Below are 48,682 nucleotides of genomic sequence, written 5' to 3' on the forward strand. Positions count from 1 at the left end.
GGGTGATGGGTGATGGGTGATGGGTGATGGGTGATGGGTGATGGGTGATGGGTGATGGGTGATGGGTGATGGGTGATGTGCGGTTTTTGGGGGTTTTGCCTTGGCGGGGTTTTCCGTACAATGCGCGCTTTAACGCTTTTTAATATGTATAAGTTTTGTTGAGGGATGGTATGGATTTTTTTGCAGTGGTTGTGACGTTGTTGTTAATTATTGACCCTTTGGGGAATATACCGGTGTTTTTGTCGGTGTTGGCAAATGTGCCGGAGCATCGGCGCTATAAGGTGTTGGTGCGGGAGTTGTGCATTGCTTTGGTGGTGATGTTGTGTTTTTTGTTTGCAGGCCCGCATATTCTGAAGGGTTTGGGGTTGTCGCGTGAGGCGGTGGGGATTGCTGGGGCGTTGGTGTTGATGATTATTGCGGTGCGGATGATTTTTCCTTCGCGCGGTGGGGTGATGGGGGATGAGGTGGAGGATGGGGAGCCGTTGATTGTGCCGTTGGCTATTCCGCTGATTGCAGGTCCTTCGTTGTTGGCGACGTTGATTTTGTTGGTGGAGCGTCAACCAGGGCAGATGATGCGTTGGTTTTGGCGACGTTGACGGCTTGGGGGATTGGGGCGGTGGTGATGTTGGTTGCCCCTCAGTTGTATCGTATTTTGGGGCATCGTGGGTTGAAGGCGATTGAGCGGTTGATGGGGATGATTTTAATCTCTATTGGGGTGCAGATGTTGCTTACGGCGTTGCGTTCGTTTATGCATTAGTCGAGTTTATCTAGTAGGTTGGGGCGTGCTTGTGGATGATTTTGCATGAGTTGTCCCAGCTGTTGTGGACTGCTTGGGAAAAATAGGTCGCGTTTGGGGTAGGCGATTTGTAGGTTGTTGTCATAGCAGGCTTGCCAGATGGCGGCGATGACGATGTCGCGGGTGTCGATGTAGCCGTGTTTGTCGATGTCTAGGTAAAAGATGATGCGGTAGGTGGTGCCACGGTCGCTGTATTCATGGGCGTAGACGGCGGAGATGAGTTCTCCTTCGGAGATGATTTTGTCTTCTTCAAGTAGGCGTTGCATGGTTTGATTGAGTAGACGGGTGACTTCCGCTGGATTATGGCTGTAGTCGAGATCTAAATAAAGGCTTAGGCGCACGACTTGGTCGGTATGCGTCCAGTTGATAAAGGCGGAGGTGACGAAGTCGGAGTTGGGGAGGATGAGGGCTTCGTTGTCAAAGGTGGTCATGGTTAAAGAGCGCATGCCGATGCGTTCGACGGTGCCAAAGTAATTGCCAACGGAGATGATGTCGCCGTTTCTAAGAGGGCGCTCTATGAGTAGTAAGATGCCGCTGATGAAGTTGTTGGCGATGTTTTGCATGCCAAAACCAATCCCTACACCTAATGCCCCTGCAAAGACGGTGAAGGCGGTGAGGTCAAGTCCGATAACACGTAAAGCAAGTAAAAATCCTATGGTTACTACGGCGTATTGGCTAAAAACCGCTAGGGAGTTGCGAATGCCTAGGTCTAATACTTTGCTATAAATCCAGCGGTAGCTAAAAGAACGAATCCAACCGCCAATGCGAAAGACAAAATAAAATAATAATCCCATAAGGAGGATGTTGCGTAGTGTGAATTGGCTTTCTTCTTTGCCTTGAAAGAGTGGGGTGTTGAGGATGTTGAGGGCGTCTTGAATGAAGGGGGTTTTGTCGTTCCAGTTATAGAGTTTAAAAAGTAGGGTGGCGAGAATGAAGAGGCTGCCGTAGCGCAATACGGTATGTAGGGGGTGATGACGTCTTGCGCCCAAAATAATCCATTTTGGGTGTTTTGTAGGGCGTAGCGTTTTGCCCATAGGGAGGCATCTTTTAGTAAGGCGATGATGCTGACCCATAAAATCGCAAAGAGAACAAAATAAAGAATATAACGCGTGCTTACCCAAGCAAAATTCAAATAGCCTGATACGCTGGCTATGCCAAAAATTGCGGTGGATAGCGGTAAGATGGCGATGACAATGCGCAAAATACGATAGCTTAGGAAGTCTTGGTAGTATTCATCTAAATAGTCAATGGAGCGTTTGAGCATTTGCGCAAATGGCCAGCTGATGGCGAGGATGTAGAGTCCGAATAACCAGCGAAAGACATTAATGGTGTTGCTGTCGTCAAGGGTCATTTGTGCCATGATAACCAGTGCAAACAAAATACTGCCCATGGTGGAAATAAAAATAATCGGGCGGACGATGCGGCGGTCGTCGGCGGTTTTGAGGAGTTCGGTGTTAATGAGGATGGTGGCAGAAAAATAAGGGATGCAAATCATTAGCAGTATAACAGGGGGTAAGAGGAGGAGTTCGTAGCTGGGGGAGGTGAGTTGGGTGAAGGTTAAAGCAAGCCAAACAAGGCATAAAAGCCAATGTAGGGGAGGTTGTATTTGAGCATGCCAAGGATAAATAGTAATAGGCGCGTGGCGAAGGGGAGGCGTTTGATTTTGCGTTTGCGCCGCACGAGATAGTTCATGTGTCCAGTTAAGATGGCGACAATAATAATTATCAGAAAAGATAATCCGCCAAACACCAGCCAGCGATGGGTGCTAAATTTTTGTAGTTGTTGATAAAAAGTGTTGATGGCAACTAGATATTGTCCAACAAAAAGGCTGCTGGCGGTGATGAGCTCTTTGCCTAGTGCGGAGATGTCGTTGATTTCTTTTAGGAAGTTGTAGTGTTTGGTGAGGTGGTTTTTAGACATCAGGGTGAATTGTTGGTTGATTTGTTCGCTGATGATTTCAATGCTTAAATTGGCGTTTTCTAGTGAGTTAATAACGCTTTGGTAGCGGTTGGTCATTTCTTTGTAGCGCGTTTCGATAGGTTGGGGGATGTTGGTGCGCTGGAGTTTGTACAGTGAATATTGTTCGGTGATGAGGGAGAAGTTTCTTTGCAGTTGTTCTGCCATATTGGTGATGCGTTCGTGATAGAGGTTGATTTCGTTTTGCACGTTTTCGATGCGACTAAGGGAAACGCTACTAAAATCAACAAACTGCAAATCTTGTAGACGGCGTTCAATGCTGAGATAGTCTTGCCAAATGCTGTTTAAAAACAGTTGTTTAATTACCATGGCAAGTTCAATGTTGAGGTCTAGGCGGGTCAGGCGGTCCAGATTGGCACGAGTGATTTTGTTGGAGAGTTGTTCGCGGGTTTGTTCTAGGAGTGCGACGCGGTCGCGCACTTTGTTATTTAGCAATTGGTCGGGGTTGTTATCTTGTAGTTCAAGGTAGCGTTCGTTATAGCGACGGTAGCGTGTTTCAAGTAGTGCGCGCTGGCGTTCGGCGAGTAAGAGCGCGTTGCTTAGGAGTTCTTTTTGTTCGCTTAGGATTTGTTCAAAGGTTTGATTGCGCTCAAGCAGTTGACGGGTGTGGATGAGGTCGCGCTCTTGATTGTCGGGGCTATCTGAAAGGGGGTTGGATTGTTTTTGTAGTAGGCTGTTGAGGTCGTTGTTGCGTTTTTTTGTATTTTGTAGGTTTTGTTCTAGATTGCTGAGTTCGTTTTGTAGGTTGTCGACTTGTAGGCGCGCTTGTTCGAGTTCGATGTAGGCTTGGCTGAGTTCTTCTTCTTTTATGCTGCGTTCAAAGGATAGCGGGGTATTGATTGTATTGGTGAGGCTTTCAACTTGGATGGCTTTTTGTTTGTTTTGTTCTTTGAGTTTATAGACTTGGTCTTTCAGTTCATTGAGTTGGCTGATGCCTGGGACGTCGCCAGCACTTATGTTTTCAGGGGTGTTTTGCGCCCATAACGGGGCGAAAAATAAGGCAATCAATAGTAGGCAGAGGGTTCTTAACATTACAGGCGTAAGGATTTAGGCTATAGGAAGGCGCATTTTACCTTACAATAAGGCTTTTTTGCGCATAATTTGTGGGGTGTTGGCTGATTGTTTTGCTGGTTGGGGGAATGAGGCGGGCGCAAAATGGGGTTGATGGTTATTTTTTTAAAATGGAGGGTGTGATGCAAAAGCAATTATGGTTGTTGGAGGTGCCTGAAAAGCGCCAGACGGCGGAGGCGTGGGTGTGGTTTAAAGATGGTTGGCAGTTGTTTGTACGTAGGGCTGGGGAGTGGCTGTTGTATATGCTGGCATCGATTTTGTTGCTTATGGTGGGGGTGTTGGTTTTTAGGGGGCTGTCTGGGGGGTTGTCTCAGGTGGCGTTGCTTTCTTGGCTGGCGCAGTTGTTGTCATTGCTGGGGGTGAGTTGGGTGCTTTTGTCGGTGCAGGCGGGGTTGTATCGTTCGATGGCGCGAGTGGCGCGCGGTGAGAAGGTGGTGATGGCGGATGCGTATTGGTTGTTGTTGCAATTTAAGCATCGTCAGGTATGGCGTTTGGTGGCGCTGGTGTGTGGATTTAATGTGTGTTTGCAATGGGCGCAGGCGCTGTGGGTGGGGGAGATAGTGATGCTCTCAGAGGGGGTAAGGGTGGATGCGGTGCAGTTGCAACGCTTGATGATTTTAAGTGCGCTTTATTGGGTGGTGTTTACGACGTTAACTTGGGCGGTTTTGCCGATGTTGGTGGAGTTTGATGAGCGTTCGTTATGGGGGCATGTGCAAAGAAATTGGCAGGGCACGTGGCGCAATTGGGCGGGATTATCGCTGTTGTTTGTGTTGATATTGGGGGCGGTGATTGTTGGGGCTGTGCTTGCGGCAGTTTTGGGGTTGGTGTTGCCGTGGTTGCAGGTGTTGTTGTTATTGTTGCTGTTGCTGGTGGTTCAGCCGTTAATGGGCGCTTGGGTATTTTCTGCTTATCGCCATATTTTTACGCGGTGGTAGGGCGTTTTTTTAGGCGTTTGATTTTTTGGGTGGGTTAGGGTTGTTGTTCGGCGTGTTCGAGCGCTTGGGCTGCATCTAGCCAGCGTTGTTCGGCTTGTTCAAGGGATTGTTTGAGCTGGGTTTGGCTGGCGAGATGTTGGAGGAGGGTGGGTTTGTGCTGTTCTTGGTAGAGTTCGGTTTGGCTTAGGATTTGTTCTAGTTCGTTGAGCTGTTGCTGTAGGGTTTCAACTTGTTTTTCTGCTTGTTGTAGGGCTTTTTTGAGGGGTTGTAGTTGGCGGCGTTGTTCGGCTTGTTGACGTTTTTTGTCGCGTTGTTGATGGGGTGGGGGTGTATTGGGGTTGGTGGGGGGATTGTGTTGTTGGCGCAGATATTGATGGTAGCCGTCGAGGTCGTCCTCAAAGGGTTGGACTTTGCCGTTGGCGATGAGGAGGAATTGGTCGCAACTGGCGCGCAGGAGGTTGCGGTCGTGAGAGATGAGCACGGTTGCGCCGTCAAAACTTTGTAGGGCTTCGGTTAGGGCGTCGCGCATGCCTATGTCTAGGTGGTTGGTGGGTTCGTCAAGGAGGAGGAGGTTGGGCTGTTGGGCGACAATGAGGGCAAGCGCGAGGCGGGCTTTTTCTCCGCCTGAGAATCGATAAATGGGTTGTTCGACGTCATCTCCTTTAAATCCATAACCACCAAGAAAATCGCGTTTGGCTTGTTCGTTTAAATCGATGCGTAGGGTTGTGAGATGTGCGAGGGCGGTGCTGTTGGGGTCTAGGGTGTCGAGTTGGTGTTGGGTAAAGTAGCCGATGCGGGTGTTGGGATGGAGGGTGTGCTCTCCGTTGAGTGCAGGTAGTTGTTGCGCAAGATGTTTCATGAGGGTGGATTTTCCTGCGCCGTTGCGCCCTAGTAGTCCTATGCGGCTGTGTTGGGTGAGTTCTAGGGTGATGTGGGTGAGTAGGGGGGCGCTGGCGCTGTAGCCGAGGTCGACTTTGTCTAAGCGGATGAGGCTGTAGGGGGTGGCTGTGGCAGGGCTAAATTGTAGGCGGTATTGCTGTTCTGTGGTTGGGGGTGGGGTGTGGCTAAGTTTTTCTAATGCTTTGATGCGACTTTGCGCTTGTTTGGCTTTGCTGGCTTGGGCGCGAAAGCGGTCAATGTAGCTTTGTAGGTGGGCGCGTCGTTGGGCTTCTTTTTGTGCTGTCGCGCTGGCTTGTTGGCGTTGTTCGTGGTGTTGGCGAACAAAGCTGCTGTAGTTTCCGCTGTAGGGGGTGAGTTGTTGTTGGTCGATGTGCCAGATTTGCTCACAGAGGCTGTCGAGAAAATCGCGGTCGTGCGCGATGATGATTTTGGTGGCGCGGTGGTGGCGCAAAAAATCTTGTAACCAAAAAACTGCGTCTAAATCCAGATGGTTGGTGGGTTCGTCGAGTAGGAGGATGTCTGCTGGGGCGATGAGCGCTTGTGCAAGATTTAGGCGCATGCGCCAACCCCCTGAGAATTCGCGCACGGGGTGTTGATGGGCGGTGTGATGAAATCCTAATCCGTTGAGTAGAGCGCCTGCTTGGGCAGGGAGAGCGTAGCCATCAGCTTGCGCAAATAGGTCATGCGCTTTGGCAATTTGTAAGCCATCTTGGCTGTCTTGGGCTTGCTCTAGTGCTTTAAGGGCGCGTTGATAGGGGGTGTGTCCTTGTAAAACGTAGTCTAGCGCGGGTATATCCAGTGCGGGCGTTTCTTGTGCAACGCTTGCAATATGCCAATGCTCTGGTTTTAGTAGTTGCCCTTGGTCGCTATCAATTTCTCCACGGATAAGAGCAAGAAGGGTGGATTTTCCTGCGCCGTTGCGCCCGATAAGACCAATGCACTGTCCGTCGTGAACGCGGGCGTTGGCGTGGGTGAGGAGGGTTTTGGCGCCTCGGGATAGGGTGATATCGCTTAGTTCAAGCATGGGATTTTAAGGGTTTGGGTTGTTGGGAAGGGCTTGTAAGCTGGCGATGCGCTTTGCAATGGGAGGATGGGTGGCTAATAATCCTGCCAGCGCTACGATGCCAAATGCTTGAAACTCTTTGGATAAGGCGCTGTGTTGGCTTTGTTCGCTGTGGTGTTGGAGTTTTTGTAGGGCGGCAATCATATTGGCTTTGCCGGCATGGTAGGCGCCACCAGCATCGGCTTTGTATTCGCGCTGGCGAGAATGCCAAAGGACGACGAGAGAGCCTAAAAAACCAAGGACGGTTTGCATGAGCATGTAGATGAGAAAAAAACTGCCGTTATGACCGCGGTTGTTGTTGTTTCTGGAAAGAATAAGGCTGATGATGCGCGCAAAAACAAGCACAAAGGCGTTGATGGTGCCTTGAATGAGGGCGGAGGTAACCATATCGCCATTGGTAACATGCGCCATTTCATGCCCGAGTACGGCTTCGACTTCGTTTTTATCCATTAGGGTTAATAGACCTGTGCTTACGGCAATAAGGGCATTATTTTTGTTAGCGCCTGTGGCAAAGGCATTGGGAGCTGGATGGTTAAATATGCCGACTTCAGGAGGGGTGATACCGCTGCGTTGGGCTTGTTGGGTGATGGTTTCAACCAACCAGCGTTCGGTGGCGTTGCTGGGTTGGGTGATGATTTGGACATTCATTTGGGTTTTGGCAAGGCTTTTTGACATCATTAAAGAGATAAAAGACCCTGCAAAGCCGTAGATGCAAGCAAAGAGCAAAAAGCCAGTGTGGTTCACGCCGTTTTGGGCGAGCATGTGGTCTATTCCAAAAATTTTCAAAATTAGGGCGAGTACCGCCATAACGCCTAGGTTGGTCAGGATAAGTAAAGCGATTGGTTTCATAATGTGATTTAGGGTTGAGAAAAGGGCGCTAGCATAGCAAACTTTATGGGTCTTGGCTTGATGGGTTGGCTTTGGGTTGAGCTTTTTTTATTAAACTTATTGTTAACCTTATGTTAAAAAAGATGGTGGTATGATGGCGCGCTATTTAACTTTTAAAATCTAAGCTTCTGAAAATATTGGGCGCTTATAGGTGCAAAAGATGTTTGTATTATTATCAAATGATGATGGCTATTTATCCGCTGGATTGCGGTTATTAGCTGATGCTTTGGCAAACACAGTTAAGCGGGTGGTGGTGATGGCGCCTGACCGTGATTGTAGTGGCGCGAGTCATTCATTGACGCTGGCGCGTCCGCTTAATGTTTATGCACACGATGCACAGATTTATAGTGTAGATGGGACGCCAGCAGATTGTGTTAAGGTGGCGCTTTCGGGGTATTTTGAAACGTTGCCTGATATGGTGATTAGTGGGATTAATCGCGGTGCGAATTTAGGCGATGATGTGATTTATTCGGGAACGGTGGCAGCGGCATTTGAGGGGATGCAGTTGGGATTGCCAGCGTTGGCGGTGTCTAATGTTTCACATGCGCCAAAACATTGGCAGAGTTCGGTTGAGGTGGTCAAGCAGTTATTATTGGATATTCAAAAAAAACCTTTGCCAGAGAATACGCTATTAAATGTTAATATTCCTGATTTACCTTATGAGCAGATAAAAGGGCGACGATTGACGGTGTTGGGGCGGCGTGAGCCGTCTAATGCATTGGTTACGGTAGAAAATCCACGCGGTCAGGTGATGTATTGGTTTGATGTGGCGGGTCAGGCGAAAAGTTCATCACAGGCAACGGATTTTGATGCGCTGGCGCAGGGTTATGTATCAATAACGCCTTTGCAATTTGATTTAACACATCAGTCTAAATTAGAGGAGATGCAAACTTGGTTAAAGGAGCTTTAATGCCAAAACAATCTAAAACAACAAGTCTTAGCGCTTGGTTGCTTGGCTTGTCAGCGGTGGTGCTGTTAAGCGCTTGTAGTAGCGGACGTCAGTTTTTTGGCAATGAAAATGAGCTCACTGCCGAACAATTACACGGTGCGCGCGGAGCGCTCACCCCTAGTGATTATTATCTGATAAAAAAAGGCGATACGCTTTTTGGCATTGCTTGGCGCTATGGTTTGGATATGCATGAATTGGCAAGCTGGAATAATTTAAGCAATCCAGATTATATTTTGGCAGGTCATCAATTGCGTATGAAACCGCCTGTTGGCGTACGTCGTATTCCTGTTGTTGCGCCACAAGTTACAACCACTGGTCAGGCGGGTTGGATTTGGCCAACACGTGGGCAAGTTATTTCAGGCTATAGCACGCAAACCCCAGGGCATCGCAATCTAAGAATAGCAGGGCAACGAGGACAGACGGTTATGGCGGTAAATGATGGCACGGTGGTCTATACAGGCACGGGCATTTCTGGGTATGGACGAATGGTGATTATTAGCCATTCTCATAAAGTGCTGTCTGCTTATGGTTATTTAGACAACGCAACTGTCAGAGAAGGACAGCGTGTTAAGCGGGGGCAAGTCATTGGCACAATGGGCGTTAATTCTCGCAATCAACCAGCGTTGCATTTTGAAACGCGCAAACAAGGTACGCCTGTTAATCCTTACGGCTATATTGGGACTAATCCAAGATTTTAATGACCGATTGAACGCACGGGAGGCTTTATGCACTATCAATTTCGAGTGTTAGACGCGCATGATGTCTATCAAGGATTTTTCAAACTTAAGCGCTATGAAGTTGATTTTGAGCTATTTCGTGGAGGATTTAGTGGCAAGGTAGTTCGCGAATGTTCTGGTGCTAGTGGTTATGTTGTCGCAGCGTTGCCTTATGACCCTGAGTTGGAAGAATTTGTATTTATTGAGCAATTTCGCATTGGTGCGATGGTGGCAGGCGTAAATCCTTGGCAACAAGAAATCGTTGCGGGATTTATGGATAAACAAGGCGAAACCCCTCAAGAGTGCATACAACGCGAACTGCAAGAAGAAATTGGCACGCAGGCGCTAGAGCTTGAGCTGGTAGAAACCTATTTTAATGCACCAGGCGGTAGTTCTGGGCGGACGCATTTATTTTTTGCCCGTGTAGATGCAAAAAAAGTAGGGCAATACACAGGATTATTAGAAGAAGGGGAAGATATTTTGGTGCGTCGCGTGAGTTATCAACAAGCGTTTAGCCAGTTGGTGCGCGGTGAGATTTCTAATGTAACCATGCTCTTGGCATTGCAAGCCTTTTTATTACACAAACACTACCCCAACGCTTTAACTCCATGGCAATCTTAACTGAGAGATTTATGCACGCTATGTCTTTACGCAAAATTCTATTACCCCTCCTTATTCTTATAGCCTTTCCATCCCCTTTGGTTGTTGCACAAAACAGCATAGACTGCCAAGAAGCGCAGAGCAGTATTTTTACAGCGCTAAGAAAAGGCAAACTTGAAACCATTCAAAACTATACACAGCAATGCACCCTCCCCAAAGAAGATGAGCGCGGTTTTGCCAGCTATGATTTAGCGCTGTTAAGTGCAGATAAAGACACCCTCGCTTGGCTTAAAGACAAAGGTTATCAGAATAAAACCCATTCAGTTTCATTGCTTAAATACATTCAAACAGGATTGCGGTTTTTAAATTTTTGATGCTGGCGTTATTGATGGGCAATACAACGACGCCACCAAAGACGGCATTTTTAGCTTTCAAAAAGCCAATAAACTCTCCCAAACAGGTGAAATTAGCGCAGATTGGTTAAGCCTTTTTGAGCGCCAGCTCACCAAAAAAATGCAAACCGTATTAGGCGATTTGGGCTATAACGCAGGTAAAGCCGATGGGATTATTGGCGATAACACACGCACCGCCATGCTTGCTTTTCGTCAAGAGCGAAACATGCCACGCGCGGATTATGGCTATATTGATGACCAACTGCTCTATCAGCTCATGCGCGCAGAAAATGAAGTGACCAAACAGCAAATCGCCCGCCGTGAAGCCGAGCGCGCCGCACGCTTAGCCGCACAAAAAGCCGCTGAACAACAAGAAATCGCCAGACGTAAAGCGCAGGAAAAACAAAAAGCCGAACGCGCACGTCGTGAGGCACAAGCAAAAGCACAAGAAGCGCGCAAAATAGCCGAGCAACAAGCTCAGCAAGCCAGAGAAGCGCAAGCCCTTGCGCAACAACAAGCGCAACAACAAGCGCAACAACAAGCACAACAACAAGCACAACAACAAGCACAACAACAAGCACAACAACAAGCACAACAACAAGCCCTTATTGCCCAACAACAGGCAGAGCGTCGCACCGAGCAAGCAAGAGAGGCGCAAGCACAGGCAGAGCGCCAAGCGCAACAAGCCAAACAGGCGCAAGCAGAAGCGAAAGCTGCTGAATTAGCCGCCTTAGAAAGCAAACAACAAGTGCAACAAGCTTTTAAAGCGGCTGAACAGGGGCGCGCTGTAGCAGTGAGTCCTGATTTGCAAGCTGGTAGCCCCATCAGCGCGAATAATGCGCTGACCGCTACGGGCGATAAACGCAATAGCTTTAATAAATTATCTGGAAAGCTAAATTTTGTGCGCGAAGGCAAGGCATTGCGCCAATGTCTAATCGGAACGCAACCCATTGATAACGCTTGGTGTGAGCCGTATTATCCTTCTGGAGAAAATAAACAATGCGATGCGGTGATTAGTCGCACAGGTATCGTCTTGAGTTTGTTGTGTAAATAACGCTTACTAAATGAACAGCTGTTTGATGAGCATTGCTACGTTCTTAGTTAAGGTGCGTAGCAAAATGCGTTGTTTTGGCAATGGATTTTTAGTTGTATTTGCGCTGATTGCGCTAAATGGTTGGAGCTGGCTAAGGATTATTTAATTCTCATAACTTTTGCCAGCGGTATGATGTGTTTTTCTATGATGATTGTTTTTAGGTTTTGAGTATGTGTTATCCCTCTTATTTGTATCGGCAAGGTGCTTTATGGCAAGCGCTTAAAGTGTTTTTTTTAATGGTGTTTTTGATGTGGTTATCGCCTGCGATAATGGCATTTAATGAGCCTGATTTCTTACCCCCCGAGCAAGCTTTTAGTTATCAATTATCGCAAAATAGCGATGGCACAATTGTATTAGAGTGGGATATTGCGCCTGATTATTATCTTTATCGAAAGCGGATGACGTTTGAAGGCGATAAGCCTTTAGCGCGCGTCGAGTATCCGCAAGGAACGATTATTCATGATGAATTTTTTGGCGATTCTGAGGTGTATTATCATCAAGCGTTGCTAACGATAGACCCTGCACAAGCTGAGCAATTAGAACTCCATTGGCAGGGGTGTGCGCAGGCAGGGCTGTGTTATCCGCCTCAAAGCGCGACCGTTGCAATTGCAGATATTCCCTTAAATGATGTTGACACAACGACACAAGCGCGCGATATGCCCCCCGCGCCTTCTACTCCTGATTATTCTTTATCGCAAGAGGCCAACCCCCAACAAACAGACTTGACCCCTCAACACCTACCCCAAGCGCAATCAGTTGCAAAAGACCAGCACCTTGCTGGACAACTTGCTGATAATAGCTTTGCGCTTAATCTAGCTGTTTTTTATGGACTGGGACTATTACTAGCCTTTACGCCGTGCGTATTGCCCATGATTCCGATTTTGTCGTCTGTAATTGTTGGCAGCCAAGCGCGCAATAAACGTGCTTTTGTGCTTGCCTTAGCTTTTGTGCTTGCGATGGCGATTACCTACGCACTTATTGGCGTGGTGGCAGCATTGGCAGGCGCTAGTGTGCAAGCGACTTTACAACAGCCCACTTTTATTATCCCCTTAGCCTTAATTTTTGTGGCATTAGCCTTGGCGATGTTTGGATTGTATGAATTACAACTCCCGCTTTTTATTCGTAATCGCTTAAGTAAAATCAGCAATAAACAAAAAGGCGGTAGTTGGATTGGTGCGGCGATGATGGGCATTTTGTCGGCATTATTGGCAAGCCCTTGCATGACCGCGCCGTTGGCAGGGGCATTAATTTATATTGCTGATACAGGCAATGCCGTTTATGGCGGTTCTGCTTTGCTTGCGCTTGGTTTAGGGATGGGAACGCCACTGATTTTAATGGTAACCGTGGGTTCAGCATTTTTGCCCAAACCTGGTTTGTGGATGAACCAAGTGAAAGCTGTGTTTGGATTTATCCTTTTGGCAACAGCTGTTTACTTCGTAAGTCGATTAATTGACCCTGCGGGACAATTAGCGCTTTGGGGGGTATGGTTATTTGCTCTTGGCGTGAGTGTAGCGCGTAGTGTGTATGTTGAGCATGGCGCTGGGAAAGCGGTAGCATTATCTGAGCGCAGACATTTATTTAAAAATAGCTTATTTATTATCGCGCTGTTAAGCATTATCTGGAGTGTGTTATTGCTCATTGGCGCTGCAGCTGGAGGACAGTCTTTGCGTCAGCCTTTAAGCGTCTTGCAAAGTAGCGCCACTGGTGCGCCAACCGCTCATGCCAATGCGGTAAGTTTTGTGCGCGTCAATACAATGGATGAGTTAGAACAACAACTTAAAAAAGCCCAAGCAGAAGGCAAATGGAGCATGCTTGATTTTTATGCCGATTGGTGTGTTTCTTGTAAAATTTTTGAAGCCAAAGTACTTACCGACCCGCAAGTGCAGAAAGACTATCGCATATGATGGTCTTGCAAGCGGATGTAACGCAATATAACGAAGCGGGAAAAGTGCTGATGTCTTCTTTGGGTGTTTTAGCGCCCCCCTCCATTTTATTTTTCGACCCACAGGGCAATGAAGTGCGTAGCAATCGTGTAGTGGGCGAATTAAACGCCGAAGAATTTTTACAACACTTGCCTATATTATAAATATTTAAGGAAATCCTATGAAACAAACTAAAATTTTAACGCTCGCGCTTTTATTCACCACAGGCGTGAGCGCGCAAACCCAAGAAGAGCCTAAGGTGGTACAAAATCTAATTGCAGATGGCGTAGAAATTTCAGGCACTTTTTCAGCGCCTAATGATTTGACGGGTTATGTGGGGCATGTGGCTGGGCAGCCCATTTCGTTTTATCTCACCCCCGATAAAAAGCACGTTATTTTGGGCACAATGATGAATGATAAAGGTGAGAATATCAGTGAGCGCTATATTGAAGAGATGGTGATTGCACCGATGAATCAAAATGCGCTTGCTAAACTCGAAGCAGCACATTGGACGCTAGATGGCAGCCAGATGCCAAGCAAATCATCTACACTTTTACAGACCCCAATTGCCCCTATTGCCATCGTTTTCGAACCCAAGCCAGCCCATGGATTGATGCAGGATTAGTCCAATTTCGCCATATTGTTGTAGGCATTTTAGCGCCTAGCAGTTTGGAGAAAGCCGCGGTAATTCTCGCCAGTGAAGACCCTGAAAAAGCGCTTGGCATTAACCGCGAACGCCATAGTAAAGGAGGGATTAAAATTGATAAAGAACTCGTTGCAAAAGGAACGGCATTGGTAGAAGAAAACAACAAACTGATGCGCTCATTAGGATTGTTCGCCACACCAAGCAGTTATTATTTTGATGAAAAAGGCGACATTCAATCCATTCAAGGCTTACCGCAAGGAAAAATGTTCGCCACTGTCATGGGAAGCCCTAAGCCTAAATAATCGCGTTTATTCTTTTTTCAAAACCCAATCGGCGTTAAAAATATTTTGGCGGAAGATTGGGTTTTTTGTGAGTGCTTTTTGGTTTTAGAAACGGGTATTTAATACAGGAATTGGGTTGTGCCTAATCAATCATTGAATCAGCGATAATGATTTACAGATTAAAAATAATCGTATAAAATTTCGCGCCCGCGCCGCGCGCTTGATTATAAATATTCTTTAATCAAAATTTTTCATAGCGCACATTTTTTTGTATAAATTTTAATCGGTCTTTAATTTTTTGGAGCTCTAAAATGAAACGATACCAACCGCTTGCGCTTGCTATTTTTAGCGCTTTGGCATTAACCGCTTGTGGCGGCAGTTCAGCAAATCATGATTTTGTGCCGCCAAGCAATCCACCAGTGAAAGAACAACAACCTCAACAACCTCAACAACCTCAACAACCTCAACAACCTCAACAACCTCAACAACCTCAACAACCTTCGCCTAGTATTCCAGCACCTAATCTACCTACACCACCAAAGAAAAATTCTAACTTCATGCCTGTAGCACCAGAAGAAACTAAAGATAGACATGCCTTAAGTAATATCGAATATAATTCACAGCATACTACGGGACTTTGGTCGGATTTGGTTAGTAGAAAGCTGATTACATTCAATCCTTCTGTTAATTTTGAAAAAACAGACGGTACGACTGTTGCAAAAGTTAGGCAATTCCAGCTAGGGAATGGCGCGACAGGGGCTGATAAAGAAAAATTAGAAGAGCAATTTGCTTATCGTGAAAATGGCAACTTTTCTAATATAAATGTTGATAAGACATTAGAAGACCTTTTATATGTAAAAGACGCTGCAGGGTCTTATAAAAAAGTTCAATATGATAGTAACAGTAAAAAACTGGTTCATCCAGATACTGGCAAAGAACTAACGCAACAAGAGCTATATGTTAAAGCGCCCTCTGAAGTTTCTACGGCAGGATTGAAAAGTGTTGGTTCCTACATTAACGCCATTAAAATATTGGACAAACCTTATAAATTTAATGGAGCTACTTTCCCTTATTATTATAATTTGAATGATGCATTGACCAAGCACGGACTTAAAGAAGGCGATATTGAGCTAGATATTTATAGTCAAGCGGCTCAGTATAATTCTGATGGAAGTGTTAAAGATGTGGTGGGGTGGAATAATGATGTGAAAATTGGAAAATATAAAGCCTACCGCGCGCCTTATTCTGTAGCTGTGCTGACCAGTGATTTTGAGAATAAAAAGTTGGAGGCATTATTTGGTCTTAATTCAACAAAGGATAATGTTTTTGGAATTGGAACTAGAGTACAAGATGGCATTACTATTGCAGGTGAAAAAACGATTTCAGTTGCAAATAAGAATGCTGATTTACCCAAGAATCTAAATGCTATCTATGATGGTGAAGTTATTGGACGTAATGTAACGGCTAAGATGCAGTTGGATGTGAAATTTGGCAATAGTAATGATGTGAAAATTAAAGGAAAGATTGACCAAATAAAATTAGTCAATAGCGCGGCAAAAGACTTTTCAGGGTATGAACAATCAGATTTAGAGAATTCAGCAACTGTTTTAAATATTTCAGAGAAAAACTTTGCTCCCGATGCACGAGGGGAAGTTTATTTTGATAAAAACGACTTTACATGGGGAGATAATGCTCCAGCTTCTTTAAAAACAAAGGAAACATTCTATAAAGAGTTAAAAGGTGATTTTTTGGCCCGAAAGCAACGGAGATTACAGGGTCGTTGCTGGGTCAAGATAATGCAATTTTTAATGTAGAAATGACGAAACAGAAAACACTTGCCAGACCTTAGGCTTAAACAGGTTTAGTGGCGTTTTAGTGCTTTTGAAAGGAAAAGATGGGGTTCGCCCCATCTTTTTTTATGTCTTATAGGTTTAGAGTGTTGCAAAATTGGGGATAAAAATGCCATTGGGTTGATGTATATCAAGGAAAAAATAGGCTTAATTTTTTACTATGTTGCGGTGTTTTATAACTGCGGGAGTAGAAAATGAAGTCGTATAAATGGTTGTGGGGTCTGTTAATCGCCACAATGGTTGTAACGTTTACAGTGTTGGGATATTACGGACGTGAGGTTTATCGTGAAGCGCCACCTGTGCCAGAGCGGTTTGTATCACCTTCAGGTGAGGTGGTGCTAACACGTGAGGGTATTTTAAAGGGTCAAAGCGCTTGGCAATCCATCGGTGGTATGTCGGTGGGGAGTGTGTGGGGGCATGGCGCGTATCAAGCCCCTGATTGGACGGCGGATTGGTTGCATCGTGAATTGTTGGCATGGCTTGAATTGCAAGCGCAGGCGCAATATGGTCAATCTTATGACGCACTTTTGCCTGAGCAACAAAATGCGCTGGAATTTGCAGCAAAGCAAGATTTTCGGACAAATACCTATGACAAGGCAAGCGATACGGTGGTCTTGTCTGAGACTCGCTTAGCGGCAATTGATGAGGTTGCGCAGTATTATCAGCGTTTATTTGGGGATGATGCGACGCTACAACAGCGCCGTGAGCATTATGCGATGAAAGAAAATACTTTAGCAAGCGCGGAGAAACGCGCGGATATGGCGGGATTTTTCTTTTGGTCGGCATGGGCGGCTTCTACGAATCGTCCAGATTTAGAGGTTACTTATACAAACAACTGGCCGCATGAGCCGTTGATTGATAATGTGCCAACGCCTGAGAATGTGATTTGGTCGGTTGCTTCTGTGGTGTTATTGTTATTTGGAATTGGCTTTATTATTTGGATTTGGTCGTTTTATGGCAATCATGAGCCTGATGTGGTGCAAGCGCCAGAAAAAGACCCTTTATCGTTGGTGCGTTTAACGCCTTCACAGCGTGCGCTAGGGAAGTATTTATTTGTTGTGGTGGCGCTGTTTTGTGTGCAGGTGTTATTAGGAGGATTTACCGCGCACTATACCATTGAAGGACAACAGTTTTATGGCATAGATGTCTCTCAGTTGTTGCCCTACAGTTTGTCAAGAACTTGGCATATTCAATCGGCTATTTTTTGGATTGCAACGGCGTTCTTAGCCGCTGGTCTGTTTTTAGTGCCTATTATTAATGGGGGGAAAGACCCTGCTTATCAAAAACTAGGTGTCGATGTGTTGTTTATTGCGCTTTTAGTGGTGGTGTCGGGCTCATTTTTGGGGCAGTTCACCGCAATTAAAGGCTGGATGCCTGATGGTTTAAATTTCTGGTTTGGACATCAGGGCTATGAGTTTGTAGAGCTTGGTCGTTTTTGGCAGTTGGCGCTTTATATTGGTTTGATTTTCTGGTTGGTGTTGATGTTGCGTGGCGTTTGGGCAGCCTTAAAAGCACCAGGGGATAATCATTTGTTGGTATTGCTTACGCTTGCTATTGGTGCAATTGGTTTGTTCTATGGTTCTGGTTTGTTCTATGGAGAGCATACTAATCTATCTATTATGGAATATTGGCGCTGGTGGATTGTGCATCTGTGGGTTGAAGGCTTCTTTGAAGTGTTTGCGACAGTGGCATTGGCGTTTATTTTCTATAATTTAGGATTGGTTGGGCGTGAATCGGCAACGGTTGCAAGTTTGTTATCAGCCATTTTATTTATGGTTGGTGGCGTACCAGGAACGTTCCACCATTTGTATTTCTCAGGAACTACGACGCCAATTATGGCTTTTGGCGCAATGTTTTCAGCGCTTGAAGTCGTGCCTTTGGTGATTTTGGGCTATGAGGCGTATGAAACTGGTCGTTACAAAAACGCGCACCATGGATGAAGCGCTTAAAATGGCCTTTGATGTGTTTTATTGCGGTGGCGTTTTGGAATATGTTAGGGGCGGGTGTGTTTGGCTTTTTAATCAATCCCCCAATCTCATTATTCTATATTCAAGGATTGAATACGACGGCTAACCATGCACATGGCGCTTTATTCGGTGTCTATGGGTTTTTATCGCTTGGTTTTGTTTTGCTGGTGTTGCGCTATATCAAGCCAACGTTGCAATTTAACGATAAATTGATGAAAACCGCGTTTTGGTCGCTCAACTTAGGTTTGGCGTTGATGATGTTTGTTACACTTTTACCGCACGGTGTTATTCAAGCCTATGCCGCAATTAGCAAAGGGCTTTGGTATGCGCGTAGTGAGGAGGTGATGCAATCGGATATCTTGATTACCTTGCGTTGGTTGCGTACCATTGGCGATGTGGTGTTTATCGTTGGTGCCTTCGCGGTTACGGCTCAGGTAGTATTGGGACTTCGTCATAAAGATATGGCGTATGTGCCCGAAACAACCGAGGCGGATGTGGCAGATGAATCGGCTTAATTTATCTGTGTGTTAGTCTGTTTCCGCGGCTGAGTTGGTTTGGTCGCGGATTTTTTTATGTGTTGAGAAAAGGAGGATGTAATGCGAGCAATGCAACGTTTAATGTTAGGGTTGATGATGTTGTTTGTACTAGCGCAGGCGCAGGCGCAGAATAAATCCTATGAATTTACACTTGAGGGCGCTGATGGGCAGGTGGTTACGCAAAAAGATTTCGCTGACCAATTTTTGTTGGTGGTATTTGGTTTTACATTCTGTCCAGATGTATGCCCAACGACGTTGTTTGAGTTAAAAGATGTCATGGCAACGCTTGAACAGCCTGAGCGCTTACAGCCTCTTTTTATTACGATTGACCCCATACGAGATGATGCGCAGCGCCTAAATCAATATGTGCAATTTTTTGATAAACGGATTATAGGGCTAACGGGTTCTTTAGAAGCGATTGATGCGGTTGTAAAACAATTTAATGCTTCATATGGTTATCGCTATGAAGGCAAAAAGGTTACCCCGCCTGATTTGCCTGAGGGGTATATTGTCTATCACAGCACTTATATTTATTTGTTAGCTCCAAAGACGCGAGATCTGGTGGATGTGTTTGATTATCAAACAGGCTCAGAGTTGCTCACTCAACGAATTGCTCAGGCGATGCAAGCGTATGAAACAAATCATTAAAATATGGGCACTGGGTGCATTATTGTTCGGGATTGTGGGGGTGGTGCGCGCGCAATCGTCCGCGCAGTCTTGGAATAGTCCAACACAATATGCCTTTATCGCTGATGCGGGCTTGCCAAGTATCGCGGTGGTGGATGTGGATTTGGGAGAACAGGTGGGGCTTTTGCGAACGCAGGTTGCAGCAAAAGTGTTTGCCTCTAGTACGGATGAACCATTGCTAGCCTATAGCGATAAAGATAATTGGGCATTTTATATTGTCGATTTGCAGACGTTGGAAACTAAGAAGGTAAAAACGCCTGCAGCGGTCTATGATTTGCGTTTTGTGCCTAATACACCCAATATTGCCGTGGTATTAGAAGAGCAGGTGGGGATGTATGCGCGCGACAGTGAAACCCTCACCGTATTGCCAAGGCGTTTTCAAAATCTTTACACGCGCTTTGAGACGATATTTAGTATTTTTAGCCAGACGTTTTGGATTATGCAGGAAAATACGCCATTGATTTATCGCTATAGCTTTAGCGCCCCTAATCAACAATGGGAAACTATTAATTTGGGATATGATTATGGTTTGGGCAGTGGGGCGCCAAGTTTTGAAGATGGTATTTTGGCTGTAAATAGCTATTACGCGATAAGGCTTTTATTTATGATATTGACCAAGCAGAAGTGGTGGCTGTGCATGAATTATATGATTCGCGCCATCTCAATAGGCGTCTGGTTAAACCTTATGTGGATGGGGCAACAAGGCGAGTTGTTTTTGCAGATTTAAGTGGTGAGGTCGTGGTGTATGATCGCTGGTCAGACACGCCAGATGTTCCTCAGACAGTAAATGTAGGCTTTCCAGTTACAGAGGTCAGAACAGGCTGGCTAGATGATTATTTAATTGCTGGTGGCGTGGAGGCATTGACGATTCGACCCTTGATGACCTTGAGGCGGGGGAGGATTTCCATTTTGGCAATGATGAGGATATTTGGAGTATTTGGGTGACGGGCGATAGTAAGCTGGTGCTGGCAACAAGAGCACGCTCTTCTAAACTGTTTCGCTATGATTTAAAAGAGAAAAAGCGCCTGCCCGATATTGAGCTAAAAAGGCATTGCTCAAGCAAAAATTATTCGGATGGGCAGTAGTAATGATGCTTGTTATTAAAATGTTATAAAAAATTATTGCACTTTTAATAAAAAATGTTTAATATCTCTTTTGTTAGAGGCATGTTTATTCACACGAAGGAGAATGATATGAAAAGAAAAAATCATGTTTTACAGTTGGCTTTGGCAGTGCGTGGTGTTGCTTTGGCATCAACGTTAGTGGGTGTTTTGGGCATAAGTGCGCCTATTTTTGCACAAGCGCATACAGGCGGTCTAGATGGTTATACCGTTGGTACACAAGCTGATATTGCGCATTTAGAGCGGGTTAAGCAAGAGTTATTGCCCGCCCCAGCGGTGCCTGAACACTCTTTGCAAGCGCCTGAGAAACCTCGCATTGTTGAAATGGAAATGACGATTGTAGAGCGTGAGATTGAGGTTGAGCCAGGTGTGTTTATGTGGGCATTTACCTTTGATGGACATGTGCCAGGTCCAATGATGGTAGTGCATGAAGGGGATTATGTAGAGCTAACGCTTAGAAATGCCTCTAATAACTCTTTGGTGCATAATATTGATTTCCACGCCTCAACAGGTGCATTAGGGGGTGGACAGTTAACCGAGATTGCTCCAGGTCAGGAAGTGGTTTTGCGCTTTAAGGCAACTAAACCAGGTGTGTTTATTTATCATTGCGCGCCTGGTGGTGCGATGATTCCGTGGCATGTTGTGCACGGAATGAATGGCGCAATCACAGTATTGCCCAAAGAGGGTTTGAAAGATAAAGATGGCAATGCGCTTCATTATGACAAAGCTTTCTATATTGGCGAGCAAGATTACTACATTCCAAAAGATGAAAATGGCAAGTTTAAGCGCTATGACAATCCTGCTGCCTCTTTTGCTGATGATAAGGTCGTTATGGATACGCTCACCCCAACACATATTGTCTTTGGCGAAAGTGTCGGGCAATTGACAGGTGATAATGCAATGCAGTCTAAAGTAGGTGAAACAGTGATGATTTATCACTCACAAGCCAATCGCCGTAGTTTCCCACACTTGATTGGTGGACATGGTGAGTATGTTTGGGAGCGCGGGAACTTGGCGGATAGTCCAGCACAAGATCTAGAAACATGGCATATTACGGCAGGTTCAGCAGGGGCGGCGATGTATACCTTTAAACAACCTGGTACCTATGTTTATTTAAATCACAACCTAATTGAAGGAATTAATTTTGGTGCTTTGGCTCAAATTCGTGTTGATGGGCAATGGAATAATGATTTGATGGAGCAAGTCAAACCTGCAACTGAATTTGTAGAATTAAAAGATGCTGGTGCAGATAAAGCTAAAACCGATGCTGGCGTGGTGACTAAAACAGTAGTGGAGGTTGATGCTGAAAAAATTAATGATACTGGTTATGGTAATGTTGTTGAAACCAAAGACCAGCCTGCTAAAGACCAGCCTGCTAAAAAATAAGCGTTTGTCATAACTATAAAGACCACGCTAAGCCATACTCTTTAGGGTATGGCTTTTTATATTTTAGATTTTTTGTTAGCGGTGATGGGGAAAGAATAAGAGAAAAATTTATTTATGATTTAGTCTGAATTAAGAAGAGAAAGGCTTTCAATGGCGTTAAGCTCTTGTTCAAGTTGGGCTTTTAAGCTTAGAGGATAGCGTAGGCGGTAGTGGCATTGCATGCCCATCTCTTGATGCACAATTAAAAGACGATGGCGCTCAATAATTTGCATTAGGGCATTAACATGAGGATAGTCAATGTTTAAAGAGAGCGTGCGCGCTGGAATAAGACGTTTGGTTGGCGCATTAAGCAAAGCCCCATGGGTGGCTTCTTTATAGGCTTTAATCAATCCCGAAACACCCAGTAAAGTTCCGCCAAAATATCGCACCACCACAACAATGGTATTGCTCAGCTCAAAAGACTGGATTTGATTGTAAATAGGTAATCCTGCTGTGCCTGAAGGTTCGCCGTCATCATTGATACGGCTGTTTTCGCCTTGTTCGCCAAGACGATAAGCATAGCAATGATGGCGTGCCTTAGGGTGTTCTTGTTTAAGTTCTTTAAGATAACTCTCAGCTGTCTCAACGCTGGAAATATTGCGCGCGTAGGCAATGAATTTACTGCCTTTAGCGGTGTGCGTGTAGGTTTGTAAAGACTTTAAAGCGTAAAAAGAAGACGTGACGGAATTGCTCATAAGGTTTAAAATTGTTGTGATAGATTATGCAATAATGATGTTTTTAAGATTGAGAGTATAGATGAATTCTTTTGACCCGCAAGCCTTGCAATTATGCTTTGAACGATTTTGTGTTTTACAACAACAATTAGCCACTGCGCAAACGCTATGGCAAGAAAGCGAAACAATTTTGCAACAACTTAAGCGCTACTATCATAGTACGCAGTGGCTTGAGGATTTTGAGCGCCAAGATTTGAAATTACATTATAGCGGTGAGGCGCATAGCATCTTAAGTGAGGACGCTTTGTATAATGCCATTTATGAACATTATGTTCAGGCAAAACAATGGATACGCTTAGGATTGAACGCTATAGATGCTGAGGATTAGAAATATTGAGTTCAATCATATAAGTGTAAATAAAAAAGACTTATATGTTATCCTATCGGGATTTACAACAGTATAGTCAAAGAATTGAAAAAGTATTACAGCGTTGGCTCGCCTTGCCGTACGCTCTTGTACTGTCTGCGGCTCGCCGCCTTGTACTACTTTTTCACTTCTCCGACTATATCTATTTAGATAAAAAATAAGCATGTTTTGGGTAGAAAGGATAGATTTGTATTTAATTTGTACTCTAAGCAATAAATATTTTTTGCGCGATGCTTTTAAGGCTATAAGTAGATTATTTTGTATAAAACGCGTTTTCTTACATTGATTTGTGCGATGTCTATGGTGCTCATGCGATGAATGGGCATATTACCTATAACGTAGAAAGCGCATTGCGCCAAAGTCTCAATGAATCTTCAAAAGGTTTTAGCGTGCCTATCATTGGTGCACAAGTTCTAAAAAGGTTATTTGTAGGGTTACCGTTGCTTTCTCTGAGTTTATTTATGCTGGTGGCGCTCAAATCTTATAAAAGTAGCGCTTGTGCGCCTCTATGTTCTTACTGTGCTTGCTTTAATCTGCAAATTGGATAAATGCTAGGATTAAAAGGCATTTTTGGTAAAGCGATGAAAGGGGGTAAAGGATATCAACGGATTGATTTTAAAAGTTTATTTTTTGGGTCTGCGATTAGATAGAATTATTTTCTTTAGGCGCAAAAAACCGCTTCTTTAAGCGGTTTTTTATAAAATGGCGGAATGGACGGGACTCGAACCCGCGACCCCCTGCGTGACAGGCAGGTATTCTAACCAACTGAACTACCACTCCGTTTTTGGTGGGTGCTATAGGACTCGAACCTATGACCCTCGCCTTGTAAGGGCGATGCTCTACCAACTGAGCTAAGCACCCGTGTGATTGAAGTTGCGCATTATACGGTTTTTATTTGGGTGTGCAAGTTTTTTATGGGTAAAAAATCAAATTAAGCTAAGTTTTTTGTTAGTTTTTTGTTTTTGTTGAGTTTTTATTTTTTTGGTTTTGATGCAAAAAGATAAAACTGGGAAGAGTGGGTTGTTGCATTGGCTTTCAAGGGCTGCGCTGTTAAAATACGCGCCTCTATTTTGCTGTTGTTTGAATTGATTTGATTTCAATGATTTATTGATTATTTGTTGTGTCTCATTGTTTTTGGATTGGTTTATGCAGTGGCTGTGATTTTTTTAAATGTATCTTTGGCTTTTATTTTGGAGTTAGGCTATGCATCCGATGTTAACGATTGCGCGACGCGCCGCAGATGAGGCAGGAAAGGTGATTATGCGTGGGTTTCGTCAGTTAGACCAAATTCAGGTTCATGAAAAGGGGCGGGGGGATTTGGTTAGCGCGGTTGACCAGCAGGCGGAGATGGCGATTCGGCGAGTTTTGCACGATAAATTCCCTCATCATGATATTTTGGGCGAGGAGGGCGGAGATACGCCTGCTGATGGGGCGAAAAAAAGTGAGTATCAGTGGATTATTGACCCTTTAGATGGCACGGCAAATTTTTTGCATGGCTTGCCTATTTTTGCGGTTTCGATTGCGTTGGTGCATCAGGGAAAGCTTGAGGTGGGGTTGGTTTATAATCCTGTGGTGGATGAGTGTTTTATGGCGGCGCGTGGTGAGGGGGCGTTGTTAAATGAGCGTCGTATTCGCACAAGTCGGTTGCGAGATGGGGGGCGTGGGGTTGTGGCGACGGGGTTTCCTTATCGTGAGCCTAAATTGTTAGCGCAACAATATGCGTATTTGCCTGCGGCTTTGTCTGTTTTTTCAGATGTTCGTCGTTTGGGGGCGGCGGCGTTGGATTTGTGCTATGTGGCGTGTGGGCGGCAGGATGGTTTTTTTGAGATGAATTTAAATAGTTGGGATATTGCCGCGGGGGTGTTGATTGCGCAGGAGGCGGGGGCGATTGTAACGGATTTTGCTGGTGAGGCGAATATGCTGGAAAATGGTGGGGTGGTGTGTGCTAATGCTTATTTGCATCGTCCGTTGTTGGAGGCATTGGCGCAGGCGAGTTTGTCTAATTAGGGTTGTATGCGGTGGATGTTCGTGTTTGGTGGTCGGGGTTTGAGCAGGGTTTTGCGGATTTTTTGGGTCGGCGTTGTGTGGTGTGTGCGCAAATGGGGATTGGCTGTGTGGGCAGTGTGAGCATGATTTGGTGGCTTTTGGTGTGCATTGTGTGTGTTGTACGCGAAAGATGGGGCGCGCTGGGCTGAAATGTGGGCGGTGTTTGCGTGTGCCTCATGCGTTAGATGAGGTGTTTGTTGGTTATCATTATGGTTTTGTGGTGCGTGAGTGTTTGTTAAAAGCAAAATATGGGCGCGACCGTGGGGCGTTGTTGGTGCTTGAGCGTTTGGCTGGGCGTGTGGCGCAGATGGCGGATTTGGCGGTGGAGATGGTTGTGCCAATGCCGATTGCTAAGCGACGGTTGGCGGTTCGGGGATTTAATCAATCGCGCTTTTTAGCGCGTGCGGTGGCAAAGGTAACGGGTGCGGCGATGGTGGATGGGGTGTTGGTTAAAAGTGCGCGAGTTGCGCAATCCTCTCTTCATTCTGATGCGTTGCGTTTTGCAAATATTCGTGGGGCGTTTGCGATAAGGCGGGCGGTGTCAGGGCATGTGCTGTTGGTTGATGATGTGGTTACTTCTGGGGCGACGGCACAAGAGGCGGCGCGGATGTTGAAGATAGCAGGTGCTGAGAAGGTTTCTTTATTGGCGGTGGCGGGGCGGTAGTTTCAGGAGTTTTAAATGCAGGATTTTTTTCCAGTTTTGGTGTTTATTGGCGCTTATGTGTTGGCGCGAGTGTTGGGCTATTCTGAGGTGGCGATGTATGTGGCGACTGTGGCGCTTATGCTGGCGGTGGCGGTGCAGATTGGCTGGTTAAAATGGCGTGGTCGGGTGATTGAGCGACGGGTATGGTTGACGGCGTTGGTGATTTGGGTGCTAGGGGCGATTACGTTGGTGTTGCATAATCCGTTGTTTGTAAAGCTTAAGCCGACGATTTTAAATGGGGTGATTGCGGCGGTTTTCTTTGGTAGTCAATGGGTAGGGCGAGAGAATTTAACCAAAAAGATGCTTGGCGGTGTTTTGACGATGCCTAATAGGTTGTGGGTTCGTTTGAATATGGCTTGGGTGGTGTTTTTTCTTGTTGAGGGGGTGGTCAATGCGGTGGTGGCGTTGACTTTTTCAGATGATTTTTGGGTGGGGTTTAAATTATGGGGGTTGATGGGGATGACGCTGGTGTTTATGTTGGTGCAGTTTGTATGGTTGCGCGACTATATAAAACGTGAGGAATAGGGTGATGGATAATGCAGTGCGTATGGAAACAATGGAGCGGTTATTAAGAGAGGCTTTGCCAGTGGAGGCGCTTGAGCTGGTCGATGAATCGCATTTACATGTGGGGCATGTTGGACATGGTGGGGCAGGGCATTTTTCGTTATTTATTGTGAGTGAGGCTTTTGCTGGAAAAGGGCAAGTCCAGCGACATCAATGGATTTACAAGATTTTGGCACAATTGATGGGGCGCGAGATTCATGCGTTAGCAATTGTTGCAAAAACTTCTAAGGAGGCGGGTTATGGCAGCTAGGGTTTTATTGTTATTTGCTCATCCAGCGTTGCATTTATCAAGGGTGCATGCGCGTTGGCTAGAAATTGCTCGGAAAACGAGTCATGTGACGGTGCATGATTTGTATGCCAATTATCCAGATGATTTTATTCATGTGGAGCGCGAGCAGGCGCTTTTAATGGAGCATGAGATTGTTTTAATGCAGTTTCCTTTTTATTGGTTTTCAACGCCTAGTATTTTAAAGCACTGGCAAGATGTTGTTTTAGAATATAATTTTTCTTATGGTGAGAATGCTCATGCTTTGCGCGGAAAATATTTTGGGGTGATTACTTCTACTGGGGGGCGTGATTATAGTTTTCGTAGAGGGCAGGGGTATCGCTATGCGGTGCGCGATTATTTGTTGCCGTTGGAGATGACGTTTAAATTATGCGGTATGAACTATCTTCCGCCTTTTGTGGTGCACAATGGGCATTTAATTGAGGAAGAGCAGTTTGATGTTCATACGCGCAACTATCGATTTTATTTGGATTCTTTGCAAAGTGTTCAGTCGTATTATGAAAAATGGCAGGATGCGGTCAATATTAATAGTGTGTTGTTTTAATTAAGAATAATATCAGGGGGCATAAATGACTGAGGTGTTGCTAAAATTTGCGATTTTTTTGTTAGCGGCGATTATTGTTGTGCCCATTGCAAAGATTTTGCGCTTGGGGTCGGTGTTGGGCTATTTGGTGGCAGGTGTGATTGTTGGCCCTTATTTATTAGGGTATTTGGGGGTTGGGGATAGACAAATTTTAATGCATATAACTGAATTTGGTGTGGTGATGATGCTATTTTTAATTGGAATGGAGTTAAAGCCCTCTTTCTTATGGCGTTTGCGGGTGCCAATTTTGGGTATGGGTGGATTGCAAATGCTGGTAACTACGCTGGTATTAGCAGGATTGAGTATTGTTTTTGGTGAGGTTTGGCAGTCAGCGTTGGTTATTGGGATGGTGTTGGCGCTTTCATCTACGGCAATTATCATTCAAACGATGAGAGAAAATAATTTGCTTAATACGCGTGCGGGGCGGTCGGCATTTTCGGTTTTGCTGTTGCAAGATTTAGCAGTTATTCCTATTTTGGCGATTATGCCGTTATTAGCAACGCGTGCCTTGAGCGATTCAGCAGAGGCAGAACATACCAATGCGGTTCAATCATGGTTAATGCATCAATCAGGTTATGTGCAGTTTTTAGCAACATTATTTGCGATTATTTTGGTTATTGCAGTGGGTTATTTTGCCTCAAGACAATTGTTTCGTTTGGTGGCGAAAATGCATTTGCGCGATATTTTTACCGCTTCAGCGTTATTTTTGGTTATTGGCGTGGCGTTATTAATGGAGGCGGTTGGACTTTCTGCGGCATTGGGTGCTTTTTTGGCTGGAATGATGTTATCTGAAAGTGAATACCGCCATGAGATTGAGTTAAGCATTGAGCCATTTAAAGAGTTGTTATTGGGATTATTTTTTATTTCTGTGGGCGCAAGTTTAGATTTGAAGCTGTTGTTATCTGCGCCAGTAGTAATGTTGGGACTAACCGTTTTATTTGTCGGCGTAAAATGGGTGCTGCTTTACGGTTTAGCGCGGGTGTTTAAGCTTACCAAGCGCTATTCTTTATTGTTTGCCTGCTTGATGGCGCAAGGAGGAGAGTTTGCATTTGTACTGTTTGCAGTCTCTGATAAATTAGCCATTTTAGATAAACATACGACCAGCGTATTAACTTTGGTGGTAACGATTTCAATGATGGTTACACCATTGTTAATGTTGATATTTGACCGCCTAGAACGTAAAAATCCAACATCCGAACCGCAGGAAAAAGAAGGCAATATGCCACAAGAATTTGAACAGCACGCCGATGTTATTATTGCTGGTTATGGACGCTTTAATCAAATCATCGGGCGCTTGCTTAAGGCAAATGGGTATAACGCGACAATTTTGGATAATAATCCGCATGTTATTTCTATGCTTAAGCGCTTTGGACAAAAAGTATTTTATGGCGATGTAACAAGACCTGATTTGTTGCATGCTGCAGGAGCAGATAAAGCAAAAATTTTAGTCATTGGGATTAAAGATAAAGAACAAATCGATACTTTAATTGATATTGCGCGAAAACATTTCCCAAATCTGCGCATCATGGTGCGCGCCTTTGACCGCGTGCATGCTTATCATTTGATGGATTTAAAGGTTGACCATTTTCAGCGTGAACAATTAGATTCTGCATTGGAATTGGGCGAAAAAGTATTGGTTGAGTTAGGTTATCATCCCTATAGCGCTAAGCGTCAAGCGCGTATTTTTAAAATGCATGATGAAAATATGCTGCATTCGTTATACCCCATTTGGTCAGAAAATCCGCACACTAATCCTCAACAAAAACCAGCGGAAAAATATATTAGCCATACACAAGAGCTTAACGCCGCTTTTGAGGAAGTACTAAGAAACGACCGCTATAATCGTAAACTTGCAATTGAACATGACCATGCGTGGGAGCCAATCCCAAGTGAATCATTTAGCGATGCGCTTAATGCAGTAGAATCAAGCGATGGCGTGCAAAATGGGCAAGATAATGTCGATATAACAGAACGCGCGCATAATGAAGCAGTAGAGTCAGCTACTGAGGAACAATTGCATCATTTTTTAGAGAAAAATTCTCATGTAGCGCAAAATTTAAACGCAACAGAGAATAATCCGTTACAAGACTCAAAAACTACAGATGGAGCAGAGCAAGAAAGTTCAATAGATAAGAAAGAGGATAAATCATAGAAGGCAGCAATGAGCAAGCATTAAATCATTCGCATGCCCTATGGTTAGAATTCTTTTAAAGAGTATGATGAATCTAATTAGCTAACATAAAAATCTCTAAGTGTTTAATGTTATTGTGTGTAACGTTTATTTTATTGTTTACTGAATTTACGAACTAGTTTATTAAGTGCTGGTTGTATTTTATAAGGCTGTTGCGTATAATCCAGCGCTGGTCTGCATCGACGTATCGCGACGATTAGCCGCGAACCCCGCCAGGTCCGGAAGGAAGCAACGGTAGTGGTGATATTGGGTGCCGATAATGCTTGGTGCAGACCTTCTCTTAAGCGTATTTAAATTATTTGCGTTCTGTCTTTTTTCCCTATTAAGGGTTTTCCACTAACTTAAACTCTGTAGTTTAAAAATATTCAACATTTCCTATGCGAAAGTAAGACACTTAATTGTGCCATACCACAATTGTGGCATATGCACTTAGCGCAATAAGACTTATTTGGGGTCAATAATTTATTAGACAATTATTAAATATTCTTTCTCTTAAAAGAGCTTGATTAGTAATAAAGAAAAAAAGCCTATATTGCTATAGGCTTTTTTTAAGATGAAATTAACCTCAAAATAGAAATTTATTTTTTAGCGCGGCGTGAACCCAAAATAAGTCCTACAATGGCTGCAAATAATAAAGCTTTCCCTGTATTGCGGTTAATGCTTTTTTGCATATTAGTCGAGATTTCATTCGCTTTTTGCGATACTACCGAGACAACATCATCATTACTAGAAAATTGTGTTGTTGAACCGCTCTTCTTTTTGAAATAAACAGTTAACAATACAATTAACGATAAAACTGCAAATCCAAGTGAAAAATATAAATTCGCATGAATTGGGCTGTAATAAACGCTTAAAATCTGATGCAGTGCAATTAGCGAATAAATAATGGCAATAAAAAATAATATTATTGCTAATACTTTTAATCCCGTAAATTTAGGTTTGTTAGATTTTAACCCCTTCTCTAGGCCAAGGCGGAAAAGGGATTTTAGAATCAAGTACTTCATAGAATAATGAGATTATTTGCGGCTTAAGAAACCAATGATATAACTTACACCAGCAACGATTGCGATAGACGATAAAGGTTTTTCGCGCACTCTGCGGTTAATGCTATCAACGGTATCTTCAATTTGATCACGCGCGCGATCATAAATATCAGCGCCAGTTTCACTGACATCATCCCATAATTGCTCAGCTTTGTTTTGTGTTTTGCGCGCAACTTGACGAGCGCGAGTTTCGATTTCGCTAGTTTTTTGTGCCGCGATGCCTTTTAGATTTTCATTAAAGCTTTTTGAAATCTTTGCGCATGGCTTCTAAATCTTTTTCGAGTTGTTCTACACGTTTATCTTCAGTCATTTTTATACTCCTGTTTGTTGTAGCTAAAATTAGCGTTCGGCATTATAGCAATAATGCTATTTTTTTGCACATTAATCCTTTGTAGTTAGAAACTAATTTTTGAAATTAGCCTAAAACTGTAATTATTCTATTAATTTGATGAAGGTAGATTTTCATCATAAATAACAACGTTAGCTTTTTCTCTTAAGATTTTTGCGTAGTATTCAAGCGCTTCAAATTGTTTGTCTGTTTGCCATTGGCGATAAAGTAGGGCTTGTAGTTGCTCGTCTATTGTTGGGGCGCTATTTTGCGTAACATGGTTAAATCTGATAATTAGATTATCCCTATTTGTATCTTTCAAAATAGCAGTCGATTGACTTTGATTGAAAATTTCTTGCAATAGCTGTGGTGAAAGTTGGCTTTGATTATCATATAAATTCAAGTCTAGATTTTGCTTATTTGCTTGATATTGAGCTAATAGCGGTTCAATATCATCATTATCATTTAGAGCCTTTAACAGCTCGTTACTGCGCGCTTGCAAAAGGGCTTCGGTTTGCTGTGTGTATAGATCTTCAGTGACTTGAGAAAGTGCCTCAGTAAGTGAAAGCGGTTGAGGAAGAGCGCGGTTGCTGATGCGATAAAAACGCTTCGATGTTTGTCTAGTTCGATAGGCTCACCGATTTGATTAATATCGATGGCATTTGCACCAAATAATTGGCTTTGTACTTTTGCATCTTGTAGCCAATCTGGATTGGTAGTTTGTGGATTAATTTGCTTAAGTTCTTGGGTTTGAGTTATGCCAGTGAGGTTTAGAATTTGTGAGAAGGGTTTATTTTCTAAAGCAGCATCAAAGGCTTTGGCAGCTAAATCATAATAGAGTTCTTCGCCAAGTCTTTGTTGTAACTGATTAGCAACTTCTTCACGTGTAGGGAGCGTAGTATTATCAATGGTGGTGACTAAAACAAGCATTTTGCCATAATCGGTATCTAATAGTGGTGAGCTATCCCCTTCATTTGCCAGATTAAATAAGGCATCATCTACGATAGGAATAGGCGCGCTACCATAAGCGCTAAGAGGCAATTCACCTGCTTCACCAGCGATAGCATCATTTTCGATAGAAGCATAAATATCTTCAAATGTTCTTTCTTTACGCTCAATGGCTTGAGCCATATTTTGTGCCACTTCTGGATTGTCAAAGATAATGTATAACCCACTGCGTTTGCTTTGGGTTTTTAGAGCTTCTTCATGCGCTTCATCAATGGCTTGCGGGGTGATGTTGTCTGATACTAGGTTGGCAGCATCTAATACAATATATTCAAGGTCAACGAGTTCTTTGCTTTGATAGTGTGCGCTATTATTTTGATAATACTCTGCAATCTGAGCTTCTGTTGGCGTAATGGCCTCTTTTGTCGTTTCAAAAGGTAGACGAATTAGGGTGTAGTTGCGCGTTTGGGTGAGTGCATTTAAATATTGTTCAAATAAGGCTTTAGGCGCTAAATCACTGTTGGCAAGAAATTGATAATAGTTTTTGCTTGTTTCTTGGCGCTGGGTGGCATTTTCGTAGGCAGAGGCGTTGGTGTGCATTTGTCTGAGTGCACTTTGATAAGCATCATTGCTGCCAAATTCATTTTTAATCAGTGTAAACAGTGCTGGCTTAGATAAGCGGTAATCACTTTCTAAGGCATGTTGTTCAAGGAGGGTGCGATTAATGAGTTGTTCTATCGCTTGTCTTTCAATGCTCTGTGTATCTATATCTGGCAATTGACGCTGCAAAGCGGTGATTTGTTGCTGTAAGGTACTAACAGGAATGGGAGTGCCGTTAACTTTTAAGGCGTCAAATTGTACTGAGGGTTGATTAAACAGAGGAACACCTAAAAAGAGCATGCCTATACCAGCTAAGCCTACGAGAACATAGGTTAAGAGATTTTTGCGTTGCTTGCGGATGTCATTAAACATGCGCCACCTTAAAATTAGAAATGAAAGGCGCAATTTTAAGCGACGAAGACTTTTGGGGCAAGTAATCCATTGTCAAAAGTTTTGGCTGAAAATATTTTTTTATGCTCATAAAAAAAGCAAGGCAATAAATGCCTTGCTTTAAACATGAAAGTTAAACAATTATTTAACTTCTACGTCGCCTTTCATGATGGCGTAGTGTCCAGGGAAAGAGCAGAAGAATTCATAGGCTTCGCCTGCAGTGAGTTTGTCTGTGCTGAAGGTAACTTCTGTGCTTTCACCGCCACCAATCACATCGGTGTGCGCAACAACGCGGTCGTCTTCTGGTTTAACGTAGTTGTTGTCTTTTGCTTTGATGCCATCTTGAGCAACGGCATTCATATCAGCAGCTTTAGTGATGACAACATTATGCCCCATTACTTGTCCACCAAGTTTTCCTGTGTGGTGCAACACAACAGTGAAGTCTTTACAAGCTTGAGTGTCAATAGTGAAATGGTCAACATTGAACTTCATTTGGTCGTTGCCTTCAATTTCTACTTTACACTCGCCAGCTGTCATGACGGTATCAGCGTTAGCCGCTTCTGCTTCATTTGTAGCAGTTTGTGCAAAAACGCTGCTGCTCATCAAGGCGATAACGGCAGGAAATAGTAAATTTTTCATAAATCAGACTCCTTTTGGTTAAAACTGTCTAAATGCTAAGCGTATTTGTTATTAAATGCAATTATTTCTACTATACGGTAATTTTATAAAATAATTTTTGTAATTTTTTAGGTGTTGTTGGGTTTGCGTTTGGCGCGTGGGTGGGTTTGATCGTAGATTTTGCTGAGATGTTGATGGTTTAGGTGGGTATAGATTTGGGTGGTGCTGAGTTGTTGATGTCCAAGCATTTCTTGTACGCCTCGGATATCTTGGCTGGATTGTAGGAGGTGACTGGCGAAGCTGTGTCTTAGAATATGGGGATGGAGGTTGCGACCAGTAAGGTGGATTTTGGCGTGGCGTTTTAAGGCAAGTTGGATGGCGCGGTGGCTGAGGCGTTGTCCTCGTTGGCTGATAAATAGGGCAGGGTCTTCTTTTGCCCATTGTGGGCGTTTGTTTTGCCAACGCAAAATGGCGGTGCGTGCATAGTCTCCGATATGAACGATGCGCGGATGATTGCCTTTGCCAATGATGCGTAGGCTGGTGGTTTGTGTGTGGAATTGTTCGTGGTTTAGGGCGCTTAGTTCGGCTAGGCGCAATCCTGTGGCGTAGAAAAGTTCAATGATGGCGTGATTGCGGATGCCTAAGAGGTCGTTTTCGCTGGGGGTGGGGAGAAGTTCGCTGATTTCTTCAGGGGTGAGGGTTTTGGGGAGGCTGTGTTGGCTGACTTTGGCGATGCGGAGGTTGGTGGCGGGGTTATGTGGATGATGTCCTTGTTGTTGTCTCCAATGGAAGTAGCCTTTAAGTGCAGCGCGGTGTTGATTAAGACTTTGTGCGATAAGTCCTTGTTGATGGAGCTGATTGAGATAATTTTGTAGCGCGGTGGTGGTAATAAGGGTGTCGCTGAGTTGTTGGGCAGCTTGATTTAATAGGCGTTGATAGGTTTTTATGGTGGTTGGAGCGAGGTTTCGTTCGTGGTGAAGGTAGTTTAGATAGGCGCTTAGGTGCATCATGGCAGTTGTCCGCGATAAACCTGTTCGGCTGGGCCTGTCATATAAAGGGGATGATGCGCACCTTGCCAGTCGATGGTGAGGCTGCCGCCTAGAAGTTGGACATTAACCCGATTGTCGAGTTTACCTTGGCGAATGCCTGCTGCGACGGCGGCACAAGCGCCTGTGCCACAGGCTTGGGTTTCGCCTACACCGCGCTCAAAAACGCGTAGAGTGATGCTGTCGCGACGCTTAATGCGCATAAAGCCAACGTTGACTTGTTCGGGGAAAAAGGGATGTTGTTGTAGGCGGTGTCCAATCTCAGCAATGGTATGGTCATTAAAGCTATCAACATTAAACACGGCGTGAGGATTGCCCATTGAGAGAAGTGCGCAGTGTAGGGTTTGTATGCCATCGGCAAGTGTGAGGGTTAGGGTTGGTTGAGTGCGCTGTGTTGGAGACGGCTTAAGGGGCTAAAATTAGGCTCGCCCATATCAATACGAAAATAATCAACCTGATGGTGGCTATCAATGTATTCAATGGCAATAATGCCTTTTTTAACCAGAACTTTAAGAGGGCGATGAAAATCAAATAGGCGCTGGTCGCGAATGTATTTGCCAAAGCAACGCGCGCCGTTGCCACAATGTTCAACTTCTTGCCCGTTGGCGTTAAAAATACGATAGGCGAAATCACATTCAGCAAGAGGGCTGGGTTCGATAATAAGCAGTTGGTCAAAGCCTATGCCTGTATGGCGGTTAGCGAGTTGGGCAATTTGTGTTTTATCCCAATCAAAAGGATGAGCAAGGGCGTTGATGACAATAAAATCATTGCCAAGACCGTGCATTTTATCGAAGTATTTAGGTTGCATAATGGGGTGAGTAAAAATAGCCCAACGCAAGAAGTTTGGGCGGGCTATTTGTTTGGTGGGGTTATTTTTTCTTAGAAATGGCGTTATAAACAGCTAAAATAATAATCGCGCCAACGATAGACATGATAAATCCAGCGGCTTGTCCTTGGCGATACCAGCCAAGCATTTGCCCAAGATAACCCGCCACAACTGAGCCAGCAATCCCAAGCCCTGCAGTGAGAACGCAACCAAGTTTGTCATCACCTGGGTGAAGCGCGCGCGCAATTAATCCAGCAACAAAACCAATAACCAACATTGAGATTAAGGAGAACATTTTTAAAATCCTGTGTTGTTTGAAAGATGGCGGATAATAGCGATATTGTGTTGTGGTGTCTATATTTTTTGTGAGGTGGTTAGCGGGAGTTAGGTGGAGAGAATGAGGGCATTTTTTAGGATATTTTTGCCTATGTGCTAAATGTGGGTAAGATAGAGGATGAAATAAATTTATTTTTAAGGAGAATGGATGATGAGAAGTCAAAATAAACAAACAATACAAGCGCAATTGGCTGCAAAACGTAGTGTGGTTCCAGTGGTGGTGATTGAGCGCGCAGAAGATGCTTTGCCTCTTGCGCGTGCAATTTTGGCAGGCGGTGGGATTAGTATTGAAATTACTTTGCGCACGCAGGCAGGATTAAAAGCAATTGAAGCAATTGCAAATAGCGACCTCGAGATTGTGGTGGGGGCTGGAACGGTATTGACGGTGGAAGATGCTAAGCAGGCAATAGCGGCTGGGGCGCAGTTTTTAGTCTCTCCAGGGTTGGATTCTGAGGTGGTTGAGTATGCGCTAGCGCAAGAGGTGTTGATGATTCCAGGTGTGATGACGCCATCGGAGGTTTTGACGGCGAAGCGATTGGGTTTGGAGATGTTGAAGTTTTTCCCTGCACAATTAGCTGGGAGCGTGGGGATGTTAAAAAACGTTTGCATCGGTGTTCCCAATGATGCGCTTTATGCCTACAGGTGGAATAAATATTAATAATTTGCCTGATTATGCAAAGTTGAATAATGTTTTGGCAGTGGGGGGGAGCTGGGTGTGTGAACAATCTTTGATTAAAGAAGGGCGATTTGATGAGATTACGCGCTTGATGCAAGAAGCGCAGGATTGTTTATAGGCTTTTGCTTAATTAAAGAATCTAACATTTAAAAATTATTAGAAATAACGGAAAAATCATGAAAAACGATTTGTTTTTGCGCGTGTTGCGTGGTGAGGCGGTGGAGCGTACCCCTGTGTGGATGATGCGTCAGGCGGGGCGGTACCTGCCAGAGTATCGTGCGGTGCGTTCTAAGGCAGGTGGCTTTATGGATATGTGCAAAAATCCTGATTTGGCGTGTGAGGTGACATTGCAACCTTTGCGCCGTTTTAGATTGGATGCGGCGATTTTATTTTCCGATATTTTGACCATTCCTGATGCGATGGGGTTGGGGCTTTACTTTGTGCAAGGAGAGGGCCCGAAGTTTGAGCGCTGGGTGCGCAATGCGCGCGATATTGAGCAGTTGGTTACGCCGTCGATGAGTGATGCGCTTGATTATGTAATGCAGGCGGTTAGGGTGATTCGTCGGGAGTTGGATGGATTGGTGCCATTGATTGGCTTTAGCGGAAGTCCATGGACTTTGGCGGCGTATATGGTTGAGGGTCAATCTAGTCGCGATTTTGTGCATTTAAAGGCGCTGATGTATCAATCCCCTAAGTTGATGCATGCGCTATTGATGAAAATTGCTGATGCGGTGGTGGATTATTTGAACGCGCAAATTACTGCAGGGGCGCAGGCGGTGATGATTTTTGATACTTGGGGTGGGGTGTTGCCTCATGCTGAGTATGAAACGTATTCGCTTGAGTATATGCGCTATATTATTGCGCGTTTAAAAGCTGATGCCTCAGGGGCAAAAGTGCCAGCAATTTTATTCACCAAAGGCGGTGGACAGTGGTTATCAGCGATTAAAGAAAGTGGCGCGCAAGGGGTGGGGGTTGGATTGGACGACTTCGCTTTCGCGCGCGCGCGGGGTGGTTGGGGGAGGAGATTGCGTTGCAGGGCAATTTGGATCCTGCAATTTTGCGCGCAAGTCCTGAGAAAATAGAGCATCATGTGGCAAAGGTGTTGGCTGATTATGGGCATGGACACCGCCATATTTTCAACTTAGGGCATGGGATTACGCCTGATATTAATCCCGAGCATGCGCAAGCAATGATTGAGGCGGTGCATGCGCTAAGTCCGCCCTATCACACGCCCATTTAGATCATTGGCACTGTTTACAAAATAAGGCAGTGCTTTGTGTAAAGTATCTAAACTTCAGCGCCGTTAGGCGCTAGGGTTTTTTGGACTTTCTGTTAGTTTGTTGTCTCTCAAGAAGATTTACGCTCATTGTGTTGAGTAGAGATATTGTTTTTAACATTTAACCAAGAGGAATGTATAGTCTAAACCATCCCATTTAGGGGCGTTTGACGCCGATTTGGCGCTAGAACAGCGTACGCCGACGCATAAGCCTGATACGCGGATTGACCCACTGGTATTTTTTGGCGTGTTGGTTGTCTTGTTTGCGCTAACTTTGCCATTAGCGCTATTTCCCCAGCAAGGCGCTGAGATTATGGCGCGGATTAAATTTGTGGTAACCAATGATTTAGGCGTGTTTTATCTTTTGTTGGGTGTGTTGGCGATGGGGTTTGTGTTTTATGTGAGTTTTTCTGATATTGGAAAAATCAAACAATGAGCAAAGTGCCACTGCTGCGATTTTTGCTATTTTAAATACTTTGCCGATGGCAAAAGTGGTGGCGCTATGTTTAATGCCTGTGGTGTTGTTGTTTACATCGGGTGATTTGGTTACTTTGCAAACAGCGTCGATTTTTGCTGGTGCGCCATTGATTGTGATTATGTCAATGATGATGGCGGCAACGATTAAAGCGGTTTACTACGATTTGCACTATCAACTAGACTATAGTTTGAAAACGATTTATGTCGATGCGATTCCTGAGGTTTCATCATGGGAAATTGGCGATACGTCGCTTGCGCCTGAGGGATCTGTGCATGCGGAATTGGCAGAATATGAGCAGGCACGCGCGCAAGATGAATCCAATGAGGCTAAGGAGTAACCTTACTTAAGCATGATGGATTTATTGGTTTAAATTGATTGGGCGTATCCGCTAAGCGTAGCGCCAATTGTCTAAAGCGCTTCCTTTTGCTTTTAAAGGGGGCGCTTTTTTATAGGTGTGAGCAGGTGGTGCAGTGAGATTTGTCAACTAGGCGGTGTTTGAGGCAACAACTGTGGCGCTTGATATGGAAGGTGTTGTTGGCTGTGGTGTAATCTAATGCTTGGCTGAGTTCTGGGCGCAATTGGGTGATGAAGTGTTGCGCGTTATTGAAAATATCTGTAGCGGGATAGTAGGGATTAAGAATAAGCCATGGGCGCGCTATGGCGAGAGCGCTATTGCCCCAAGCGATGGCATTGGGCAGACGATGGTATTTTTTGAAGTGGTGAACAAGTTTTGCGCTGGTGTGGTTGATGTAATCGATGACTTGTGCGGTGTTTTGTGGATTGGGGTTGTGGGGGCAGGTTAGTGGGTAGGGGCTGGTGGCGCTGAAGGTGAGGTGTTCGCTATTGGCGCTAAAAGGGGTGCGCAATAAGGCGGCGGTTAGCCAGTGTCCGATGAGCTGGGAGGTGAGGGCTTTGTGGGTGAGTGAGGCGGCAATTAGGCGATAGCGCGTGGGGAGGCGGTGCATGGTTTGGATAATGAGATGTTGGCTAAGCTCTGCGGTGTTGAGTAGGGCGCTGAGGCTGAGGTCGTCAGATTGTGGGGTGCTCTGTTGCCATAAGGGATTAAGTGCGCTGGCGCTAAGATGGGCGGTTTTGGGTTGGAGGGCGAGATAGTTGGGATAGGGCATTTTTTGGTGTTGGGTGTTGTGAGGTTGGTATCATAAAATCTTGTTTATCGGCTGACAAGAGAATGAGCTACATTTTGGGCTTGGGCGTAATAATGTTACCCTGTGAGTAGATTTTTTATAAGCATGTTTTGATTTTTATAGATTATTTTGCATGCTGTGCGGAGGATTTATGAATATTATTTTGGCATCCTCGTCTCCTAGACGAGCGGAGATTTTAACGCAATTGGGTTTGAAGTTTAAAGCGGTGGCGGCGGATATTGATGAGCAGGTGGCGCCAAATGAGGCGGCGAAGGATTATGTTGTGCGCGTGGCGCAAGAGAAGTTGGCGGCGGTGAGCGGCGCGCATGAGAATGCGTTGGTGATTGCCGCGGATACGGTGGTGGTGTTAGATGAGTATATTTTAGGGAAGGCGACGGATAAACAGCAGGCACAAGCGATGTTACAAGCGCTTTGCGGGCGTGAGCATCGGGTTTATACGGCGTTGGCGATGGGTTTTAAAGGACAAGAGTTTGTTGATTTGGCGCAGGCGATGGTAAGAATGAAAGCCTATGATGAGGCGTTGTTGCAGGCGTATTTACACTGTGGCGAGTGGCAGGGAAAAGCAGGAGCTTGTGCGCTACAGGGGCGCGGTGGCATGTTGGTTGATAGTGTGCAGGGAGAATTTTATACGGTGGTGGGATTGTCTTTGACCTCGCTTTATCGTGGATTTGAGGCGCTTGGTTTGCAAGAGGTTGTGTTGCAGGCGTTAGCGCAAGTTCCTCTAAAGGAGGTGTGAGATGACAAAGTCGATGGTATTTCCTTTTTCTGGACGAATGGGGGCAGACAATGAAGCGCAAAATGCAGCAACGGAGATTGTAATTAATCATAAGCCTTATGAGACACGGGTGGCGATTTTGCAAGGGGGCGTGTTGCAAGATGTGTTTGTAGAGCGTGAGCGTAAGCGCGGAATTGTGGGCAATATTTATAAGGGGAAGGTGCAACGGGTGTTGCCCGGGATGGATGCGGCGTTTGTTGATATTGGTTTGGAGCGTGCGGGGTTTTTGCATGTTAAAAATGTGGTGGGCGCAGGCGCTTCTCAGCCAGAAAAAATTGGTGATGCGTTACGTGAGGGGCAGTCAGTTTTGGTGCAGGTGCTTAAAGATCCGATAGGGACGAAAGGCGCGCGTCTGACGACAGAAATTTCTATTCCGTCGCGGTTTTTGGTGTTTTTGCCTAATGCCAGTGATATTGGGGTGTCGATTAAGATTGCCAGTGAGGCGCAAAGGCAGTCGTTGCGCGATTTGATGTTGGGGTTTCATCAAGGGCAACAGGGGGGGTTTATTGTGCGCACGGCGATTGAGTCGGCGGATATGTGGGCAATGCGGGCAGATATGCAGTATTTGCAACGCGTGTGGGAATCAATTTTACAAACCCATTATCGCGCAAAAGCTGGAACGCTAATTTATCGCGATTTGCCGCTTTATTTGAAGATTTTGCGTGATTTTGTCTCACCAAATGTGCGTCGGGTGGTGATTGATGATTTGCCAGCTTATGAAGAGATGCGCGCATTTGCAAAGAATTTTTTAATTGAGATGGTCGATTGTATTCAATGCTATCAAGCGGATTTGGGATTATTTGAGCGCTATGGTCTTGAGGAAGAAATTGACCATTCGCTCAAACGTCGGGTAGCGTTGAAATCAGGGGGCTATTTAATTATTGACCAAACAGAGGCGATGACGACGATTGATGTCAATACAGGCGGTTTTGTTGGCAAACTATCGCAAGATGATACGATTTATAGAACAAATTTAGAGGCGGCGAAGATGATTGCGCGCCAGTTGCGGGTGCGTAATTTGGGCGGGATTATTATGCTGGATTTTATTGATATGACCTCGCAAGAGCATCGGGATGGGGTGATGGCGGCGCTGATGGCGGCGCTGGCAGAGGATAAAAGTAAATATACCATTAGTCCGATTACGCCTTTGGGCATTATTGAAATGACGCGTAAGCGCACGCGTGAGAGTTTGCAACAGGTGATGTGTGAGGTGTGTCCGACGTGTGAGGGGCTTGGCTATGTAAAAACGGTAGAGACGGTTGTTTATGAGCTGTTTCGTGAGTTGATGCGTGAGGTGCGTGAGTTTGCGCCTAGGCAATTAACAGTGATTGCGCATCCTAATTTGATTGAGTTTATTCGTGAAGAAGAGTCTGTGGCATTTGCTGATATTCAGGCATTGTTGCAGGTGCCCATTCAATTGGTAGGCGAACCAAGTTATGGGCATGAGCAGTTTGATATTGCTTTGGGGTAGGCGTTGTTCAATTAGCAAAGGCTTGTCTATTATCAGACTTCGTGCGACCATTTGCGCTTGTTAGAGATTGTTAATTTTTGTAGGCGCAAAATGTTTCTAACAATACTGAAGAAAACCCATTGATATCGGAGAAAAAATGTTAAAAGCTTTTACTATGACAATGCTGAGCACTGCTTTGTTGCTCAGTACAACGACTCAGGCATTGGTTAATACGGCAAACACACAAGCAACCAGTGCGGCAATTTTTTCAAATGACGCGATTCATCATCCGCTTTGGGCAAAAAATGGCATGGTGTCTTCACAAGAGGCGCTGGCGTCTGAGGTTGGGGTGAAGATTTTGCAAGAAGGCGGAAATGCGGTTGATGCAGCTGTTGCTGTGGGGTTTGCTTTGGCGGTCACCTTGCCACGCGCTGGGAATATCGGCGGCGGTGGTTTTATGATGATTTATGATGCAAAAAAAGATAAAACCATAGCGCTTGATTATCGTGAAAAAGCGCCACTTAAAGCCTATCGCGATATGTTTTTAGATGAAAAAGGCGATGCGGTAAGCGATTTATCACGCTATCACGGTTTGGCTGTTGGGGTGCCTGGAACGGTGGCAGGATTGATTAAGGCGCTAGAAGACCACGGAACAATGAGCCTTGAACAAGTATTGGCGCCTGCAATTTCTTTAGCAGAGGAAGGCATTGAGGTAACCCCTGGATTGTCAGAATCATTGGTGGCTTTAACCGAGCGCCTGCAAAAATGGCCCAGCACAACTAAGGTCTTTTTTAAAGAAGATGGCTCTGCTTATGAAGCTGGCGAATGGCTCAAACAACCAGAATTGGCGCATTCACTTAAATTGATTGCTGAGAAAGGGTAGATGGATTTTATAAAGGCGAAACCGCTGAGAAAATTGTAAAAGCGGTGAATGAAGCAGGCGGCGTGATGAGTTTGGAAGATTTCGCCGCTTATCAAGCCATTGAGCGTGAACCAGTGCATGGCAATTATCGTGGTTATGAAATTGTCTCTATGCCGCCTCCCTCTTCTGGTGGTGCGCATATCATCCAAATTCTCAATATTTTAGAGGGATTCCCTTTAGGCGAGTATGGGCATAACAGCGCTAAAACCATTCATTTGATGGCGGAGGCAATGAAATTAGCTTATGCCGACCGCTCTGAATATTTAGGCGATGCGGATTTTGTTGATGTGCCTATTAAAGGATTAACTTCTGAGCAGTACGCTGAGATCTTGCGCGCGCAAATTGACCCACAAAAAGCACGTCCTGCCAGTGAGATTAAGGCGAGCAATCCTGTGCCGTATGAAAGCAATGAAACGACGCATTTTTCCATTGTTGATAAAGAAGGAAACGCTGTTTCTAGCACGTATACGCTGAATTTCTCTTATGGTACGGGGTTAGTTGCAGAAGGGACGGGTATTTTATTAAATAATGAAATGGATGATTTTTCTGCCAAACCAGGGGTGCCTAATGGCTATGGTTTGATTGGTGGGGATGCCAATGCGGTTGAGCCTGAAAAACGTCCGCTCTCTTCGATGAGTCCAACCATTGTATTTAAAGAGGGTAAACCGTATATCGTAACGGGTAGCCCAGGCGGCAGTCGTATTATTACAACCGTGTTGCAGATTATTTCTAACGTGATTGACCATGATATGAATATTGCTGAGGCAACGCATGCTGTACGTGTTCACCATCAGTGGTTGCCTGATGAAATTCGCATTGAGCATGCGCTAAATGTTGACACCATTGGATTGCTAGAAGCAATGGGGCATACAATAACGCCTAAGGCAACAATGGGGTCTACGCAATCTATTATGATTACGCCAACAGGGTTGTATGGCTCTTCTGACCCGCGCAGTTTGGATGCGGCAGTAGTTGGCTATTAAAATCATTCGTCCTAAAAGTTCTAAGCCAAACCATTTGGCGCGTTTGAATAAGTCTATTTGATTGTGTGCAGGAACTTTTAGGGCTAGATTATTTATAATGGTACTTGGCGCGTTAGTTGCGCTGAGGATTTTAAAAGAGGTGGGCTTGTCCCACTTCTTTTGTGTGAGGGCTTATGGATTTACAACAATTTGACCAACAACATATTTGGCATCCTTATACCAGCGCTTATGGTTCAATGCCTGCGTATGTGGTGGCTCAAGCGAGTGGGGCGCGATTAACGCTTGCAGATGGTCGGCAGTTGATTGATGGGATGTCAAGTTGGTGGTGTGTGATTCATGGGTATAACCATCCTAAACTTAATGCAGCAATTATTGAGCAAACGCAACGTTTTGCGCATGTGATGTTTGGTGGGTTAACCCATGAGCCTGCGGTGCGCTTGGCTTCACAATTATTAGCGCTTGTTCCTAGCCATTTGACGCAAGTGTTTTTTGCTGATTCGGGTTCGGTGGCAGTTGAGGTGGCGATGAAGATGGCGTTGCAATATCAGCAGGCGCGTGGGGCGTCTGGGCGCATTCGATTTGCAACGATATTAGGTGGTTATCATGGCGATACTTGGCATCCAATGTCGGTTTGTGACCCTAAAACGGGCATGCATGCGCTTTATCATGGGCGCTTGGCGGAGCAATATTTTTTACCGCGTCCGCGCTCGCGTTTTGCAGGTGAATTTTACCCAGAGGATGCGCAGGCATTAGAGGATTTTTTTACGCGCTATGGGCATGAGGTGGCAGGGTTTATTATTGAACCGATTGTGCAGGGGGCTGGGGGATGTGGTTTTATCATCCAGAATATTTGCGCTTGTTGGCGCAGTATTGCGCGCGTTATGCGGTGGTGCTGGTGGTTGATGAGATTGCGACGGGTTTTGGGCGTACGGGTAAGCTGTTTGCGCTAGAACATGCTGGGGTGGCGGCGGATATTGTGTGTTTGGGGAAAGCGCTTACAGGGGGATATATGAGTTTTGCGGCGACGTTGTGTTCGAAGGAGGTGGCTGAAACGATTAGCGCTGGCACACCAGGGGTGATGATGCATGGCCCAACGTTTATGGGCAATCCGTTGGCGTGTGCGGTGAGTTCTGCCTCGCTTGATTTGCTCAGTGAGGGGCATTGGCAGGGGCAGGTAGAGAGGATTGAGGCATTATTGCAGGCGTATTTGTCGCCTTTGTTGGCGTGGCAATCGGTGGTTGATGTGCGGGTGTTGGGGGCGATTGGAGTGGTGCAGTGGCAGGAGGCGGTGGTGATGGAGCGGATTGTGCCGATGTTTGTTGAGGCGGGGGTGTGGGTGCGCCCGTTTGGTCGTTTGGTGTATGTGATGCCACCGTTTACGATTTCTGAGGCAGAACTTCGCCAGTTGTTATCCGCTTTGGTGGCGGTGTTGGCGGCTTATGGAGAGATAGCGCCATGAGTCAGACGTGGACGGAGCAATTAGAGGCAGATTTGGCGCGTTTGGCGCGTGAGGGGCAGTTGCGCAGTGTGGATAAGGTGGCAGCGGCGCCTGTGGTGGATTTGTGTAGTAATGATTATTTGGGGGTGGCGCGTGAGGGGTATGCGCAGTTTTTAGCTGATTATGGAGGGGGTGAGGAAGGGGCTTTGCTGGGGAGCGCGCGTGCCTCGCGGTTATTAGGCGGGGCGCAGGCGGAATGTTTGGCGCTTGAGGCACAGGCGCAGGTGGTGTTTTCTCAGGCGGTATTGGCGCTTAATAGTGGCTATCATGCCAATATTGGGCTGTTGCCAGCGTTGACGTCAAAGGCGGATTTGATTGTAGCGGATAAGGCGGTGCATGCGAGTTTGATTGATGGTGCGCGTTTGTCAGCGGCGCGGTTGTTGCGCTATCCGCATCAGGATTTACAGGCGCTGGAACAGCTGCTGGCAAAGCATCGGGCGCAGTATCAACGGGTGTGGGTCGTTACCGAAAGCGTGTTTAGTATGGATGGCAGTATAACGGATTTGCAGGCGTTGGTGGCTTTAAAGCATAAGTTTGCGGTGCAACTGTATGTTGATGAGGCGCATGCGGTGGGATTGTGGTGGGCAGGGGCTTGGGGGTGTCGTATGCGCAGGGGGTGGCGAGGGAGATTGAGGTGTTGGTGATGCCGTGTGCGAAGGCTTTGGGGTCGTATGGGGCGTTGGTGGTGTGTGCGCCGTTGTTGCGTGAGTTTTTGGTTAATCATTGTCGGAGTTTGATTTTTGCGAGTGCTTTGCCGCCTGTGGTGTTGGCGTGGACGGCGTATCAGTTGCGTCGCTTGCCTGAGTTGGAAGGGAGGCGGGCGCGTTTGTTAGCCAATACGCGCGCGTTGCGTGCGGCGTTGGGGTTGGCGGTGCCATCGGGTTGGGTGGCGCCGATTGTGCCTTTGGTGATTGGGGAGAATGCGCCTATGTTGGCTTTGGCTAAGCGCTTGCGTGAGGTGGGGATTGTGGTGGGGGCGGTGCGTTATCCAACGGTGGCGCGTGGGGCGGCGCAGTTGCGCTTGTGTGTTAATGCGTTGTTATCGGATGAGGCGGTGCAGTGGGTGGCGCGTGAGATTATAAAGGGGCGAGCGGATGTCGGTGCGTGAGGCGGTGGTGGTGTTTAATGGTTGGGGAGTGGGGGGCGAATTGGGAGAGTTTGAGGGCGCTGGATGATGGGCGTAGGCGTATAACGTTTGCGCCGACGGTTTCTGATGAGGCGGTGTGGGCGCAGTTGAGGGGGGTGAGGCGGTTGGTGGTGGTGGCGTGGTCAATGGGGGTGTGGCGCGCTAATGCGTGGTTGTGTGCGCAGGCAGGGGCGTTGCAAGATGCTGGGGTGGCGGTGGTGGGGAGTGTGGCGGTGAATGGGACGCCGTTTGGCATTGATGATGGTTTGGGGATTGCGCGACGGGGATTTGTGCAGACGGCGCGACGTTTGACGCCTGATGGCTTTGCGTTGTTTGTTAATCGCGTGCGTACGCCTTTGCAGGCGGATTTGGCGGTGGGGGAGGCGCGGTTGTCAGTGGAGGCGGTTGAGCAGTTGCGTGCTCAGTTGCAGGCGTTGGTGGCGCAAGCAAAAGCGGTGTCGCAGTTGTGGAATTGGCAGTGGGCTTGGGTGGCGAGGGGGATAGGATTGTGCCGTATGAGAATCAAATGCGTGCTTGGGAAAAAACGCAGGCGCAGGTTAGGGTGTGCGAGGGGGCGCATGATATTTGGGGAAGATGGGGGAGTTGGCAGGCGTTATTGGAGGCGTGTAACGACGGATGAAGGCGGGAGTTGGGCAGGCGTTTGCACAAACGCAAAAGGCGTATCATCATGCTGCTAAGCATCAGCATCAGTTGGCGCGCAGGTTGGCGCATCAGTTGGGGGCGGTGTTGTCTACGCGAAAGGAGGTTGTGGCGCAGGCGCTGGAAGTGGGCTGTGGGACGGGGTTTTTAACCCATGCGTTGACTGAGGTTTGGCAGGAGCGCGCGTTGGCGCCGATTCAATGTTATTGGCTTAATGATTTGTATCGCGCGCAATTGGTTTTTAATCCGCCTGCGCAATCATTGGGATGGTTGATGGGTGATGTTGCTCAGGTGGTGTTGCCTAGGGCGTTGGATTTGGTGGTGAGTAGTTCTGTGTTGCAATGGGTGGCGGATTTGCCTGCGGTGATGGCGCGGTTGCAAGCGCATTTGAATGCGCAGGGGGTGTTGGCGGTGAGTGTGTATGTGGCGAGCATTATCAGCAGTTGCGCCAGACGTTGGGGGTGGGGTTGGATTATGAGGCGCCAGAGGCGTTGTTGGCGTTGCTTTCGCGTGATTTTGTGCCGTTGTGGCAAAGGCAATATCATGAGGTGCGCTATTTTCCTAGTGCACAGGCGGTGTTGGCGCATGTGCGTTCAACGGGGGTGGGGCATTTGCGCCATCAGGTGCGTTTTGCGCAGTTGCGCGGGTTTGTACAGAGATATGAAGGGTTGCGCTCAGATTTGGGGTATCCGCTGACGTATCAGGCTTTGCAATTTATTGGGGTGCGACGGTGAAAAAGATTTTTATCAGTGGGATTGGGACTGAGGTGGGTAAGACGTATGTTACAGGGCAATGGTTGCGCTTGTTGGTAGCAAAGGGAGTGCGGGCGAGTTCGTTTAAATTGGTGCAAACAGGGATGTCGCCTGAGGCAACGGTGGCAGAGGATATTGTGGCGCATCGGCAATTAAGCGCTCAGCCGTTGTCTTCTTTAGATAGGGCTGGATTGAGTTGTGGGGCGCATTTTGCTTATCCTGCTTCGCCTCATTTGGCGGCGGCGCTAGAGGGGAAAAAGATTGATGGGGCGGTGTTGAGTCGTCGATTTGAGGCGTTTTGTCAGCGTGCTTGGGCGGAGGTGGTATTGTGTGAGGGTGCTGGGGGGGCGTGGGTGCCGTTGCATGAATCGTTGTTGACGGTAGATTGGGCGAAAGCGCAGGGATTGGCGTTGGTGTTGGTGTGTAATGCGATGCTGGGGAGTTTGCATCATACGTTGTCAACGCTGGAGGCGCTGGCAGGGCGTGGGTATTTACCGCATGTGGTGGTGTATAACGCTTATCCGCGCACAGATGCGGTGATTGCGCAAGATAGCGCACGGTTTTTGCAAGCCTATATGGCAAGACATTATCCGTCGGTTGTGTTTTGCTCATTTGCTGATGGCGCTAGATTGCCTCAGTGGCTTTTAGATTAAGGGGAGTTTATGGCAAATCAAATAAAAATGCAGAAGAAAACAGAGGGTCAACGCTTTGAATTGGTCTCAAATTATCAGCCTCAGGAGATCAACCGCAGGCAATTGAGAAGTTATTAGAAGGGCTTGAGGATGGGTTGGCTCAGCAAACGTTGCTTGGCGTTACGGGGTCTGGCAAGACGTATACGATGGCAAATATTATCGCGCGTGCGCAACGTCCTGCTTTGATTATGGCGCCTAATAAAACCTTAGCCGCTCAGCTTTATGGCGAGATGCGCGAGTTTTTCCCTCATAACGCGGTGGAGTATTTTGTCTCTTATTATGATTATTATCAGCCTGAGGCTTATGTGCCTGCCTCTGATACGTTTATTGAAAAAGATGCTTCAATTAATGAGCATATTGAGCAGATGCGTTTATCCGCAACAAAGGCGATTTTGGAGCGACGTGATACGATTATTGTCGCCAGTGTGTCTTCAATTTATGGTTTGGGCGACCCTAAATTATATATGCGGATGATTTTGCATTTAACGCGTGGGGAGCGGATTAATCAGCGCGAGATTTTGGCGCATTTGGCAGAGTTGCAATATACGCGCAATGATTTGCAGTTGTTGCGCGGGACGTTTCGCGTGCGCGGTGATGTGATTGATATCATGCCAGCGGAGTCGGATTGGTATGCCGTTCGGGTGGAGTTGTTTGATGATATGGTCGATAGCATTCGCTATTTTGACCCACTAACGGGCGAAATGCTGGACTTGGTGCCACGCATTACGATTTATCCTAAAACGCATTACGCCACCCCAAGAGAAACTATTGTTTCTGCGGTAGAGGAGATTCAAGCGGAGTTAAAAC

At 45.8% G+C, this 48,682-nt stretch carries 48 protein-coding genes, 2 tRNA genes, 1 other RNA gene and 6 pseudogenes; 41 read left to right on the forward strand and 16 right to left on the reverse strand.

The window, feature by feature from the left end; genetic code table 11:
• Nucleotides 1-170: 170 nt before the first annotated feature.
• Nucleotides 171-757, forward strand: a pseudogene (locus tag A5N84_RS07290) (MarC family protein).
• On the opposite strand, the gene A5N84_RS07295 reads toward A5N84_RS07290, so the two are convergent.
• The 3 genes from A5N84_RS07295 to A5N84_RS07300 form a co-directional block, all read right to left on the reverse strand.
• Nucleotides 754-1,590: a mechanosensitive ion channel family protein gene (locus tag A5N84_RS07295; protein WP_158008677.1), complete on the reverse strand. Its 837-nt coding sequence runs from the start codon at nucleotides 1,588-1,590 to the stop codon at nucleotides 754-756. The pseudogene A5N84_RS07290 and the gene A5N84_RS07295 sit on opposite strands and share 4 nt — an antisense overlap.
• A complete protein-coding gene (locus tag A5N84_RS10310; RefSeq protein WP_158008678.1) occupies nucleotides 1,506-2,291 on the reverse strand; it encodes a hypothetical protein in 786 nt (261 codons plus the stop codon). Before A5N84_RS10310 ends, A5N84_RS07295 begins: the two co-directional genes overlap by 85 nt.
• A gap of 62 nt (nucleotides 2,292-2,353) precedes the next feature.
• The gene (locus A5N84_RS07300; RefSeq protein WP_072281849.1) at nucleotides 2,354-3,805 is read right to left on the reverse strand and encodes a coiled-coil domain-containing protein; all 1,452 of its coding nucleotides are present in this window, start codon (nucleotides 3,803-3,805) and stop codon (nucleotides 2,354-2,356) included.
• A 161-nt stretch (nucleotides 3,806-3,966) separates the two neighbouring features.
• Here A5N84_RS07300 and A5N84_RS07305 point away from each other — a divergent pair, with 161 nt between their 5' ends.
• Complete coding sequence (locus A5N84_RS07305; protein ID WP_143324875.1) at nucleotides 3,967-4,779, forward strand: hypothetical protein; 813 nt, start codon at nucleotides 3,967-3,969, stop codon at nucleotides 4,777-4,779.
• 34 nt (nucleotides 4,780-4,813) lie between these two features.
• Here the strand turns inward: A5N84_RS07305 and A5N84_RS07310 are convergent, their stop codons facing one another.
• Together A5N84_RS07310 and htpX are read right to left on the reverse strand one after the other, a co-directional pair.
• Nucleotides 4,814-6,703 carry an ABC-F family ATP-binding cassette domain-containing protein gene (locus tag A5N84_RS07310; RefSeq protein WP_072281851.1) on the reverse strand — a complete coding sequence of 630 codons (1,890 nt, stop codon included), beginning with the start codon at nucleotides 6,701-6,703 and terminating at the stop codon, nucleotides 4,814-4,816.
• Between the two features lie 6 nt (nucleotides 6,704-6,709).
• Entirely contained in the window at nucleotides 6,710-7,591 is an 882-nt protein-coding gene (gene htpX / locus A5N84_RS07315) for a protease HtpX (protein WP_072281852.1), read from the reverse strand.
• A 199-nt stretch (nucleotides 7,592-7,790) separates the two neighbouring features.
• Here htpX and surE point away from each other — a divergent pair, with 199 nt between their 5' ends.
• From surE to nirK, 15 genes and pseudogenes are all read left to right on the forward strand, one after another.
• Entirely contained in the window at nucleotides 7,791-8,540 is a 750-nt protein-coding gene (surE, locus tag A5N84_RS07320) for a 5'/3'-nucleotidase SurE (RefSeq protein WP_072281885.1), read from the forward strand.
• Entirely contained in the window at nucleotides 8,540-9,277 is a 738-nt protein-coding gene (locus A5N84_RS07325) for a peptidoglycan DD-metalloendopeptidase family protein (RefSeq protein WP_072281853.1), read from the forward strand. The genes surE and A5N84_RS07325 overlap by 1 nt, the downstream gene beginning before the upstream one ends.
• A gap of 27 nt (nucleotides 9,278-9,304) precedes the next feature.
• Nucleotides 9,305-9,916 (forward strand): NUDIX domain-containing protein, encoded by a 612-nt coding sequence (locus A5N84_RS07330; RefSeq protein WP_072281854.1) that lies wholly within the window; start codon nucleotides 9,305-9,307, stop codon nucleotides 9,914-9,916.
• A gap of 11 nt (nucleotides 9,917-9,927) precedes the next feature.
• Nucleotides 9,928-10,269, forward strand: coding sequence for a hypothetical protein (locus A5N84_RS07335; RefSeq protein WP_143324876.1), 342 nt, complete (start codon nucleotides 9,928-9,930; stop codon nucleotides 10,267-10,269).
• A gap of 139 nt (nucleotides 10,270-10,408) precedes the next feature.
• Nucleotides 10,409-11,341, forward strand: a complete 933-nt coding sequence (locus A5N84_RS07340) for a peptidoglycan-binding domain-containing protein (RefSeq protein WP_072281856.1) — start codon at nucleotides 10,409-10,411, stop codon at nucleotides 11,339-11,341.
• Nucleotides 11,342-11,550: 209 nt separating this feature from the next.
• The gene (dsbD, locus tag A5N84_RS07345) at nucleotides 11,551-13,284 is read left to right on the forward strand and encodes a protein-disulfide reductase DsbD (protein WP_072281857.1); all 1,734 of its coding nucleotides are present in this window, start codon (nucleotides 11,551-11,553) and stop codon (nucleotides 13,282-13,284) included.
• Nucleotides 13,281-13,466, forward strand: coding sequence for a hypothetical protein (locus A5N84_RS07350; protein ID WP_072281858.1), 186 nt, complete (start codon nucleotides 13,281-13,283; stop codon nucleotides 13,464-13,466). Before dsbD ends, A5N84_RS07350 begins: the two co-directional genes overlap by 4 nt.
• 17 nt (nucleotides 13,467-13,483) lie before the next feature.
• Complete coding sequence (locus A5N84_RS10035; RefSeq protein ID WP_143324877.1) at nucleotides 13,484-13,927, forward strand: hypothetical protein; 444 nt, start codon at nucleotides 13,484-13,486, stop codon at nucleotides 13,925-13,927.
• Nucleotides 13,810-14,250, forward strand: a complete 441-nt coding sequence (gene dsbG / locus A5N84_RS09630) for a thiol:disulfide interchange protein DsbG (RefSeq protein WP_078055651.1) — start codon at nucleotides 13,810-13,812, stop codon at nucleotides 14,248-14,250. Before A5N84_RS10035 ends, dsbG begins: the two co-directional genes overlap by 118 nt.
• Before the next feature lie 290 nt (nucleotides 14,251-14,540).
• Nucleotides 14,541-16,043: a hypothetical protein gene (locus A5N84_RS10910; protein WP_072281859.1), complete on the forward strand. Its 1,503-nt coding sequence runs from the start codon at nucleotides 14,541-14,543 to the stop codon at nucleotides 16,041-16,043.
• A gap of 230 nt (nucleotides 16,044-16,273) precedes the next feature.
• Nucleotides 16,274-18,561: pseudogene (locus tag A5N84_RS12850) on the forward strand (nitric-oxide reductase large subunit).
• 81 nt (nucleotides 18,562-18,642) lie between these two features.
• Nucleotides 18,643-19,230, forward strand: a complete 588-nt coding sequence (locus tag A5N84_RS07370) for an SCO family protein (RefSeq protein WP_072281860.1) — start codon at nucleotides 18,643-18,645, stop codon at nucleotides 19,228-19,230.
• Nucleotides 19,214-19,996, forward strand: coding sequence for a hypothetical protein (locus A5N84_RS07375; protein WP_072281861.1), 783 nt, complete (start codon nucleotides 19,214-19,216; stop codon nucleotides 19,994-19,996). The genes A5N84_RS07370 and A5N84_RS07375 overlap by 17 nt, the downstream gene beginning before the upstream one ends.
• 14 nt (nucleotides 19,997-20,010) lie before the next feature.
• Complete coding sequence (locus tag A5N84_RS07380) at nucleotides 20,011-20,214, forward strand: hypothetical protein (protein ID WP_158008679.1); 204 nt, start codon at nucleotides 20,011-20,013, stop codon at nucleotides 20,212-20,214.
• 248 nt (nucleotides 20,215-20,462) lie between these two features.
• Nucleotides 20,463-21,776 (forward strand): copper-containing nitrite reductase, encoded by a 1,314-nt coding sequence (gene nirK, locus A5N84_RS07385; protein WP_078055652.1) that lies wholly within the window; start codon nucleotides 20,463-20,465, stop codon nucleotides 21,774-21,776.
• A gap of 119 nt (nucleotides 21,777-21,895) precedes the next feature.
• On the opposite strand, the gene A5N84_RS07390 is transcribed toward nirK, so the two are convergent.
• Nucleotides 21,896-22,510 (reverse strand): IMPACT family protein, encoded by a 615-nt coding sequence (locus tag A5N84_RS07390; protein ID WP_072281863.1) that lies wholly within the window; start codon nucleotides 22,508-22,510, stop codon nucleotides 21,896-21,898.
• A 61-nt stretch (nucleotides 22,511-22,571) separates the two neighbouring features.
• Here A5N84_RS07390 and A5N84_RS07395 point away from each other — a divergent pair, with 61 nt between their 5' ends.
• Both A5N84_RS07395 and A5N84_RS07400 read left to right on the forward strand, forming a co-directional pair.
• Nucleotides 22,572-22,877 carry a DUF4298 domain-containing protein gene (locus A5N84_RS07395; RefSeq protein WP_072281864.1) on the forward strand — a complete coding sequence of 102 codons (306 nt, stop codon included), beginning with the start codon at nucleotides 22,572-22,574 and terminating at the stop codon, nucleotides 22,875-22,877.
• A gap of 353 nt (nucleotides 22,878-23,230) precedes the next feature.
• The gene (locus tag A5N84_RS07400; RefSeq protein ID WP_072281865.1) at nucleotides 23,231-23,464 is read left to right on the forward strand and encodes a hypothetical protein; all 234 of its coding nucleotides are present in this window, start codon (nucleotides 23,231-23,233) and stop codon (nucleotides 23,462-23,464) included.
• Nucleotides 23,465-23,619: 155 nt separating this feature from the next.
• On the opposite strand, the gene A5N84_RS07405 is transcribed toward A5N84_RS07400, so the two are convergent.
• A tRNA-Asp gene (locus tag A5N84_RS07405) sits at nucleotides 23,620-23,696 on the reverse strand.
• 5 nt (nucleotides 23,697-23,701) lie between these two features.
• A tRNA-Val gene (locus tag A5N84_RS07410) sits at nucleotides 23,702-23,777 on the reverse strand.
• Between the two features lie 342 nt (nucleotides 23,778-24,119).
• Between A5N84_RS07410 and A5N84_RS07415 the strand changes: the two genes are divergently transcribed.
• The 7 genes from A5N84_RS07415 (at nucleotide 24,120) to ffs (ending at nucleotide 29,562) form a co-directional block, all read left to right on the forward strand.
• The gene (locus tag A5N84_RS07415; RefSeq protein WP_072281866.1) at nucleotides 24,120-24,923 is read left to right on the forward strand and encodes an inositol monophosphatase family protein; all 804 of its coding nucleotides are present in this window, start codon (nucleotides 24,120-24,122) and stop codon (nucleotides 24,921-24,923) included.
• 73 nt (nucleotides 24,924-24,996) lie between these two features.
• The gene (locus A5N84_RS07425) at nucleotides 24,997-25,626 is read left to right on the forward strand and encodes a ComF family protein (RefSeq protein WP_158008680.1); all 630 of its coding nucleotides are present in this window, start codon (nucleotides 24,997-24,999) and stop codon (nucleotides 25,624-25,626) included.
• Nucleotides 25,627-25,641: 15 nt separating this feature from the next.
• A complete protein-coding gene (locus tag A5N84_RS07430; protein ID WP_072281869.1) occupies nucleotides 25,642-26,190 on the forward strand; it encodes an inner membrane-spanning protein YciB in 549 nt (182 codons plus the stop codon).
• A gap of 4 nt (nucleotides 26,191-26,194) precedes the next feature.
• Entirely contained in the window at nucleotides 26,195-26,479 is a 285-nt protein-coding gene (locus tag A5N84_RS07435) for a BolA family protein (RefSeq protein ID WP_072281870.1), read from the forward strand.
• Nucleotides 26,469-27,059, forward strand: a complete 591-nt coding sequence (locus A5N84_RS07440; protein WP_072281871.1) for an NAD(P)H-dependent oxidoreductase — start codon at nucleotides 26,469-26,471, stop codon at nucleotides 27,057-27,059. Before A5N84_RS07435 ends, A5N84_RS07440 begins: the two co-directional genes overlap by 11 nt.
• 25 nt (nucleotides 27,060-27,084) lie before the next feature.
• Nucleotides 27,085-29,250 (forward strand): monovalent cation:proton antiporter-2 (CPA2) family protein, encoded by a 2,166-nt coding sequence (locus A5N84_RS07445; RefSeq protein ID WP_072281872.1) that lies wholly within the window; start codon nucleotides 27,085-27,087, stop codon nucleotides 29,248-29,250.
• A gap of 215 nt (nucleotides 29,251-29,465) precedes the next feature.
• An RNA gene (ffs, locus tag A5N84_RS07450) (signal recognition particle sRNA small type) lies at nucleotides 29,466-29,562 on the forward strand.
• 305 nt (nucleotides 29,563-29,867) lie between these two features.
• Here the strand turns inward: ffs and A5N84_RS07455 are convergent.
• The 7 genes and pseudogenes from A5N84_RS07455 to A5N84_RS07490 form a co-directional block, all read right to left on the reverse strand.
• Entirely contained in the window at nucleotides 29,868-30,293 is a 426-nt protein-coding gene (locus tag A5N84_RS07455) for a hypothetical protein (protein ID WP_143324880.1), read from the reverse strand.
• A gap of 479 nt (nucleotides 30,294-30,772) precedes the next feature.
• Nucleotides 30,773-31,162 carry a hypothetical protein gene (locus tag A5N84_RS07465; RefSeq protein WP_072281874.1) on the reverse strand — a complete coding sequence of 130 codons (390 nt, stop codon included), beginning with the start codon at nucleotides 31,160-31,162 and terminating at the stop codon, nucleotides 30,773-30,775.
• Nucleotides 31,135-32,577: a peptidylprolyl isomerase gene (locus A5N84_RS07470; RefSeq protein WP_072281875.1), complete on the reverse strand. Its 1,443-nt coding sequence runs from the start codon at nucleotides 32,575-32,577 to the stop codon at nucleotides 31,135-31,137. Before A5N84_RS07470 ends, A5N84_RS07465 begins: the two co-directional genes overlap by 28 nt.
• A gap of 159 nt (nucleotides 32,578-32,736) precedes the next feature.
• Nucleotides 32,737-33,132: an azurin gene (gene azu / locus A5N84_RS07475; RefSeq protein WP_408633848.1), complete on the reverse strand. Its 396-nt coding sequence runs from the start codon at nucleotides 33,130-33,132 to the stop codon at nucleotides 32,737-32,739.
• A gap of 209 nt (nucleotides 33,133-33,341) precedes the next feature.
• On the reverse strand, nucleotides 33,342-34,223 hold the full coding sequence (locus tag A5N84_RS07480) for a tyrosine recombinase XerC (protein ID WP_072281876.1): 882 nt from the start codon (nucleotides 34,221-34,223) through the stop codon (nucleotides 33,342-33,344).
• Nucleotides 34,220-35,067, reverse strand: a pseudogene (dapF, locus tag A5N84_RS13495) (diaminopimelate epimerase). Before dapF ends, A5N84_RS07480 begins: the two are co-directional and overlap by 4 nt.
• Nucleotides 35,068-35,128: 61 nt before the next feature.
• Nucleotides 35,129-35,380 carry a GlsB/YeaQ/YmgE family stress response membrane protein gene (locus A5N84_RS07490; RefSeq protein ID WP_072281877.1) on the reverse strand — a complete coding sequence of 84 codons (252 nt, stop codon included), beginning with the start codon at nucleotides 35,378-35,380 and terminating at the stop codon, nucleotides 35,129-35,131.
• Between the two features lie 189 nt (nucleotides 35,381-35,569).
• Between A5N84_RS07490 and A5N84_RS07495 the strand changes: the two genes are divergently transcribed.
• From A5N84_RS07495 to A5N84_RS07510, 5 genes and pseudogenes are all read left to right on the forward strand, one after another.
• Entirely contained in the window at nucleotides 35,570-36,079 is a 510-nt protein-coding gene (locus A5N84_RS07495) for a bifunctional 4-hydroxy-2-oxoglutarate aldolase/2-dehydro-3-deoxy-phosphogluconate aldolase (RefSeq protein WP_198923869.1), read from the forward strand.
• Nucleotides 36,054-36,215: a beta/alpha barrel domain-containing protein gene (locus tag A5N84_RS12860; protein WP_198923870.1), complete on the forward strand. Its 162-nt coding sequence runs from the start codon at nucleotides 36,054-36,056 to the stop codon at nucleotides 36,213-36,215. Before A5N84_RS07495 ends, A5N84_RS12860 begins: the two co-directional genes overlap by 26 nt.
• A gap of 58 nt (nucleotides 36,216-36,273) precedes the next feature.
• Nucleotides 36,274-37,337, forward strand: a pseudogene (hemE, locus tag A5N84_RS07500) (uroporphyrinogen decarboxylase).
• A gap of 214 nt (nucleotides 37,338-37,551) precedes the next feature.
• Nucleotides 37,552-37,809, forward strand: a complete 258-nt coding sequence (locus A5N84_RS07505; protein WP_072281878.1) for a BCCT family transporter — start codon at nucleotides 37,552-37,554, stop codon at nucleotides 37,807-37,809.
• Entirely contained in the window at nucleotides 37,790-38,188 is a 399-nt protein-coding gene (locus A5N84_RS07510) for a BCCT family transporter (RefSeq protein WP_072281879.1), read from the forward strand. Before A5N84_RS07505 ends, A5N84_RS07510 begins: the two co-directional genes overlap by 20 nt.
• 109 nt (nucleotides 38,189-38,297) lie before the next feature.
• Here A5N84_RS07510 and A5N84_RS07515 read toward each other — a convergent pair whose 3' ends face one another.
• Entirely contained in the window at nucleotides 38,298-38,978 is a 681-nt protein-coding gene (locus A5N84_RS07515; protein ID WP_072281880.1) for a hypothetical protein, read from the reverse strand.
• Nucleotides 38,979-39,147: 169 nt separating this feature from the next.
• On the opposite strand from A5N84_RS07515, the gene A5N84_RS07520 reads away from it, so the two are divergent.
• The 10 genes and pseudogenes from A5N84_RS07520 to A5N84_RS07560 all read left to right on the forward strand — a co-directional run.
• Complete coding sequence (locus tag A5N84_RS07520; RefSeq protein ID WP_072281881.1) at nucleotides 39,148-39,753, forward strand: Maf family protein; 606 nt, start codon at nucleotides 39,148-39,150, stop codon at nucleotides 39,751-39,753.
• Between the two features lie 37 nt (nucleotides 39,754-39,790).
• Nucleotides 39,791-41,263, forward strand: a complete 1,473-nt coding sequence (locus A5N84_RS07525; RefSeq protein WP_072281887.1) for an Rne/Rng family ribonuclease — start codon at nucleotides 39,791-39,793, stop codon at nucleotides 41,261-41,263.
• Between the two features lie 154 nt (nucleotides 41,264-41,417).
• Nucleotides 41,418-43,147, forward strand: a pseudogene (gene ggt / locus A5N84_RS13090) (gamma-glutamyltransferase).
• A gap of 173 nt (nucleotides 43,148-43,320) precedes the next feature.
• A pseudogene (bioA, locus tag A5N84_RS12025) lies at nucleotides 43,321-44,606 on the forward strand (adenosylmethionine--8-amino-7-oxononanoate transaminase).
• The gene (locus A5N84_RS12880; RefSeq protein WP_078055654.1) at nucleotides 44,603-45,289 is read left to right on the forward strand and encodes an aminotransferase class I/II-fold pyridoxal phosphate-dependent enzyme; all 687 of its coding nucleotides are present in this window, start codon (nucleotides 44,603-44,605) and stop codon (nucleotides 45,287-45,289) included. The pseudogene bioA and the gene A5N84_RS12880 overlap by 4 nt, the downstream one beginning before the upstream one ends.
• Complete coding sequence (locus A5N84_RS12885; RefSeq protein ID WP_143324882.1) at nucleotides 45,244-45,753, forward strand: aminotransferase class I/II-fold pyridoxal phosphate-dependent enzyme; 510 nt, start codon at nucleotides 45,244-45,246, stop codon at nucleotides 45,751-45,753. Before A5N84_RS12880 ends, A5N84_RS12885 begins: the two co-directional genes overlap by 46 nt.
• 17 nt (nucleotides 45,754-45,770) lie before the next feature.
• Nucleotides 45,771-46,469: a pimeloyl-ACP methyl esterase BioG family protein gene (locus A5N84_RS07545; RefSeq protein WP_078055656.1), complete on the forward strand. Its 699-nt coding sequence runs from the start codon at nucleotides 45,771-45,773 to the stop codon at nucleotides 46,467-46,469.
• The gene (locus A5N84_RS07550; protein ID WP_072281883.1) at nucleotides 46,408-47,127 is read left to right on the forward strand and encodes a methyltransferase domain-containing protein; all 720 of its coding nucleotides are present in this window, start codon (nucleotides 46,408-46,410) and stop codon (nucleotides 47,125-47,127) included. Before A5N84_RS07545 ends, A5N84_RS07550 begins: the two co-directional genes overlap by 62 nt.
• Before the next feature lie 34 nt (nucleotides 47,128-47,161).
• Nucleotides 47,162-47,836 (forward strand): dethiobiotin synthase, encoded by a 675-nt coding sequence (bioD, locus tag A5N84_RS07555; protein ID WP_072281884.1) that lies wholly within the window; start codon nucleotides 47,162-47,164, stop codon nucleotides 47,834-47,836.
• Between the two features lie 134 nt (nucleotides 47,837-47,970).
• Nucleotides 47,971-48,682 (forward strand): DEAD/DEAH box helicase family protein (locus A5N84_RS07560; RefSeq protein WP_408633847.1); only part of this gene is annotated, 712 nt, incomplete at its 3' end.

Origin of the sequence: Rappaport israeli (assembly GCF_001888055.1) — a bacterium.
Taxonomy (GTDB): Bacteria; Pseudomonadota; Gammaproteobacteria; order Cardiobacteriales; family Cardiobacteriaceae; genus Rappaport; species Rappaport israeli.

Excerpts from the sequence above, each read along its gene's own strand:
- A5N84_RS07295 (WP_158008677.1), bottom strand. The coding sequence starts at position 1,590 with ATGGGATTATTATTTTATTTTGTCTTTCGCATTGGCGGTTGGATTCGT.
- A5N84_RS10310 (WP_158008678.1), bottom strand. The coding sequence starts at position 2,291 with ATGATTTGCATCCCTTATTTTTCTGCCACCATCCTCATTAACACCGAA.
- A5N84_RS07300 (WP_072281849.1), bottom strand. The coding sequence starts at position 3,805 with ATGTTAAGAACCCTCTGCCTACTATTGATTGCCTTATTTTTCGCCCCG.
- A5N84_RS07305 (WP_143324875.1), top strand. The coding sequence starts at position 3,967 with ATGCAAAAGCAATTATGGTTGTTGGAGGTGCCTGAAAAGCGCCAGACG.
- A5N84_RS07310 (WP_072281851.1), bottom strand. The coding sequence starts at position 6,703 with ATGCTTGAACTAAGCGATATCACCCTATCCCGAGGCGCCAAAACCCTC.
- htpX (WP_072281852.1), bottom strand. The coding sequence starts at position 7,591 with ATGAAACCAATCGCTTTACTTATCCTGACCAACCTAGGCGTTATGGCG.
- surE (WP_072281885.1), top strand. The coding sequence starts at position 7,791 with ATGTTTGTATTATTATCAAATGATGATGGCTATTTATCCGCTGGATTG.
- A5N84_RS07325 (WP_072281853.1), top strand. The coding sequence starts at position 8,540 with ATGCCAAAACAATCTAAAACAACAAGTCTTAGCGCTTGGTTGCTTGGC.
- A5N84_RS07330 (WP_072281854.1), top strand. The coding sequence starts at position 9,305 with ATGCACTATCAATTTCGAGTGTTAGACGCGCATGATGTCTATCAAGGA.
- A5N84_RS07335 (WP_143324876.1), top strand. The coding sequence starts at position 9,928 with ATGCACGCTATGTCTTTACGCAAAATTCTATTACCCCTCCTTATTCTT.
- A5N84_RS07340 (WP_072281856.1), top strand. The coding sequence starts at position 10,409 with ATGCAAACCGTATTAGGCGATTTGGGCTATAACGCAGGTAAAGCCGAT.
- dsbD (WP_072281857.1), top strand. The coding sequence starts at position 11,551 with ATGTGTTATCCCTCTTATTTGTATCGGCAAGGTGCTTTATGGCAAGCG.
- A5N84_RS07350 (WP_072281858.1), top strand. The coding sequence starts at position 13,281 with ATGATGGTCTTGCAAGCGGATGTAACGCAATATAACGAAGCGGGAAAA.
- A5N84_RS10035 (WP_143324877.1), top strand. The coding sequence starts at position 13,484 with ATGAAACAAACTAAAATTTTAACGCTCGCGCTTTTATTCACCACAGGC.
- A5N84_RS10910 (WP_072281859.1), top strand. The coding sequence starts at position 14,541 with ATGAAACGATACCAACCGCTTGCGCTTGCTATTTTTAGCGCTTTGGCA.
- A5N84_RS07370 (WP_072281860.1), top strand. The coding sequence starts at position 18,643 with ATGCGAGCAATGCAACGTTTAATGTTAGGGTTGATGATGTTGTTTGTA.
- A5N84_RS07375 (WP_072281861.1), top strand. The coding sequence starts at position 19,214 with ATGAAACAAATCATTAAAATATGGGCACTGGGTGCATTATTGTTCGGG.
- nirK (WP_078055652.1), top strand. The coding sequence starts at position 20,463 with ATGAAAAGAAAAAATCATGTTTTACAGTTGGCTTTGGCAGTGCGTGGT.
- A5N84_RS07390 (WP_072281863.1), bottom strand. The coding sequence starts at position 22,510 with ATGAGCAATTCCGTCACGTCTTCTTTTTACGCTTTAAAGTCTTTACAA.
- A5N84_RS07395 (WP_072281864.1), top strand. The coding sequence starts at position 22,572 with ATGAATTCTTTTGACCCGCAAGCCTTGCAATTATGCTTTGAACGATTT.
- A5N84_RS07400 (WP_072281865.1), top strand. The coding sequence starts at position 23,231 with ATGAATGGGCATATTACCTATAACGTAGAAAGCGCATTGCGCCAAAGT.
- A5N84_RS07415 (WP_072281866.1), top strand. The coding sequence starts at position 24,120 with ATGCATCCGATGTTAACGATTGCGCGACGCGCCGCAGATGAGGCAGGA.
- A5N84_RS07430 (WP_072281869.1), top strand. The coding sequence starts at position 25,642 with ATGCAGGATTTTTTTCCAGTTTTGGTGTTTATTGGCGCTTATGTGTTG.
- A5N84_RS07435 (WP_072281870.1), top strand. The coding sequence starts at position 26,195 with ATGGATAATGCAGTGCGTATGGAAACAATGGAGCGGTTATTAAGAGAG.
- A5N84_RS07440 (WP_072281871.1), top strand. The coding sequence starts at position 26,469 with ATGGCAGCTAGGGTTTTATTGTTATTTGCTCATCCAGCGTTGCATTTA.
- A5N84_RS07445 (WP_072281872.1), top strand. The coding sequence starts at position 27,085 with ATGACTGAGGTGTTGCTAAAATTTGCGATTTTTTTGTTAGCGGCGATT.
- A5N84_RS07455 (WP_143324880.1), bottom strand. The coding sequence starts at position 30,293 with ATGAAGTACTTGATTCTAAAATCCCTTTTCCGCCTTGGCCTAGAGAAG.
- A5N84_RS07470 (WP_072281875.1), bottom strand. The coding sequence starts at position 32,577 with ATGTTTAATGACATCCGCAAGCAACGCAAAAATCTCTTAACCTATGTT.
- azu (WP_408633848.1), bottom strand. The coding sequence starts at position 33,132 with ATGACAGCTGGCGAGTGTAAAGTAGAAATTGAAGGCAACGACCAAATG.
- A5N84_RS07480 (WP_072281876.1), bottom strand. The coding sequence starts at position 34,223 with ATGATGCACCTAAGCGCCTATCTAAACTACCTTCACCACGAACGAAAC.
- A5N84_RS07490 (WP_072281877.1), bottom strand. The coding sequence starts at position 35,380 with ATGTTCTCCTTAATCTCAATGTTGGTTATTGGTTTTGTTGCTGGATTA.
- A5N84_RS07495 (WP_198923869.1), top strand. The coding sequence starts at position 35,570 with ATGATGAGAAGTCAAAATAAACAAACAATACAAGCGCAATTGGCTGCA.
- A5N84_RS12860 (WP_198923870.1), top strand. The coding sequence starts at position 36,054 with ATGCCTACAGGTGGAATAAATATTAATAATTTGCCTGATTATGCAAAG.
- A5N84_RS07515 (WP_072281880.1), bottom strand. The coding sequence starts at position 38,978 with ATGCCCTATCCCAACTATCTCGCCCTCCAACCCAAAACCGCCCATCTT.
- A5N84_RS07520 (WP_072281881.1), top strand. The coding sequence starts at position 39,148 with ATGAATATTATTTTGGCATCCTCGTCTCCTAGACGAGCGGAGATTTTA.
- A5N84_RS07525 (WP_072281887.1), top strand. The coding sequence starts at position 39,791 with ATGGGGGCAGACAATGAAGCGCAAAATGCAGCAACGGAGATTGTAATT.
- A5N84_RS12880 (WP_078055654.1), top strand. The coding sequence starts at position 44,603 with ATGAGTCAGACGTGGACGGAGCAATTAGAGGCAGATTTGGCGCGTTTG.
- A5N84_RS07545 (WP_078055656.1), top strand. The coding sequence starts at position 45,771 with ATGGTTGGGGAGTGGGGGGCGAATTGGGAGAGTTTGAGGGCGCTGGAT.
- A5N84_RS07550 (WP_072281883.1), top strand. The coding sequence starts at position 46,408 with ATGAAGGCGGGAGTTGGGCAGGCGTTTGCACAAACGCAAAAGGCGTAT.